This window comes from Amycolatopsis sp. CB00013, assembly GCF_001905755.1.
GTDB lineage: Bacteria > Actinomycetota > Actinomycetes > Mycobacteriales > Pseudonocardiaceae > Amycolatopsis > Amycolatopsis japonica.
On the sequence record NZ_LIWC01000007.1, the window covers coordinates 1 to 54,692 of the forward strand.

A 54,692-nucleotide genomic window follows, 5' to 3' on the forward strand; every position below is an offset into this window, starting at 1 on the left:
ATGGTACTGCAACCGAAGGGTTGTGGGAGAGTAGGACACCGCCGGACTAACATTAGAAAAGAAGGAAAAGGGCCCAGGGCCTGGTCGAGAACCACGAGTTCTCCCAGACCTGGGCCCTTTTCTCATGCCCCGGAACCCGTCACACCCGTGATCAGACGCCGATCACCCGTGATCAGAGGGCGAACACGCGTGATCCCACGGACGACACAACCGGGCGCCGTGTCGTCCACCTGATCACGCGTGTCGTCCGTCTGATCACGCGAGATCCCTCCCCAAACACGCGAGATCCGCCTTCAATCACGCGAGTCACGGCCTCGATCACGCGAATGACGGAATGAGGCACGTGGAGGTGGGGAGAGCCCGGCGCATTGAGAGGACTAAATGCGGGAGGGGGCGAGGGCGGGGAGCGAGTCGGCGAGCGGGCCGCGGACGACGGCGGTGGCCATGTGGTCGTAAGGCGTTTCGGAGCCATTGCAGATGACCACCGTGGCGCCGGCGCGGGAAGCGACACTCACCAGTGAGGCGGCCGGCTGCACGCTCAGGGAAGACCCGGCCACCAGCAGGAGGTCGCTGTCGGAGACGGCGGCTCGCGCGGCCCGGAGCAGGTTCTGGTCCAGATGCTGGCCGAACGACACAGTGGCTGACTTCAGGATGCCGCCACACACCAGGCAGGGCGGGTCGGCCTCGCCTGCTCGGACCCGCTCCAGCGTCGAGCGCATGTCCCGGTGATCGTCACACGAGAGGCAGACGGACTCGAACATCGTCCCGTGCAGTTCCAGCACCCGCTCGGGCGGTGAGCCCGCCTTCTGGTGCAGCCGGTCGATGTTCTGGGTGATGATCCACGTCGGCGACAGTCGCTCGAGCGCGTAATGCGCCGCGTTCGGCACGGCGTCCCAGCCGGGATGCACCAGCCGCGCCTGCCAGGTCCGCTCCCGGACCTCGCGGCTGCCTTGATACGCCTTGAGGTTCGACATTTTCTCCGCGCCGGGCTCGCGGGTCCACAGGCCCTGCGGGCCGCGGAAGTCGGGGATCCCCGAGTCCGTGGAGATCCCGGCGCCGGTCAGTGCGACGATCCGGCCGGCGCCGGCCACGAGGGCGCGGGCGGTGCTCAGGGTACTGGTCACCGGCCCATCATCCCTCTACTTGAGCGCGCTGCCCGCCTGCCAGTCCGCCCACGACTTCGACCAGTCGCCGTACAGGTCCCACACCGGCAGTTGCGGGCCACCGGAGTTCGTCACCTCGACGACGTCGCCGAGCCCCATGTTCTGGTAGAACCACTGCGCGTTGGCGGCGTTGAGGTTGATGCAGCCGTGCGACACGTTCGAGCTGCCCTGCGCGCCGACACTGTTCGGGTTCTCGTGGACGAACTCGCCGTCGTTGGAGATGCGCAGCGACCATTTCTCGTTCGACTTGTAGTACCCCGGCTGGCCCTGGCAGACGCCGTACGTGCACGAGTCCATCGTGTAATTCTCGTGTTTGTCCGAAATGACGTGCGCGCCCAAATGGGTCGGCGTGGCGTCCTTGCCCATGGAAATGGGCATCGATTTCGCGAGCTGGCCGTTGTGGAAGATCTGCATCTGCTCGGTGTTGCCGTCGGCCTTCGCGACCCAGGAATCGTGCACTTTGTACGTTTCGGTGCGATCGGTCGCGCCGTACACGCCATTGCCGAAATCGACGCCGTAGATCATCGCCGACACCTTGAGCGTCGTCCCCGGCTGCCAATACACCTTGGGGCGGTAATGGACGTTCTTGTCGTCGATCCAGTACCAGGAGCCCTCCTGCTTCGGCGTCGACTCCACGGACAGCTTCTTCTCCACGTCGGCCTTGTTCTTCACCGGCTGGCCGAAGGTGAACACGATCGGCTGCCCGACACCGACACCGCCGGAAGCGACCGCTGAGGGCGCCGGGATCAGGTTCGGGTTCGCCTGCTGCTTCGGGCTCAGCGTGGAGACCCTGCTCTGTTGCTCGACGGGCTTTCCGTCGCTGCCCTGGGCATGCGCCACGATCTTGTAGGTGCTGCCGTAGCCGAGCGGTTCGGTGGTCTTCCAGCTGAGCCCGTCGCTCGCCAGTTCGCCCTTCACCTGGTTGCCCTTGTCGGCGTTGCTGACGGTGACGTCGATCAGCTTGCCGTGCTCGGCCTTGACCACCACCGGGGTCGCCGGATTGACGTTCGTCCCGCCCGCCGGGTCGATGGTCACCGAAACCGCGCTTTCGTCCGATCCGGCGCTCGGGTCGGATGAATTCGAGGTACCGGAGTCGCCAGTGGAAGAGCAGGCCGAGATCAGCAGTATCGCGGCGAGTATTCCGGCCGCCGAAAGTAATGTCTTCTTGGGAAACATGAGATTCTCTTTTTACTTCGCTCGATCAGCGGAAAGTTCTCTTTCAAAACTACGCGACGAAGAAGACGTGATCGATGCCGGATGGTTGCTTCTCAGTCCACGACGAGACCGGGCGCACCATAAAGACCGGGGCCATCGACACTCAATTCACCCAAATAGGTCTTCGCGGCGTCGTAGGCCTCGGCGGTCAGTGCCGCGGTGTGGCTGAAGTCCAGCGGGCTGACCCGTACCGGCTTCGGCCCCGGCACGTAGACCACGGGTACCTCGGCCGCGGCGATCGGCGCCTCCAGGACCGCCTGGTTCCGCATGCTGATCATCGCGGTGAACATCATGACCTCGGCGAAGGTCTGCGGGGTGCCGGGCATCTTGCCGGGGAAGGCGCAGTCGAGGACGACGAGCGATTTCGCGCCCATGGCGAGCGCCTGGCGCATCGGCACGTTGGCGACCAGGCCGCCGTCGTAGAGCATGCGCTCACCGAAGGGCACCGGCGGATAGATCCCCGGAATCGCGCAACTGGCCAGCAGGGGCGCCAGAACGGGCCCGGAACGGATCAGCAGCGGCTCGGCGGTGTCGACGTCCGTCGCGACGACACCCAGTGGCAGCGCGAGATCTTCGAAGCGGACGCCCTCGCCGATGTGCTCGTCGACGATCGCGGCGAGCCCGGTGTTGGGGAACAGGTTGGTCTTGCTGTGCCGCAGGGTTCGCACCTGGCTGAGCACACCGCCGGGGAAGGCCTCGTGCCGCGTCATTCGCGACCAGATCCGGTCGAGCCTGCCGGCCGATTCACCCCCGAGGGCGAGCACGGCGGCGTTCAGCGAACCCACCGAGGTGCCGACGACGAGGTCGGGCGCGACGCCCGCTTCCGTGAGGGCACGCAGCATCCCGACCTGCATCGCCCCGAGACTGCCGCCGCCACCGAGGACGAAACCGATCGGCTGGGGCAGGTTCAGGGCGGTCATGCCCGGAATCTAGTCGTCCGCGCCGATCTTCGCCGGGGTGGCTTCTTCGGCTGTGACCGCGAGCGCTTTCTTCTTCTTGTAGCGCAGCAAGAAGAACACCGCGACACCGACGAGCACGCCGACGATGACCAGGCCGCCGGTGTTGAGCGCGCCTTCGACCTTCTTGGCGGCCTCGCCGAGCGCGGCACCGATACCGATATGGATGGCCGACCAGCAGGCTGCGCCCGCCGCGGCGGCGGGCAGGAACTTGCGGAAGGGCAGGCCCGAGGTGCCGGAGGCGGCCGGGGTCAGCGTGCGGATCACGGGAAGGAACCGCGCGAAGAACACCGCCCACGCGCCTCGCCGTTCGAGGACTCCCGTCGCCTTGTCCCAGGCGTCGAGGCCGTACTTGCGGATCAGCTTCGTCTCGCGCAGGCGTGGCCCGAAGCGTTTGCCGATCGCGTAACCGAGCGAGTCGCCGAGTGCGGCGCAGACCGTCACGACCGCCCACAGGGTCAGGAAGCGCGAGACCGACGTCGCCGTCGTGGCCGCGACCAGCAGCCCCGATTCACCGGGGGCGATGAAGCCCAGCCCGATGGTGCATTCGGCGAACACCAGTCCGCCGGTCGCCGCGACCAATCCCGGTTCCGGGAGTCCTTGCAGCCAGTTCAGAAGATCGGTTACCAACGCCACCAGGTCACTTTACTGATTCGTGACCTGGTGGGTGGCGATGTCGCGAAGAGGGTGACCGGAGTCACCGGGCCAGCAGTGAGCTGGCTTCCTGTGCGGCGGGACCTTCGGCGGCGAGGTGGGCCAGGTTCTCCGACAGCGGCTCGCCGCGGTGGGCCTTCGTCTGGGCGAAAAGGCGACCGGCCCGATAAGACGAGCGTACGAGCGGCCCGGCCATCACACCAGCGAAGCCCATCGCTTCGGCTGCCTTCGAATGCTCGACGAACTCCTCGGGCTTGACCCAGCGGTCCACCGGGTGGTGGCGCGGTGACGGGCGCAGGTACTGGGTGATCGTGAGGATCTCGCAGCCCGCGTCGACCAGATCCTTCATCGCGGGCGCGACCTCTTCGGGGGTCTCGCCCATGCCGAGGATCAGGTTCGACTTCGTCACCAGACCGGCCTCACGAGCCTTCGTGATGACCTCCAGCGACCGCGCGTACCGGAAACCCGGCCGGATCCGCTTGAAGATCCGCGGCACCGTCTCGACGTTGTGCGCGAGCACCTCGGGACGTGAACCGAACACCTCGGCCAGCTGCTCCGGATCCGCGTTGAAATCCGGGATCAACAACTCGACACCGGTACCCGGGTTCAGCGCGTGGATCTGACGGACGGTCTCCGCGTACAGCCACGCACCACCGTCCTCCAGATCGTCGCGCGCGACACCGGTGACGGTCGAGTAGCGCAGGCCCATGGCCTGCACCGACTCCGCCACCTTGCGCGGCTCGGTCCGGTCCAGCGCTTCCGGCTTGCCCGTGTCGATCTGGCAGAAGTCACAGCGCCGGGTGCACTGGTCGCCGCCGATCAGGAACGTCGCCTCACGGTCTTCCCAGCACTCGTAGATGTTGGGACAGCCGGCTTCTTCGCAGACGGTGTGGAGGCCTTCGCGGCGCACCAGGCCTTTGAGTTCGGTGAACTCCGGACCCATCCGGGCGCGCGTCTTGATCCACGACGGCTTCTTTTCGATGGGAGTCTGGGAATTCCGGACCTCGAGCCGCAACAGCTTGCGGCCATCTGGGGCAGCACTCACACCGTCACCCTACGCCCGCCGGAGCAGTGGTCGCCGCTCACGCGGGGTCGGGGGTGACGCCCGTCAACTTGGTGGTCACGTCCCACAACGCGGCGCCGAGCGATTCGCTCCTCGCGGCGGCCAGCGGGCGCACCTTGACCGGGGCGCCGCGAAGTCCGCCGAGCCCGCGAGGGCCGATGTAATCGCCGCCTTCGGCCTCCGGGGAGGTCGCCGCGAACAGCTGCGGGAGCGTGCCCTGGCGGGCGCTCTGCGCGATGAAGATCTCGCCGATCCGGTTGCCCCCGGCGACGAGCGCGCGGACCACCGGGTTGCGGTAGGAGCGGGCCATCCCCGAGCCGAGTCCGGTCCAGGTGTAGCCGGGGTGCGCCGCCACGCTGATGACGTCCTCGCCCGCGGCGCGCAGCCTGCGGTCGAGTTCGAGCGCGAACACCTGATTGGCGAGTTTCGACTGGCCGTAGGCCGAGCCCGGGTTGTACATCCGGCGCTCGAAGTTCGGGTCGGCGACGTCGATGCGCGCGCCCGTCGCCGCGACACTCGACAAGGTGACGACACGCGATCCCCAGCCGCGGCGCAGTGACGGCATCAGCAGCCAGGTCAGCACCGCGTGCCCGAGATGGTTCGTGCCGAACTGGGTTTCGAAACCGTCCTTGGTGTGGCCGCGCGGGGTCGCCATCACGCCCGCGTTGTTGACCAGGACGTCGAGCTTGCCGTCCGTCAGTTCCTCGACCTTCTTCACGGCTTCGCGGACCGAGTCGAGGTCGGCGAGGTCCAGCCGGACGAGCCCGGGTGCTTTCCCGGTCGCGGCCGCGCGTACCTGCTCCAGCGCCTTGGCGCCGCGTTCCGGCGACCGGCAGCCGAGCAGCACGCGGGCCCCCTTGCCCGCGAGCACCTCGGACATCCGCAACCCCAGCCCCGAGTTCGCGCCGGTGACGAATACGGTCCGGCCGGTCTGATCCGGGATGTCGGCCTCGGTCCAGCGCGCGTGAGCAGCCATGTCGGTACCTAACTACATCGTCGGCGGGGCCGCTACGCCGGATCAGGCGCTCGGCGCGAGCAACCTGAGCAGGTGACCCATGGGGCTGCGGCGGCGGGCGGGCTTCGCGTGCCGTCCGTGCCGGAGCAGGGTGGCGAACGCGCTGCCGACCTGGGTGATCTCGTCGACCGGTTCCTTGCCGTCGGCCAGCCCCGCCGTCAGCGCGAGCGTGCGCAGTTCGGCTTCGTGCGACGGGATCAGCGCGGGGCACCGCTCGAGGGCCGCGTCGAGAACGGCGCGGAGGGTCTCGTGTTCGGTGGTGGCGCTGTTCCAGGCACGGGTGACGGCTTCGACCCTGTCGAGCGCGAGGTCCTGGTCCGCGTAGTCCGGATCGGTCATCTCGGCGCGGAGGTGACCGGCGAACACCTGGTTCCACTTGTACCGGAGCGCGACCAGAAGCTCCTCTTCGGTCGCGAAGTACTTGGTGGCGCCGGGGATTTCTTCGAGTGAGATGGCGTCGGACGGGTGGTGACCCGCCTGGCGCAGTGCGGCTTCGAGGATGTCGCGCCGCTGGTAGAAGTCGTTCCAGCTCATGATGTGGGCTCCCCTCCGTGACCCGGTTCATACCGCAGGTTTGCGGCATACTCCCGGTACGGACCTGACAGCAGTCAACATACCATGGGTATGGAGCGGGACCGGCGGCGTAAAGTTGTGAAGGTGGCGACAATGAGGTCAAGGCGGCTGGACTATTCCGAGTCCACCCGGTCGGCGCTCGTCGAGAGTGCCGTCGAGCTGTTCACCAAACGCGGGTACGCCGGCACGTCTCTCGACGAGATCGCCAAACGGGCCAGGGTGACGAAAGGCGCGCTGTACCACCATTTCAGTGGGAAGCAGGCGTTGTTCGAGGCGGCCTTCGACACCGTCGAGAGCCAGGTCTTCGACCGGCTCGAAAAGATCATGAACGGCCCGGCCTCGCCGTGGGAGCGGGCGCTCGCGGGGTTGCGCGGCTTCCTGCAGAGCTGCCTCGACCCGGCGTACCAGCGCATCGCGATCCACGAGGCGCCGGTGGTGATGGGCTGGGAACGCTGGCGCGAGGCGGAGGAGCGGTGCAGCTTCGGCCTGGTCCGCACCGGGATCCAGTCGCTCATCGAGGTCGGCGAGGTCGACGATGTCCCGGTGGACGTCACCGCGCGGCTGCTGTTCGGCGCGTTGTCGAGCGCGGCGATCGAGATCGCTTCGTCGCCCGAGCCGAAGAAGGTCAGCGCCCAGGTCGAGGAGGTGCTGGTGCGGCTGCTCGTCGGATTCCGCCGTGTTCCGCCCGCCGAGCACGGGAAAGCGAGCTGACGAAGCCGTCTATAGGGTGGCTTTCGTGGACCTCAGGATCTTTACCGAGCCCCAGCAGGGGGCCAGTTACGAAGACCTGCTCCGGGTGGCGAAGGCCACCGAGGACGCGGGCTACGACGCCTTCTTCCGCAGCGACCACTACTTGAAGATGGGTTCGGCGACCGGGTTGCCGGGGCCGACCGACGCGTGGATCACCCTCGCGGGTCTCGCCCGCGAGACGCGCCGCGTGCGGCTGGGCACCCTCGTCACCGCCGCCACCTTCCGGCATCCGTCGGTGCTCGCGATCTCGGTCGCGCAGGTGGACCAGATGTCCGGCGGCCGCGTCGAGCTCGGCCTCGGCTCGGGCTGGTACGACGACGAGCACACCGCCTACGGCCTCGACCTGCCGCCGATCAAGGAGCGCTTCGACCGCTACGCCGAACAGCTCGCCGTCGTCACCGGGCTGTGGGAGACGCCGGAGGGGGAGACGTTCTCCTTCGACGGCGAGCACTACAAGCTCGTCGACTCGCCCGGCCTGCCCAAGCCGGCGCAGCGGCCCCGGCCGCCGGTGATCATCGGTGGTGGCGGCAAGAAGCGCACCCCGGCGCTCGCCGCCCGCTACGCGGACGAGTTCAACCTGCCGTTCGTCGGCCCGGACTTCGCCGCCGAGCAGTTCGGCCGCGTCGACGACGCCGCGCGCGAGATCGGCCGCGACCCCAAGGAGATCATCCGGTCGGCCGCGCTCGTCGTCGCCGTGGGGCGTGACGACGCCGAGGTCGCGAAGCGTGCTTCGGTGCTTGGCCGCGAGGTCTCCGAGCTGCGGGAGAACGGGCTCGCGGGGACGCCGTCGGAGGTCGTCGAGAAGGTCGGGCAGTGGCGGGAGAAGACCGGGATCACCCGGCTCTACCTGCAGCTGCTGGACCTTTCGGATCTGGACCAGGTCGAGCTGATCGCTTCCGAGGTCGCTCCTCAGCTGGACTGAAGTACATGAAGGTCCCCTTCCTTGCGCCAGGCGCAAGGGAGGGGACCTTCATGTACTTCTGGTCACTGGATTTCGACGCCGATGTCCAGGATCTTCGCCGGCCAGGTGATGGTGAGGTGGGACTCCGCCCCGTTGGCGGCCCATTCGCCCACCGCGTTGCCGCAGACCGGGCTGCAGTTGTACGCGGTGACCCGGTACATGCGGGTGCCATAGGCGGTGCAGCTCGCCCAGGCGTACTTCGCCCCGTCGTGGCCGCCGGTGCAGCCGGGCGGCGGTGTGGCCGACGCCGCCGCGGGCAGACTCACCGAAGCGGCGACCGCGACACCGGCCGCCACCAGAACGCGCGAAACCTTGCGCATTGGTTCCTCCCAGTACGACCGTCGGTGCTTCCGGCGGTCGTACCGGTGATCTTCGCAGATGTCAGCTCTGCAGAGCGAAAGTGACGCCCGGTGCGGCCGGGGCTTCGGGGCGCGGCAGCCAGCGCTCGTCGTTCACCGACAGCTCGCCTTCCAGCGCCGCGAGCACGGCCTCCCGCGCCATCGGCAGCACCGACGCGACGGTGACCTCGCGGTCGAGCTCGTAGGAAAGCGAAGTCACGCCCGCGTCCCGGATGCCGCACGGGACGATCTTGTCGAAGGCGCCGAGGTCGGCGTTGCAGTTCAGCTCGAAACCGTGCATGGTCACGCCGCGCTGGACGCGGATGCCGATCGCGGCGATCTTCCGCTCCGGGCCGCGGTCGTCGGCGGGGATCCAGACGCCGCTGCGGCCCTCGACCCGGCCGGTGTGCACGCCGAGCTGGTCGCAAACGGTGATCAGGGCCTCTTCGAGACGCCGCACGTAGTGCACGACGTCGATCGGGTCGGCGAGTTTGATGATCGGGTACCCGACCAGCTGACCGGGCCCGTGCCAGGTGATCTTGCCGCCGCGGTCGACGTCGATCACCGGGGTGCCGTCGGTCGGCCTGTCCTCGGCTTCGGTGCGCTTGCCCGCCGTGTACACCGACGGGTGTTCCAGCAGCAGCATGGTGTCGGGACCCTCGCCGTCGGCACGGGCTGTCACGTGGCGGCGCTGGAGTTCCCAGGCTTCGGTGTAGTCGATCGTCCCGATCTCGCGGACGTCGACGGGCTCGGTGGCGGCACGGCATGACGTGGTCGAAGAGCTCACGTCAGCGACACTACGCCGGGTCTTTCGGCAGGGGGAGCAGGCCCAGCCAGGCCGCCGAAATCAGGCCCACGCCACCCACCGCCAGTACGGATCCCGCGGTGTCGGTCAGCCAGTGCACGCCCAGCACGATGCGGCAGAGCGCGCCGAGCACCGTCGCGGCGGCGGCGATCGTGATCGCCAGGCGCGCGAGACGCGGCCGGGTCCACGCGCACAGCAGCACCGCGACGAATCCCGTGCACGCGACGGCGACCACGTGCCCGCTCGGGTAACTCAGATCGGGGAATTCGCGTGGCCGCTCCCGGTAGAAGGCCGGTTTCGCGATCAGGCTGGTCAGGCGGCACAACAGCAGGACGACGGCCAGCTTGACGCACAGGACGGTCAGGTCCCGGCGGCGCCAGGCGATCACCACCAGCACGGCGCCCAGCGCGAACGGCAGCACCGGGCCGAGAACGTGCGTGACCAGGCCGGCCACCTGCCCGGCGGGCCGGGTGTGCTGGTCGCGGAACGCGTCGGCGAGGGCGACGTCCACCGGCGGCGGCCGCTCGTCGACGGACAGCCCGAGTGTGACGAAGCCGACCAGCAGCAGGATTCCGGCGAGGGTGTACAGCCCGCGCTGCAAGGTCATGTCGCGGCGGCCAGCGCGTCCTCGAGGGTCGGATGGCGGAAGGCGTATCCCGCCTCCTCCAGCGCACGCGGCATGGCGCGCTGCCCGAACAGCGCCATCTCCTCCGCCGCCTGCCCGAGGGCGATCTTCATGGCGAAACCCGGAACCTGCCAGATCGCCGGGCGGTGCACGGCGCGGCCCAGCGCCTTCGTGAAGGCGGCGTTCGTGGCGGGCTGTGGCCCCGAGAGATTCACCGCGCCCGACAGGGATTCGTTCTCCAGCGCGAAAACGATCGCGCCGACCTCGTCGTCGAGCGAGATCCAGGGCATGTACTGCTTGCCGTCGCCGAGTTTCCCGCCGAGCCCCAACCGGAACAGCGGCCGCAGGACGTCGAGGAGCCCGCCCTTGCGGGCGAGCACCAGCCCGGTGCGGATACGCACGACGCGCGCTCCGGCGGTGGCCGCGGACTCGGTGGCGCCTTCCCACGCGGTGCAGAGCTCGGCGAGGAAACCGCGGCCCACCGGGCTCGTTTCGTCCACAAGGGACGGACCGGGATCGCCGTAGTAGCCCACGGCGGAAGCATTGACCAGCACCGGGATCCCGTGTTCGGCGACGGCTTCCGCGAGAACCTCCGTCGGTTCGACCCGGCTGTCGAGGAGCACCTGCTTGCGGGCCGCGCTCCAGCGTCCGGGCAGCAGCGGCGCGCCCGCGAGGTTCACGACCGCGTCGACGCCGTCGAGCGCGCCGTCGGCGATCTCGCCCGCCGGGGGATCCCAGCGGCGCTCGTCGGCCGCCCGCTCCTCCCGGCGGACGAGGCGGACGACCTCGTGCCCGGAACGGCGTAACCGTGTCGTCAGGGAGGTGCCGATCAGTCCGCTCGCGCCCGCGATCAGAACTCGCATGATCCGATCGTGTCCTATCCGCGATCCGGTCGCACGCTCAGGTTCTTCAGTTGCCCGGCGACATCCGACGCGGCGGTCAGCAGCACCAGCACCGGGATCGTCGCGGTGGGACGAAGCCGGTAACTGCCGCGCTTGTCCTGCTCGACGATCCCGGCGCCGGTCAGCGCCTTGAGATGGTGGTACAGCTGGCCGGGCGACCCGAGATCGGCGGCCTCCTGCAGGGCGGGCGCGGTCTGCGCGCCCTTCTCGGCCAGCGTCCGCACGAGCGCCACCCGCGCCGTGCTGGACAGGGCCGCGAGCACCTCGACCCGCGGCCCGTCCTCGAATCCCAGCATCGGACCGGGCGTGATGGTGATGGCCCAGCTCAGCTCGAGGGGCTCGGTCAGCTCGCCGTGGTAGCCGACGAGCCCGCCGGGGCTCGCCGCCGGCTCGGCCTGGTGCTCGCCGTGCCGGTCTTCGAGCGCGGCGACCCGTGCTTCGAGGGCGGCGATCCGGTCGGCGAGCTCAGCGTCCATGCCGGTTATCTATACCTGCGTCTCAGCAGAGCGCTCGTTCCAGGGCGCTGAAGCGTGCCGGATCGGACAATGCCGCGATCAAGACGTCGAGGAGCACCGGGGCGTTCGCGATTTCCTGATCGCTCACGCCGGTGAACAGGATGGCCGCGGTACCCGAACGTCCGCCCGGCCAGCGAACGGAAAGCCCCGTGGTCAGTGAGCGCGGCAGGCTTCCGCCCTTGAAGAGCACTTCGCTCGCTCCGGGTGGCACACGGTCCGCGAGCGGCTTCGCGAGGATCTCGCGCGCGGTCGGGTACAGCCCGTTCGCGATACCGCGGTGGAGCGCGAACAGATCCGCCGCCGAACCCTGGCCGTGCCCCTTGATCCACGGCCATTGGGCTTCGGGGGTGCTCGGCATGTCCGGCCAGCGCCTGAGCGCTTCGGCGCGGAACGCCCGATCGCGGACGAAGCGGCGCGCGACCGCGTCACCCATCGCCCGGCGGACCGCGGCCGGGCTGCCGGGCGGGGGCGCGTACTCCGGCATGATCAGCATCAGGACCTCGCCGCCGAGCGAACGGGTGTCCGGCCGGAACCAGCCGCCCCGCGCCGCCGCGCGCTGGAGGGCCGGGTCGCCGAGTCGGGTGCGGAGATAGTCCGTGGCGGCGTTGTCGCTGAAGAAGATCATCGCTTCGGCGAGCCTGGCCAGGGGGACACGCTGCTCGGGATCCTCGGCGATGCCGTAGTCGTCGCAGGGGACGCCCAGCCGGTTGAGCGCCAGGAAGTGCGCGCGGCCATCGCCTACGAACGGGTGGTGGGCGTCCCAGTCGCCCATCCGGATCTGTTCCTTCGGATCGAGCCTGCCCTCGGCGACCGCGACGGCGTACGCGCTGAGATGCACGACCTTGATCGACGAGGCCATGACGCGCCGGACGTCGGGGTTGCGCGCGGCCCGGCGGCCGTCGCCGTCGTCGATCAGGACGGAGACGTCGTGCCGGTGTGCGGCGATCCAGTCGAGCCAGCCCTGTTCGGTCGTCGTGTCCGGCTGGGTCGCGCTCGCGGTCCCCGGCAGCAGCAGCGCGGCCGATCCCGCGGCGGCACCCGCCAGCAGATGGCGTCTGGTCAGCATGGTCGATACCCTCCCTCTTGTTTTCCGTAATTCCGGAATACTAGAGTTCCAGGTGGCTGTCAAACCCCCGCATTTCGTCCTCTGAATGCGGTAGTTCGTCATGCCAACGACCGCATTCAGAGGACGAAATGCGGAAGGGGAGAGGAGAAGGGGAGGGAAAGGCGAAGGCCCCCGCCCCGCAGAAGCGGGACGAGGGCCTTCACGGACTACCGGAGGATCAGAGACCGAGCTCGTCCTCGAAGTTGCCCTCTTCCAGACGCTGCTTGATCGTCGTGACGAAGCGGCCCGCGTCGGCCCCGTCCACCAGGCGGTGGTCGTAGGTCAGCGGCAGGAACGCCATCGACCGGACGGCGATGGTGTCGTTGCCGTCGGCGTCCGCGATCACGACCGGGCGCTTCACGACCGCGCCGGTACCGAGCATGCCGGACTGCGGCTGCACGATGATCGGCGTGTCGAACAGGGCGCCGTTGGAGCCGATGTTCGTGATCGTGAAGGTGCCACCCGACAGCTCGTCCGGCTTGATCTGGCCCGAACGCGCGCGGCCCGCCAGGTCGGCGATGCGGTGCGCGAGACCGGCGAGGCTGAGCTCACCCGCGTCGTGGATGACCACCGACAGCAGACCCTTTTCGGTGTCCACCGCGATCCCCAGGTGCACCGCACCGTGGTAGGTGATCTCCTTCGTGTCCTCGTTGTAGGACGCGTTGACGTTCGGGTGCTGCTTGAGCGCCTCGACGGTGGCCTTCGCGAAGAACGGCAGGAACGTCAGGTTGACGCCCTCGCGCTCCTTGAAGGCCGCCTTCGCCCGCTGGCGGAGTTTGGCGATCTTCGTGACGTCCACCTCGTGGACCTGCGTGAGCTGCGCGGAAACCTGCAGCGACTCGCGGGTCTTCGTGGCGGTGATCTGGCGGATCCGGCTGGCCTTCTGCACGGTGCCGCGCAGGGCCGCGAGCTCCGGCGAAACCGCGGCCTTGCGCGGAGCCGACGGGGCGGCGGCGGCCGGGGCGGCGGTAGCGGGCTGCGCGGCCGGAGCCGGGGCGGCCTTCTGCTTGGCCTCGGCGGCCGCGAGCACGTCCTGCTTGCGGATGCGGCCACCGACGCCGCTGCCGGACAGCGACGACAGGTCGATGCCGTGCTCCGAAGCGAGCTTGCGGACGAGCGGCGTCACGTACGGCGCGTTGTCCGAGCCGTTGTCGCTGCTCGCCGCCGGCTTCGGTGCCTCGGCCTTGGGGGCCGGGGCGGCCTGCGGAGCCGGGGCGGGCTTCGGCGCGGGAGCCGCTTCGGCCTTGGGCTCGGGCTTCGGTTCCGGCTTGGGCTCCGGCTTCGGCTCGGGCTTGGGTTCCGGCTTCGGCTCGGCCTTGGGGGCCGGGGCGGAACCGGCGGCACCGATCACCGCGAGAACCCCGCCGACCTCGACGGTCTCGTCCTCACCGGCGCGGATCTCCAGCACGGTGCCGGCGACCGGGGACGGGACCTCGGTGTCGACCTTGTCCGTGGAGATCTCGAGCAGCGGCTCGTCGACCTCGACGCTCTCGCCGACCTGCTTGAGCCACCGGGTGACGGTGCCCTCGGTGACGCTCTCGCCCAGCTCGGGCAGCTTCACCTCGGTGCCTTCGCCGCCCGAAGCCGGCGCGGTGTCCGGCTGGGACGGCGCGGAGGCCTCTTCCTGAGCGGGCTCCGGCTCGGGCTCCGGCTGCGCCTCTTCGGCGGCCGGCTCGGCCGAACCGGAGGACTCCGGCACGCCGCCGGTCCCGTCGTCGATGACGGCGAGCTCGCCGCCGACCTCGACGGTCTCGTCTTCCTGAGCGCTGATCTTCACGACCTTGCCGGCGACCGGGGACGGGACCTCGGTGTCGACCTTGTCCGTGGAGATCTCGAGCAACGGCTCGTCGACCTCGACGGTGTCGCCCTCCTGCTTCAACCACCGGGTGACGGTGCCCTCGGTGACGCTCTCACCGAGCTCCGGCAACGTGACGGAGTAGGCCATCGTTCGCTGACTCCCTTGATATGTCTTGCTTGGTCTGGTTCTTCGACGGTGAGACGTCAGCTGTGGACGTGCAGCGGCTTGCCCGCCAGGGCGAGGAACGCTTCACCGAGGGCCTCGGTCTGCGTGGGGTGCGCGTGGATGAGCGGGGCGACGTCCTCGGGGAAGGCCTCCCAGCTGTAGATCAGCTGCGCTTCGCCGATCAGCTCGCCGACGCGGTCGCCCACCATGTGCACGCCGACGACCGGGCCGTCCGGAGCCTTGATCAGCTTGACCCCACCGGAGGTCTTGAGGATCTGGCTCTTGCCGTTGCCGCCGAGGTCGTAGGTGAAGGTGGTGACGTCGGAGCCGTACTTCTCCTTCGCCTGCGACTCGGTCAGGCCGACCGAAGCGACCTCGGGGTGCGAGTAGGTGACGCGCGGGATGCCGCTCTCGTCGATCACGCGCGGCTCCTGGCCGGCGATCTCTTCCGCGACGAAGATGCCCTGCTGGAACCCGCGGTGCGCGAGCTGCAGGCCGGGGACGATGTCACCGACGGCGTAGACGTTCGGCAGGTTGGTGCGCAGGCGGTCGTCGGTGAGGACGAAGCCGCGCTCCATCTTGACGCCGGCCTCCTCGTACCCGTGCCCGGCCGAGTTCGGGCCGCGGCCGACGGCGACCAGGAGCAGGTCGGCTTCGAGCGTCTCGCCGGACTCCAGCGACACGCTGACGCCGTTGTCGTCCTGCTTGGCGCCGGTGAACCGAACGCCGGTCTTGAAGGCGATCTTGCGACGACGGAAAGCGCGCTCGAGCTGCTTGGACGCGTACTCGTCCTCGTTCGGGACCAGGCGGGGCAGCGCCTCCACGATGGTGACGTCGACGCCGAAGGACGCCCAGACGGACGCGAATTCGACACCGATGACACCACCGCCGAGGACGATGGCCTTCTTCGGGATGTAGTCCAGCGAAAGCGCCTGCTCGCTGGCGATGATGCGCCCGCCCAGCTCCAGGCCCGGCAGCGTCCTCGAGTACGAACCGGTGGCGAGGATGACGTTCTTGCCGGTGTAGCGGGTGCCGTCGACCTCGACGGTCGTGCCGCCGACGAACGTCCCGGTGCCCTCGACGAGGTTCACCTTGTGCGCCTTGGCCAGGCCCTGGAGGCCCTTGTACAGGCGCGAGATGATCCCGTCCTTGTACTTGTTGACGCCGGCGATGTCGATGCCTTCCAGCACGGCCTTCACACCGAAGGTCTCGGCGTCGCGGGTCTCGTCGGCGACCTCCGCCGCGTGCAGGAGGGCCTTGGTCGGGATGCAGCCTCGGTGGAGGCACGTCCCGCCAAGCTTGTCCTTTTCGATCAGGGTGACGGAAAGGCCCAGCTCGGCCGCGCGGAACGCGGCGGCGTAGCCGCCCGATCCGCCACCCAGGATCACAAGGTCGGCGGAGGTGTCGGTCACTTCAATAACTCCTCGGCAAGCGGTAGGGGTGGTGCTCTGGCGCCGCTCCGCGCGGTATACGCGCGCGCGGACACTTGCCATCTTGTCACTACGTGTGGAGAGGCTGCGACCTAGGCCGCGTGCTGTGACCCACGGGACACGGTCCACGCGGACCGCCACGCTGAGCACACGCCCGCGTCGGGATAATGGACATCGGACGCGAATGGGAAGTGAGGTGGTCGGAGTGGGTCTGTTCGACTCGCTGCGCCGGCGCTCTAAGGGCGGGCAAAAGCCCGGTACGCTGCGGAAAGCCTCTTCAAACGACTTCAAGCATCTTGAGGACTGGGCGTCGTCACGGACCGGTGTCGAGGCGTACGTGGAGCCGAAGACCAACGTCACCGAGACCACGGTCGTCCTCATCGCCCATGACGGTGAGTGGACCCGGCGCCGGATCGAGAGCCTGGACGCGGCGCAGCAGTTCGGTCACAAACGGTCGATCCCCGTGTACGAGGTGGCGCGGGTCGGCTACCCGAAGCGGATGCGGGAGTACACCGAGCGGAAGAAGCGCGGCGAAGCCTGACGCCTCACGCGGATTGCGCCAAAAGGAGCAAGTGCCGCTCCAGCAGCGCCCGGAACGTCGGATGCACCGTCGTGCCCAGCGCCGGGTCGATCTCGACCGTCCGCCACTGCTCGCCCGCGGCCGTCAGCAGCACGACGGCCGGTTCCGAGATCACCACGACGCCGCCTTCCGCGCGCAGTTCCGCCGTCCCGAGCAGCCGGGGGAAGACGACGTCCGCGGGCAGGCCGTCGCAGGTCAGGAGGAATTCGCGGTAGTCGTCGGGCAGCCGGAGCCCGAGCCGTGCCTCGGCCGCGTCGATGGTGCGGAGCGACGCCGCCGGGGGAGCGGTCCCTCCGCCGCGCAGCCGGAGGATGCCCCCGATCATTTCGCGCCAGGAGCCGGTGTCGGGCGGGTAGCGCTCGTACAGCGCCGCGACCAGCGCCCCGGCGCACAGCTCCGTCCAGTCGCCGAGCCCGAGCGGGTCCGCGCCCGCGGCGAGCCGTGGCGCGAGGCGCCGGGTCGCGGCGAGCACGGCGACGTCGGGGCGGCCCTGTCGCGACGCGATCTCGGCCCAGCCGTCCAGGTCGCCTCGCGCGATGGCCTCACGCAACCGATCCGGCCGCGACGGCCCGAGATGCGACACGGCCTCGCCGATCGGGGAGCCGCCGAGCAGACCGTCGAGATCGGAGACCCGCCGGGCGAGGTGATCGTCGTGCGCACGTTCCTCGGCGTCGAGATCGAGCGGGATCATCGCCGCGGCCCAGTCCGGGTGCGCTCCCCGCGCTTCGAAGAGCATCGCCCACGCACGGGCTTGCACGGCGCCGGGGATCAGCGCCGTGATCGGGCGTTCGGTGAGCGCGTGCCAGTGCGTGACCAGCCGGTCGGCGTCCGCCATCGCCCCGGACGCGGCGAACAGCAGCGCCGCGTGCGCGATCCGGTCGTCGAGCGTCGCGTCGTCTCCGCTGAGCACGTCCCTGATCGCGCCTTCGAGATACGCGTCCCTGTCCACGGCACCGACCTTGCCATAAAGCGCGTGAAGGCCTCCTTCCCTCTGCTCAGCCGAGGGAAGGAGGCCTTCACGCGCGAAAAGATCAGCCGTTCGCGGCGATGTCCGCGAGGACGGCGGCGATGGTGCGGACCGGGACGCCGGTGCCGCCCTTGCCGGTGTAGCCCCACGCGCCGGCGGTGTTGAACGACGGGCCCGCGATGTCGATGTGCGCCCAGGGCAGGCCCTCGGTGACGAACTCGCGCAGGAAGATGCCCGCCGCGAGCATGCCGCCCCAGCGGTGCCCGGTGACGTTGGCCAGGTCGGCGAGACGCGAGTCGAGGTCGGCGCGCAGCTCCTCCGGCAGCGGCATGGCCCAGCCGCCTTCACCGGTGGCCTGCGCGATCGAAGCGATCCGGTCGCGGAACTCGTCCGAGCCCATGACGCCCGCGGTGCGGTTGCCGAGCGCGACGACCTGCGCGCCGGTCAGCGTCGAGGTCTCGATCAGGTAGTCGGGGTTCTCCTCGCCCGCGCGCACGATCGCGTCGGCCAGCACGAGACGGCCTTCGGCGTCGGTGTTGAGCACCTCGACGGTCTTGCCGCCGTACATGCTGAGCACGTCGCCCGGCCGGTACGAGGTGGCCGAGGGCAGGTTCTCCGCCAGCGGGATGTGCGCGACGACCTCGAGCGGGTACTTCAGCTTCGCGGCCAGCACCACGGAGGCGAGCACGGCGGCCGCGCCCGACATGTCCGAGGTCATGTGGTCCATGTTCGCGGCGGGCTTGATCGAGATGCCGCCCGAGTCGAAGGTGATGCCCTTGCCGACCAGCGCGACCTTCTTCGACGCCTTCGCGGGCTTGTAGGCGATGCGCAGCAGGCGCGGCTGCCGCGACGAACCGCCGCCGACGCCGAGGATGCCGCCGAAGCCCTTGCGCTTCAACGCCTTCTCGTCGAGGACCTCGAAGTCGAGGTTGTTCGCCTCGGCCAGGGTCTTCGCGCGGTCGGCGAAGGAGGCCGGGAACAGGTCGTTCGGCGGGGTGTTGATCAGGTCGCGGGCGATGATGACCGACTCGGCGATCAGGGTGGCGGCCTTCAGCGTCGCCTTGTGGTCCTTGGCGGTGCCCTCTTCGGGGCTCACGAAGTCGACCTTCGCGACCGGGCCGTCGCCCTTCTCGGAGCGGTACTCGGTGAAGTTGTAGGCACCGAGCACGGTGCCCTCGACGGCGGCCTGGAGGTCGATCGCCGACAGCGTGACGAACGCGCGGTCGGTCCCGCTCAGCGCCCGCGCGGCGGCACCGGCGGCCCGGCGGACCTGCTCGGCGGTGACGCCGTCCGCGCCCGCCTTGCCGAGGCCGACGGCCAGCACGACACCGGCGGACAGCTTGCCCAGCGTCGGCACCTTGACGACCTCGTCGGCCTTGCCGGAGGCGCCGAGGGTGCCGAGGACCTCGGCGAGCTTGCCGTCGAAGGCGGCGTCGGCGACGGAGGAACCGGCGGCGAGAGCCAGACCGTCCTCACCCTGCAGGGCGCCGATCACGACGACGTCGGCGCGCGTCTTGGCAAGCGCCGCTTCGGCGTTCTCGGTCAGGGCAAGCTTCGGCACGGTCACTTCTGGCTCCTCGCGCGTTCGCGGTGGTACCGGGCGGCCGCCCGGTTGGATCGTGAGCCATGCTAATGACAGTGGGACCTGGGGGAACAGCGGGGCCGAGCAGGTGACTGGACGAACTGGAAGGGCGACGGCGTGCGACTGGCTGGCGGTCTGCTCATCGCCCTGGCGGTGGGCACCTCTGGAGCGGACTACTGGGTACTCGTCGCGGTCGTCGTCGCGGCCGTCCTCGCCGTCGCCGCGGAGGCGTTGCTGCCGCCGCTGGGCGACACCCGGCCCGAGCGGATCGCGGGCTCCGTTTCCCGGCTGGGCCTGGTCCTGGTCTTCGCGACGACGTTCGGGCAGTACGTCTTCCCGTCCGCGCCAGAAGCCGCGGCCGCGGCGTTCGCGGTCGTGGTGACCGTCGCCGACCTGGCCGGGGTCCGTCTCGGCGACTACGCCGCCCGCTGGGTCACCGGGCTGTCGCTGGCCGCCGCCGTGTCGCTGATCGCGATCTGCGTGGGCATCCCGCCGTTGGCGCAGTTCATCGCGCCGGATCCGCCGTCGGTACCCGGTCTCGGCCTCGCCGTTCTGGTCCTGCTGCCGTTCCTGCTGCCCCGCCGCCCCGGCGCGGGCCGGGCCGCCGCGGTGGGCGCGGTGGCCGTCGCGATCACGGCCGTCGCCCTCTACCAGCTGGGACCGATCCGGCTGGGGCTTTCGGCGACCTCGTTCCGCGAGCTCTTCGCCGCGGCCGACGCGGTCTCGCTGCTGCCGGTGCTGACCGTGGTGGCCGCCGTGGCGACCGTGCCCGTCGCGGTCGACGCCTTCACCGACGGCAGGGAACGGCTTTCCCCGGAACGTCCGAAGGCGACACTCGCTTGTGGACTGATCGTGGCCGTCGCCGCCTTCTTCGCTGGGCCGGTCGTGGCCCTCGCGCTCGCGGGAGTGGGAACGCTCGCCGAACTGGTTCTGCGGGTCCGCGCCCGTCGGTACCGTTCGAAGAGTGACCGTTCAAGGCGTGCATGATCCTCTCTGGACCCCGGGCGACACGGTCGTCGAACGTTTCCTGCGACCGGACGGCTCGATCGGCCAGCACCACCCGCTGCGCGTCATCGCCGACGACGGCACCGTCCTGCTCGGCTGGCTGCCCGCGGACACCCCGATCGTCGGCAGCAGGCTCGCCGACGGACGGCTTTTCCGTGAAGCGCCCCTGGAAGAGCGGTTCCGGGTGCCGAGGGTGCGCGTGGCCGATTTCTGGCGCGACACGTCGACGCTGCGCCGCATCGCCGACGACGAATGGTCCTCGGTCTGGTGGTTCTTCGACGCCGACGGCCACTTCCTGAACTGGTACGTCAACCTCGAGGTCCCGCTGGGGCGCACGCCGTCCGGTCCCGACCGGATCGACGGCATCCTCGACGTCGCCGTGGAGCCCGGCGGACGCTGGCAGTGGAAGGACGAGGACGAGGCCGAGGAGGCCGTCCTCGCGGGCCGCATCACCGCGGGTCAGCTCGAACGCCTGCGCGCCGAGGGCGAGCGGATCGGGGCGCTCGCGGACGCCGGGCGGTTCCCCTTCGACGGGACGTGGACGGACTTCCGGCCCGACCCCGACTGGCCCGCGCCCGGCCTCCCCGACGGGTTGCTCTAGCTCACCTGCAGAAGCAGGAGCAGCACCAGCACGACGTTGATCACCGTGAGGACGACCACCGACTTGGTGGACAGCTCGCGCGGGAACACCTTGCCGTGGATGTGCTTCCACCAGAAGATGCCGAAGAACCCGGCGATCAGGCCGAGGAACGCGCCGAAGCCGCTGTCGAGCAGGGCCCAGCCGTCCATCATCAGCACGCCGGTGCCGAAGGTGAGCAGCACGGCCGTCACGAAGGTCTTGACGTCGGCCCCCTTGCCGGGAGCGGCGGGAGCGGCCGGGTGAGCGGGCTGCATCTGGTTGTACGTCACGCCGCCATCCTAGGGGCGCGACCCCTCGCGTGTTCGTCGTGACGGACAGATCGAGGGAGGTAAAGATATGCGGACGTCCGACTAACGTGGGTCCGACCAAGCGTTATCGTCTTAGGCATGACGACCTCGACGCAGTTCAACCACCTCCCGCACCCGAGCCCCGCGAGCCCGGAACGCGTCGCGGACGTATTGGCCGCACCCGGTTTCGGGTTGCACTTCACCGACCACATGGTGACCGTGAAATGGAGCGCCGAGCAGGGCTGGCACGACGCGACCGTCGGGCCGTACGCGCCCTTCTCGCTCGACCCGGCCACCTCCGTGCTGCACTACGGCCAGGCGATCTTCGAAGGCCTCAAAGCGTACCGCCAGCCCGACGGCACGATCGCGGCGTTCCGCCCCGACGCGAACGCGATCCGCTTCCGCAACTCGGCCGAGCGCCTCGCCATGCCGCAGCTGCCGGTGGAGACCTTCCTCGACTCGATCCGCGAGCTGATCGCGGTCGACAGCCGCTGGGTGCCGACGAAGCCGGGCGAGTCGCTGTACCTGCGGCCGTTCATGATCTCCACCGAGGCCGGGCTCGGCGTCAACCGGCCCGCGAACGAGTACCTCTACGCGCTGATCGGCTCGCCCGCGGGCTCGTACTTCTCCGGCGGCGTGAAGCCGGTGAGCGTGTGGCTCTCGACCGAGTACGTGCGCGCCGTCCCCGGCGGCACCGGCGAGGCGAAATGCGCGGGCAACTACGCGGCGTCCTTCGTCGCGCAGGCGCAGGCCGTGGAGAAGGGCTGCGACCAGGTCGTGTGGCTCGACGCGGTCGAGCGGCACTGGGTCGAGGAGATGGGCGGGATGAACCTGTTCTTCGTCTTCGGGTCCGGTGACGAAGCCCGCGTCGTGACCCCGGAACTGACCGGCTCGCTGCTGCCGGGCGTGACCCGCAAGTCGCTGCTGGAGCTGGCGAAGTCCTTCGGGCACCACGTCGAGGAGCGGCGCATCTCCACCGAGGAGTGGGAGAAGGCGGCGGCTTCGGGTGAGCTGACCGAGGTGTTCGCCTGCGGGACCGCGGCGGTCATCACGCCGGTCGGGCACGTGAAGCACGCGGGCGGCGAGTTCTCCGTCGCGGGCGGGCAGCCCGGCGAGCTGACGATGAAGCTGCGCGGCGCGCTGACCGGGATCCAGGAGGGCACCCGGCAGGCTCCGGAAGGCTGGATGTACCCGCTGGGCTGAGCCCAAGTACGTGAAGGCCCCCTTCCCTACCTTGAGCGTAGGGAAGGGGGCCTTCACGTACTTACGCATTTAGAGGACTAAATGCGGCGTGGGGTCAGGCGGAAGGGGTTTCGATCAGCGGCCCGCTCACGCCGGCCTGCTCGTGGGTGGCCATCTCCGCGAGCACCCGCGTCGCCATGAACACCAGCGGCAGCGCCACGACGGCACCCGTCCCCTCGCCGAGGCGTACGTCCAGGTCCAGGATCGGCTCCAGGTCGAGGTGCTCCAGTGCCAGCGCGTGCGCGGGTTCGCCGCCGCGCTGGCCCGCGGTCCACCACTGCCGCGCGCCCGGGACGAGTTCCTCGGCGACCAGCGCGGCCGCGGAGGCGACCAGGCCGTCCAGGATCACCGGCGTCTTCCGCAGCGAGGCCTGCGCGAGGAAACCCGCCATCGCGGCGATGTCCGCGCCGGCGGCGGTGCGCAGCAGCGCGACCGGGTCGGCCAGCACGGTCCTCGCCCGCCGCAGCGCGTCACGGACCGCCGCGGCCTTGCGCATCCAGGCGTTGTCGTCGATACCGGAACCGCGGCCGACGACGGCCACCGGTTCGCTCCCGGTCAGCGCCGCGACCAGTACCGAGGCCGGGGTGCTGTTCCCGATCCCGAGGTCGCCCGCGATGAGCAGGTCGGCCCCGCCGTCGACCTCGGCGTCGGCGATCGCCCGGCCCGCGCGGACCGCGGCATGCGCCTCTTCGTCGGTCAGCGCGTCTTCGACGTCGATCGAGCCGGATCCGCGCCGCACCTTGAACTCGCCGATCGACCGTGTCGCCGGGGCGTCGCTGTCGACGGCCATGTCGACGACCCGGACGCTCGCGCCCGCCGAGGCGGCCAGGACGTTGATGGCCGCGCCACCGGTCAGCATGCTTCCGACGAGTTGCGCGGTGACCTCACCCGGATAAGCAGAGACGCCCTTCGCGGCGACACCGTGGTCCCCGGCGAAGACCACGACCCGCGGCCGCGTGAACGGCCGCGGCGGCGACTGGCCCTGGCAGGCCGCGACCCAGACGCCCAGTTCTTCGAGCCTGCCCAGCGAACCGGCCGGTTTGATCAGTTTCGTGTGCAGGGCGATCGCCGCCGAACGCGCGTGTTCATCAGGCTGCTCGACTTCGGCGAACTCGAGGTTTTCGTAGTCCAACGCCCTGCCCCTTCGGATCGCTTTGGTGGCCGGGCCCAACCTACCCACCCAGCTGTGCCAGAGTTGCCTGTGGCTCAGACGAAGGCCGCCGGAGTGGTGCTCGCGAGCGGAGCGGGTACCCGGGTCGGCGCGAAGCTCAACAAGGTCTATCTGCCGGTGGCGGGCAAACGGGTCGTCGCGTGGTCGCTCGACGCCTTCGCGCGCGTGCCCGGAATCGACGTGCTCGTGCTGGTCATCCGGCCGCAGGACACCGAACTCGCGCACGAGGTGCTCGCCGCGCATCCGGGCGAGGTCGAACTCGTCCACGGCGGCGCGACACGGCAGGGTTCGGAGCTGAACGCCTTGCGCCACATGGCTTCCCGCATCGGCAGCGGTGAGATCGACGCGGTACTGCTGCACGACGCGGCCCGCCCGCTCGTGACTCCGGAACTGATCGCGGACGTCCTAGACGGCACGCGGCGCCACGGGGGAGCGGTACCCGGCGTCGCGGCGGACGACATCGTGCGCGTCGACGGCGACACCGTTTCCGGCGCGCTGCCCGGAGCGATCAGGGTGCAGACACCGCAGGGTTTCCGCGCCGCCCCGTTGCTCGAGGCGTACGAAACGGCCGAGCGTGAGGGTTTCGTCGGCACGGACACGTCTTCGTGCATGGAAAGGTTCTCCGCGCTGCCGGTGCGGTGGGTTCCGGGCAGCGCGGAGAACCTCAAGATCACCTACCCGCACGACCTCGTTGTCGCCGAGCAGGTGATCGGCCGAGGTTAGGGATCTCCCTGGTCGGCCTTGGTCGGTATGGCGGGCAGGACGGTGACCGGCCGTCGTGCCTCCATCGGGATCACGCAGTCCGGATGTGGTTGCAGCAGCTGGATCGGCGCCGCGGTGTCGCCGGGCGGTGGAATGGTGAGCACGGCGCGCAGGGTCCAGTCGGCCGTCGAGTGGTACTGCCAGGACACGAGCGCCGGCCGGAAGACGTCGGTGTCGGCGACCGTGGTGACGCGGAAGGCGCTCGCCCGTTCTTCCCCGCGGAGGATGAGGACGTCGGCGCAGGTGTCCCACTGGAACACCGCGGCACAGACCTCCGGCTCCTCCCGGGGGCCGAAGATGTAGACGACCCACCGGCGTCTTCGAAGCTCTTCGAGCAGTTCGTCGATGCTCAGATGGTTCATCGAGCCCCCCAACGGGTTTCGGGAACTTCTCGGAGAGTAACAGGTGTACTAGAGCACCGTCCAGAATGTGTACTAGTACGTAATAATGGGGTGTGAGCAGGATCCTTGGTGCTCGCCCATTGGTGTGCTAGAACGCTTGTGCGCACCGCGCGACCTTGTGAGGAGTCACCTTGCCCGCCGTCGATCGACCCGAACCGCCGTATCTCCAGATCGCGGGGAACATTCGCGACGACATCGTTTCGGGCAGGCTCAAGGAAGGCGACGCGGTTCCGTCCGCGCGCGAGATCGCCAGGAACTGGAACGTCGCGATGGCGACGGCGATGAAGGTGCTTTCGACACTTCGCGCCGAAGGTCTGGTCCGCGCGGTACGCGGGATCGGGACAGTGGTGCAGACCAGGGCGCTGCATCGATCCGCGCACGATCGGACGATCTCGATCGCGCGAACCGGCAAGGTCTATCCACCGGGCCACTACGCGAAAATCCGCGAAGCGGGCCTCCTGCCTGCGCCGGACAGGGTGGCGGGCGCGCTCGGAATCGATGAAGGTGCTCCGGTGATCCGGCGGCGAAGGACCACGTACGCGGCCGAAGGCAGGCCGGTGTCGACGTCGGTTTCGTGGTTCGACGGAGCTGTCGCGTCGAAGGCGCCTTTGCTGTTCGAGCCGGTGCGGATCGTCGAAGGCACGGTCAAATACGTGGCGGACCGGACGGGCCGGGTACTGACCGCGACTCATTCTCAGCACGCCGCGGGGCTGGCGGGTGCCGAGGAGGCGGCGGAACTCGGCGTGGCCGAAGGTTCGGCGATTCTGTTGAGTCGCAACAGGTTCTTGTCCGCCGAGGGTGACGTACTCGAGTACGGCGAATCGGCGGCCTTGCCGGGCCACTGGATTTTCTACGAATACAACATCGAGGACGGGGCATGAAGCACATTCACGCGGGTAAGGTCCGGGACCTTTACGAAATCGACGGCGACATTCTGCTCGTCGCGTCGGATCGCGTTTCGGTCTACGACGTCTCGCTGCCGACCCCGATCCCGGACAAGGGCGCGCTGCTGAACCAGCTTTCCGCCTGGTGGTTCGAAAAGATGGCCGACGTGGTGCCGAACCACGTCGTTTCCACGACCGACGTGCCCGCCGAATTCGCCGGCCGCGCCATGCGCTGCAAGCCGCTGAAGATGATCCAGGTCGAGTGCATCGCGCGCGGCTACCTCACCGGTCTCGGGATGCGCGAATACCAGCGTGACGGCAAGGTTTCCGGGGTCGAGCTGCCCGCCGGTCTGGTCGAGGCGGACAAGCTGCCCGAGCCGATCTTCACGCCCACGACGAAGATCTCCGACACCGGTCACGACGAGTTCATGACCTTCGCCGACGTCGTGAACGAGATCGGCCAGGAGACCGCGGACCGCATCCGCGATCTGACGCTCGAGGTCTATACCAAGGGCGCGGAGCACGCGGCGAAGAACGGCATCATCATCGCCGACACCAAGATCGAATTCGGGTTCGACGCCGACGGCGTGCTGACGCTCGGGGACGAGGTCCTCACGTCGGACTCGTCGCGGTTCTGGCCCGCCGACGAGTACGAGCCGGGCCGGACGCAGCACGCGTTCGACAAGCAGTTCGTCCGTGACTGGTCCACCACGACCGGCTGGGACAAGACGCCGCCCGGACCCGCCATCCCGGCCGAGATCGTCGAGGCGACCCGCAAGCGCTACACCGAGGTCTACGAAAGGATCACCGGGAACACCTGGATTCCCGGTGGTGGTCATGCCTGAACAGCAGGTCTACGACCCGTACCGGTTGATCGACGACGTCGAGGGCCTGCTGATCCAGCGGGGCCACGCGCCGGTGCGGCTCGACGGCCGGACCGGTGACCGGGTCGCCGGCGCGAGCAGGTTGTTGCGGGGCTTGGGAATCGATCCCTTGCGCGCGCCTGGTGACGCGCTCGACCTCGACGGTCAGATCGCGTACCAGTCCCGCGTGCACGGCGACTGACGTGTGTCGCAGTTAGTCGGCTAAATGCGGGAAAAGCGTCCGCATTTAGCCGACTAACTGCGTTCTTGGGGATCAGGGGGAGCGGGTCAGCGTCGGGTCGGTCTCGGTGACGCCGTCGAGGGCCTCGTCGATCGCGGCGAGCAGATCCGCGTCCAGCTTCACGCCGGCCGCCTTCACGTTCTCGTGCACCTGCTCCGGCCGCGAGGCGCCGATGATCGCCGAAGCGACGTTCGGGTTCTGCAGCACCCACGCCACGGCCAGCTGGGCCATCGTCAGGCCCGCCTTCTCCGCGATGGGCTCGAGCCGTTGCACGCGCTCGAGGACGTCGTCGTTGAGGAAGCGGGCGACCATGTTGGCGCCGCCCTTCTCGTCGGTCGCGCGGGAGCCCTCGGGCAGCGGCTGACCGGGCTTGTACTTGCCGGTGAGCACGCCCTGCGCGATCGGCGACCAGACGATCTGGCTGAGCCCCTCACGCTCGGAGGCCGGGACGACCTGCGCCTCGATGACCCGCCACAGCGCGTTGTACTGCGGCTGGTTCGAGATGAGGGGCACGTTGAGCTCGCGCGCGATCGCCGCGCCCTGGGTGATCTGCTCGGCGGTCCATTCGGAGACGCCGACGTAGAGCACCTTGCCCTGGCGGACGAGGTCGGCGAAGGCGAGGAACGTCTCTTCGAGCGGGACGGTCCGGTCGAACCGGTGCGCCTGGTAGAGGTCGACGTAGTCGGTGCCGAGGCGCTTCAGCGAGGCGTGCGCCGATTCCATGATGTGCTTGCGGCCGAGGCCCTGGTCGTTCGGGCCCTTGGGGCCGGTGGGCCAGTAGACCTTGGTGAAGATCTCCAGGCTCTCGCGGCGCAGGCCCTTCAGGCCGCGGCCGAGTACCGATTCGGCGGCCGTGTTCGCGTAAACATCGGCGGTGTCGAAGGTGGTGATGCCGACGTCGAGCGCCGCCTTGATGCAGGCCTGGGCCTGGTCCTCTTCCACCTGGGACCCGTGGGTGAGCCAGTTGCCGTACGAGATCTCACTGACATTGAGGCCGCTGCGGCCCAGTCGTCGAAACTCCATGGGCGCGACTCTACTCCAGGCCGTTAGCGTCGCTAACGACCTGGGTTTCGCCTGTTCTCAGACCTTGTCGCCGGGGCTCACCCGCGGCTTGGGGACCCGCAGCTTGCGGATCTGGCTCGCCCGGATGAAGGAGTACCAGCCGACGGAGGTGCCCTTGACCGTCTCGTTCGGGAACTTCAGGCGGACCATCTTCGCGATCCGGCGCCCGCTGAGGAAGCCTTCGACGATCATGCCGAGCAGCATCACGGTGCACAGCAGCGTCGCGTACCGCTGGACCTCGGGGTACGGCAGGATCAGCGCGACGAACACCAGGATCGCCAGCGGCATGAACAGGCCGAGCAGGTTGCGCCGCGAGTCGACCAGGTCACGGATGTACGCCTTGACGGGGCCGCGGTCGCGGGGGAGCAGGTACTTGTCCTCGCCCGCCATCATCCGCTCGCGGCGTTCCTTGGCGGCGTTGCGCTGCTTCGCCTTGTACTCCGGGTCGGCTTTCGCGGACTTGCGGAGTTCCTTGTTGCGCTTCATCGCCTCCCGCATGGTGGTCGGCGGGGGAGCCACCGGGCCGCGGCGCTTGGCTTCGGCCTCACGCCGTTTGGGCGTGGCCTTGCCTTTGCCGGGCGTATACGCCTTGGCCTGGACCTCGACGGCCTCGGTGTCGGGCGTCTCGGTGTCCGTCGTGGCGGAGTCTGTGGTGCTACGGCGCAGGAACCTCACCTCACCAGGGTAGTTGCAGGCGTCACGGTGCCACGCACCAGGCCGAGCGATATGTCACCATGGAGGGGAACAGATCGGGACTCCGACGTGTTGGACCATGTGCAAGACGAGTACCCGCAGCGAGTTCGACCAGAGGGAGAACCATGACGACCGCTGAGCAGGCAGCCGCAGCTCAGGCCGAAACCGCCGAGGAGACCCACGGCGTCACGTTGACCGACGCCGCCGCCGTCAAGGCGAAGGCCCTGCTCGAGCAGGAGGGCCGCGACGACATGCACCTGCGCATCGCCGTCCAGCCCGGTGGGTGCGCCGGCCTGCGCTACCAGCTGTTCTTCGACGAGCGCACGCTCGACGGTGACCTCTTCCGTGACTTCGACGGCCTCCGCGTGGCCGTCGACCGGATGAGCGCGCCGTACGTGTCGAGCGCCGTGATCGACTTCGTCGACTCGATCGAGAAGCAGGGCTTCACGATCGACAACCCCAACGCGACGGGCAGCTGCGCCTGCGGCGACAGCTTCCACTGACCCGCGTCGAGGCATGAAGAAGGGCCGCGAACCTCACCCAGGTCGCGGCCCTTCTTCATGTTTGCGGCTTTTCGAAGCCGCCGCGGATCAGACGTAGGCGTCCAGATCGGCGACCTGGGCGAGGCAACGCTCGTCCACGGTCCAGGGCGGAGCGCTCTCCCGGGGCAGGGGCATGTTCTCGGCCTGGAGGGACGACGGGATACCGGCACAGTCGGCGATGAGTTCGCCGATCGATTCCGGTTCGAGGTGATACGCGGAAGTGGTCACGAACGACAAGCTAATGACTCATCGTGGAGTCGGACACCACTACCAACCGGTAGTGTTGATGGCCGTGCCTGAAGCAACCCGTATGGGGCATGACCTGCGGGTAACTTAGCCGTCCTCGCTCCCGCGGGGCCGACCGAACAAGGAGAACCGGTGGCAGCCAGCGCCAGGATCGCAGTATCCGGCAGTATCGCAACCGACCATCTCATGCACTTCCCGGGCAGGTTCGCCGAGCAGCTCATCGCCGAGCAGCTGCACCGGGTGTCCCTGAGCTTCCTGGCGGACGATCTCGTCGTGCGGCGGGGCGGGATCGGCGCGAACATCGCCTTCGGTCTCGGGGTGCTGGGCAAGAGCCCGATCCTGGTCGGCGCGGTGGGCTCCGACTTCGCCGACTACCGCTCGTGGCTCGAGCGGCACGGCGTCGACACGGCCGGGGTGCTGGTGTCCGAGGTCGCGCACACCGCCCGGTTCGTCTGCACCACCGACGAGGACCTCTGCCAGATCGCGACCTTCTACGCCGGCGCGATGGCCGAATCCCGCAACATCGAACTGGCGCCGGTCGCCGCGCACGCCGGTGAACTGTCGCTCGTGCTGATCAGCCCGGACGACCCCGAAGGCATGGTCCGGCACGCCGAGGAATGCCGCCAGCGCGGCTACACCTTCGCCGTCGACCCCTCGCAGCAGCTGGCCCGGATGGACGGCGCGCAGGTGCGCGGGTTCATCGAGGGCGCGAAGTACCTGTTCAGCAACGACTACGAATGGGAACTGCTGCTGCAGAAGACCGGCTGGACCGAGGCCGAGGTCCTCGACCGCGTCGGCATGCGGATCACGACGCTCGGGGAGAAGGGCGTCGAGATCATCGGCAAGGACGGCCTCGCGCTGCAGATCGGCGCCGTCCCGGAACGCGGCAAGGTCGACCCGACCGGCGTCGGCGACGGCTTCCGCGCCGGGTTCATCGCGGGTATCGACGGCGGGCTCAGCCTGGAGCGTTCGGCGCAGCTGGGCTCGCTGATCGCCGTGCTGGTGCTGGAGACCGTGGGCACACAGGAGTGGTCCTTCGACCGCGCCGACGTCCTGGGTCGGCTCAAGGAGGCCTTCGGGCCGGAGTCCGCCGAGGAGATCGCGGCGATCCTGCCGGAGTGAGCTGAAGGGGACTTTCCCCTCATGTGATGCAGCGAAGGGGCCCTTCACCGCGTGAGACGCGGGGAAGGGCCCCTTCAGCCCACCTGCGCCGGTACGACGACAAGTTCGTGATCTTCGGCGCCCACACACACCTGTATCGCAGCCAACCGCAGGACGAAGCCGAGGTCGCGGCAGCCGAGGCCGATCTCGGCGTCGAGTTCCCTGCCGACTATCGCGACTTTCTGTGCCGAGTCGGCTCCGGTGCCGGGCCCGATCACGGCCTGCTGGGCATGGCCGAGCTGCGAGAGTGGGCCGAGGATCTGAATCCGGCCGAAGAATTCCCGTTCACCGCGGCAGACGCTCGCCGGGTTCACCAGGAATGGCGTGACCGGGTGCGCGATCCCGATGGTGGCTGGTTCAAGGGCATCGAGGTGAGGTCCGACCTGCCTGGTTGTGTCGCGATCAGCGAACAGGGCTGCAGCGGTTTCACGATGCTGGTCACCACCGGCGAGCTGGCGGGATCGCTGTGGGATATGGACGAGTGGGGCTGGATGCCCGCCCACGCCGACCGCTCGGGCCCTTCTGTCCCGGGCGAGGTGATCGACCTGGGGCCCACGCCGACCTTCGAGGCCTGGTACGACGCCTGGCTCACCGAGTCCCTGAAGCGGCTATCGCCGTGATCCGGTCAGGATCCCGCAGATCTCGGCAGGACGGGACATCTGCGGGCAGTGCCCCGCGTCGATCTCGATCGCGGTGACCCCGAGCCGTTCCCGGGCCGCCCGCCGCAGCCAATCCGGCCGGAGAGTGCGGTCGCGAGTGGGGACGATCACCGTCGACGGGATCTCCGGCGCCGCCCCGGCGGGATGCGCCGCGAGCACCGCCGGGTCGAACAGCCTCAGGCTGTCGAGCGCCAGCCGTTCGGTCTCGGGATCGCAGTCGTGGAAGAGGAATTCCGACGCCTTTTCGGGATCCGCCGTCGGGTCCACGCCGATCCAGTCCGGTTCGAGGACGGACCGCGCCTCGTCCCGCAGGCTCCGCCCACCGGCGAAATCGGGGATGTAGGCGGCGACCCACACCAGCGCCCGCGCGTCGAGGGCTTCGGCGATCGCGGGCAGCAGGACTCCCGCGCCGGAATGCGCCACGACCACCGGCCGCTCGCCGTCGTACTGGTCTCGCGCGTGCTGCGCGTAGCCCTCGACCGGCAGTTCTCGCGGGGTCAGCAGATCCACCGCGATCGTGCGGTGCCCGGCGGTGGTGAGCAGCTTCGCCACCCTGTCCCAGCCCGCCGGGCTCTGCGTCGTGCCGTGCACGAGGACGAAGTCCATCGCTCCATGCTGGCCTCCACCGGGTGAACGGTGAAGGCCGGCGTCACGAGTCGTGACTAGAGTTTCACCGGGTAGACGGGTTCCGGCACCTCGGGCTTGATGCGGTTCTCGACGAAGATGCCGTGCCACAGCATGAACACCAGCAGCGCCCACAGCTGACGGCTGCGGTCGAGCTGCCCGGCCTTGTGCTCTTCGAGCAGCGCCAGGACGGCCTTCTTGTCGAGCAGCGCGTCGGTCTGCGAGTCCGAGATGATGCCCTTGGCCCAGTCGTACATCTCGTTGCGCAGCCACAGCCGGATCGGCACCGGGAAGCCCAGCTTGCGCCGGTTCAGGACGTGGCCGGGGATGACCTTCGCCAGCGCCTGGCGCAGCGCGTACTTCGTGGTGCCGTGCGCGAGCTTCTGGTCGAGCGGGATGGTCGAGGCGACCTTGAACACCTCGGCGTCGAGGAACGGCACGCGCAGTTCCAGCGAGTTCGCCATGGTCACCTTGTCGGCCTTGACCAGGATGTCGCCGCGCAGCCAGGTGTAGAGGTCGACGTGCTGCATGCGCGCGACCGGGTCCCAGTTCTCCGAGATCTTGTACCAAGGCGCGGTGACGTCCTTGAAGCCGATCCCGTCCTCGTACGTGCGCAGCACCTTGCGGAGCTGGTCGTCGCGGAAGTTGCGCGCGTTGCCGTAGTAGCGGTCCTCCAGCGGCAGCGCCCCGCGCCGCAGCAGGTCCTTGCCGCGGGTGCCCTCCGGGATCTTCGTGGAGACCTTGCCGATGATCTTCCGCATCCCGCCGGGGATCTTCTCGAACGGCGCCAGTGAGATCGGCTCGTTGTAGATCGTGTAGCCGCAGAAGAGCTCGTCGGCGCCTTCGCCGGACAGCACCGCCTTGACGTGCTTGCGGGCTTCGCGCGCGATGAACCAGAGCGGCACGAGCGCCGGGTCCGCCACCGGGTCGTCGAGGTACCAGACGATGAGGGGCAGCGCCTCCATCATCTCGTCCGCCGACACCGTGCGGACCACGTGCTTCACGCCGATCGCGGCGGCCGATTCGGCGGCGACGTCGACCTCGGAGTAGCCCTCGCGCTCGAACCCGGTGGTGAACGCGATCAGGTTCGGGTTGTGCTCCTTGGCCAGCGTCGCGGTCGCCGTGGAGTCGATGCCGCCGGAGAGGAACGCGCCGACCGTGACGTCCGGGTCGGAGATCATGTGCTTGCCGACCGAGTCGCGCATCACATCGGCGATGCGCTCGTACAGCTCGTCGGCCTCGGCCTGGCTGTTCACCGGCTTCGCGTTGAACGTGGGGTGGAAGTAGCGCGTGAACTCGACGTCACCGCCGGGGACCACCCGGAACGACGTGCCGGACTCGACGCGGCGGATACCGGTGTGCATCGACTCGGGTTCCGGCACGTACTGCAGCACCAGGTAGTGCTGCAGGGCCGTCTTGTCCAGCTCGCCCTGGACGCCGAGCACGCTCGAAAGCTCCAGCAGGCTCTTCTTCTCGCTGGAGAAGGCGACCTTGCCGGGGCCTGCCGAGTAGAACAGCGGCTTGATGCCGAACGGGTCCCGCGCGCCGAAGACGACCTTCTCCTGCGAGTCCCAGATCAGGAAGGCGAACATGCCGCGCAGCTTCTTGACCGCTTCGTCGCCGAGGTAGTGGTACGCCGCGACGATGGCCTCGCCGTCACCTTCTGTGGCGAATTTCGCACCGTGCCCGGCGGCCAGCTCGTCACGCAGCTCTTTGTAGTTGTAGATCTCGCCGTTGAAGTTCAGCGTGTAGCGCTCCGGAGCCTCCGGCGGACCCCACACCAGTGGCTGGTGGGCGTGGTCGACGTCGATGAAGGCCAGCCGGTTGAAGCCGTAGACCACCTCGGCGTCGGCCCAGGTGTCGTGCTCGTCGGGGCCGCGGTGCCGCTGGCAGCGCATGGCCGCGTCGACGGCGTCACGGGCGCTCGCAGCGTCGGCTTCGGTCGAACAGATCAGTCCAAGCAGGCCGCACACGTCTAGTTCACACACCTCTTGTTGGCCGAGCGGGGAGAAGGGCCCAGTATGCCGGTGGGTGTGTACACCCGGATGTGGTGGGGGATACGCGTGTTGGGGTCACCCCTTGGTCAGCGCGGCGTCGCAACTCGGCTAGGCTCCGGCTGTCACAAAGATCGGTCGAGGAGGCTCTGGGTGAAAGGGCAAGGCGCAGTGGGAAATCCAGAGCGCATCCCGGTTAAGCGGGCTGGTCGCGTCGCAGCGCTCGCCGCGCTGGTGATGCTGACCGCGACGGGCTGTTCCGGGGACGAGATCCTCCGCTTCGGCTGGCCGGTCGGGGTGACCCCGCAGGCGCACGACATGCGCACCTTGTGGACGTGGACCGTCATCGCCGCGCTGGCCGTCGGTGTCATCGTGTGGGCGCTGATCTTCTGGACCGCGATCTTCCACCGCAAGAAGAAGACCGCCGACGGCGCGGAAGAGGAACTGCCCCGTCAGTTCCAGTACAACATCCCGCTGGAGATCTTCACGGTCGTCGTCCCGACGATCATGGTCTGCGTGCTGTTCTTCTTCACCGCGACCACCGAGAACCGCGTGCTCGCCGAGACGGACAACCCGGACGTCACGGTCGACATCGTCGCGTTCCAGTGGAACTGGGAGTTCAAGTACAAGAGCGACTCCAAGAACCACGAGGACCCCGAGATCACCACGGTCGGCAGCTCGACCGAGATCCCGCTGCTGGTCCTGCCGACGAACAAGACGATCCAGTACAACCTGCGGTCGGCCGACGTCATCCACTCGTTCTGGGTGCCGGAGTTCCACTTCAAGCGGGACGTCATGCCGGACCCGGAGAAGAACAACCAGGACTTCACCTTCCAGAACTCGATCGACAAGGAAGGTTCGTTCGTCGGCCGCTGCGCCGAACTGTGCGGCACCTACCACTCGGGGATGAACTTCGAGGTCAGGGCGCTCTCGCCGGACAAGTACGCGCAGTACATCCAGCTCCGCGGCACCGTGAACCCGAAGAGCGGCAAGCCGAACACGGCTTCCGAAGCGCTGACGGCGATGAACTGCGGCGACCTGTGCTCGCCCTACGCCGTCACCACCACCCCGTTCAACACCGACCGCACCGCGCGGGTCGCGTCCAACTGACCCGGCTGTTCGAGCCCGAAACAGGAGTGAGGCAACGTCCATGAAGGTCGAAGGACGGATTTTCTTCCTCGTCGCGGTCTTCTCCGTCATCGTCGCGGGTATCTACGCGTACATGACCGGAACGATGACCCGGGACGGCGTCGAGCCGGTCGGTGTGGTGGCCCTGATCCTCACCGGTGGCCTGGCCTTCCTGGCCGGGAGCTACCTGCAGTTCGTGGCGCGGCGCATCGAGCCGCGGCCGGAGGACCGGGAAGACGCCGAGATCAGCGACGGTGCCGGTGAGCTGGGCTTCTTCAGCCCGGGCAGCTACTGGCCGATCGGTCTCGCGGCGGCCGCCGCGCTGACCGGTGTCGCGCTCGCGTTCTTCCACGTCTGGCTGCTGATCATCGCGCTGGGCCTGGTCATCATCGCCATCGGCGGGCTGGTGTTCGAGTACCACACCGGTCCGAACCACGAGTGACGTTCTGACGCCGGAAGCGGCGCCTCGGTCTTCGGACCGGGCGCCGCTTTTCGCATTCAGAGGACTAAACGCGGGCGGGTTGGCGTGCCTCCGCGCGTTTCGGGGCCAGCGCGGCCGCCAGGACGGCCAGCATCCCCACCCCTTCCGGCCAGGTCGGCCGGTGCCCGTAGGCGAGGACGTCGACGACCACCGCGACCACCGGATAGACGTAGGACAGCAGCGCCACCGTCGTGGTCGGCAGCTTCCCGATGCTCGCGTACATGAGCACGTACATCAGCGCGGTGTGCACGGTCCCGAGCAGGACCAGCCACAGCAGCCCTGAGGTGTCCGTGGGCAGCGGCGTGACCAGCAGGGCGGGTGCGAGCACGATCGTGCCCGTCACGAGCTGTACGGCCGCGAGGACGTGCGGACGGACGTGCGTGAGCTGCTTCGCGACGAACGAGGCGCCGGCGTAGAGCGCGGCCGCGCCGAGGGCGAGCGCGATCCCCGCCAGCCGTACGGGCTTGCCGTCGGCGCCGTGCGCGGACAGTGAGATGAGGGTCACTCCGCCGAACGCGATCAGCGCCCGGACCAGCTGGCTCTTCGCCATCTTCTCGCCGAGGAACGCCGCGGCGAGACCGACCAGCATCAGCGGCTGCGTGTGGTAGACGACGGTGCTGACCCCGATCGACGACAGCGAGTACGAGGCGAACAACAGCACCCAGTTCCCGACCAGGAACAGGCCGCCGAGGACGGCGAGCAGCAGGTCGCGTCGGCTGAGCGTCCACGGGCGCAGCCAGCCGCGAGCCGCGCTCCACACCAGGAGCAGCAGACCGCCGACGAGGCTCCTCGCGAACGCCACGGCGGGGGCGTCGGCGCCGCTTTCGAGGACGACGGCGCCGATCGTGCCGGACAGCGCCATCGCGGCCGTCCACTGCAACACGGGGTTGTTCTTGTTCATGGCGACCACTTTCGCCCTCGTGCCCGCGTTCAACCAGTGTCAGAGATGACATCGACCGCAAAACTTGTGACACACTGCCCGGATGGATGTGAAGAAGGTCGCGGTGGTGCTCGCCGACCAGGTCTCGCCGTTCGAACTCGGCGTCGCCTGCGAGGTCTTCGGCACCGATCGCAGCGCCGACGGCATCGAGGGCTGGGACTTCGCGGTCTGCTCGCCCGGCGGCGCGAACGTCCTGAGCTGGTCCGGCTTCGGGCTCGACGGCCTGCGGGGCCTGGACTTCGCGGCGTCCGCCGATCTGCTGATCGTCCCGACCTGCGCACCGCGCAGCGCGAGCCCGCCGGAGCCGGTGCTCGAGGTCCTGCGCGACGCGGCGAGCCGGGGCGCCTGGGTCGCGGGCTTCTGCGCGGGCGTCTTCTCGCTCGGCTACGCGGGGCTGCTCGACGGGCGCAACTGCACCGTCCACTGGGTCTACGAGCAGGAGTTCCGGTCGCGTTTCCCGACGGCGAAGGTAGATCCGAAGGCGTTGTACGTCGACGACGGCGGCGTTCTCACCAGCGCGGGAACCGTGGCCGCCGTCGACCTGTGCCTGCATCTCGTGCGGGAGCTGCGCGGTGTCACCGCGGCCACGACGCTGGCCAGGCGGATGGTCGCGGCGCCGCACCGGGTCGGCGGGCAGGCGCAGTTCGTGCAGGCGCCGGTGCCCGAGACCGCCGCGCCGGACGACACCGTGCTCGCCGAAGCGCTCGAATGGATCGAGCGGCGATTGGACCAGCCGTTCACCGTCGCGGAGCTCGCCCGTCGCAGCGGGCTGGGGGAGCGCACGTTCCTGCGCCGGTTCTCGGCGGCCACCGGTACGACGCCGCACCGATGGCTCACCGAGCGCCGCCTGGACCGTGCGCAGTCCTTGCTCGAAGAGGGACGTCTGTCCATTGAGGACATCGCGGTCGCCTGCGGATACGCCTCGGCCGCCGCGCTGCGGCATCAGTTCGGCAAGCTGCGGGGGACCAGCCCGAGCGCGTACCGCAGGACGTTTTCCGCAGGCTAGAAGGAGATTTCCTGTCCAACTGTCACTTGGACGTGGTCGGGGACCTCGTCGTGCTCGTCGCCGACGGAGAGCGTGCCGGTCGGCTCGAACAGCAGCAGCGACGCACCGTCCACTGAGGACGGTTTGTGGAACGTCCCGCGCGGGACGACGAAAATCGAACCGCGCGGCAGCGTGACGACGCGTTCGCCGCCCTCCTCGCGCAACGCGATGTCCAAGGTGCCGTCGAGCACGAGGAAGAACTCGTCGGTGTTCTCGTGGACGTGCCAGACGTGCTCGCCCGCGACCTTGGCGAGACGGACGTCGTAGTCGTTGACGTGGGCGACGATCCGGGGGCTCCAGATCTCGTCGAACCCGGCCAGCGCGGTTTCCAGATCGATCGGCTGCTTGCTCATACCCCGATCCTCGTCACTGGACCGCCGGAGGAGTGAGTGCTAGGAATCGCATATGTCGCATGATTCCTCGCACAAAGTCGCCATCCTGGTCGACGAGGGCTCCAACCCCTTCGAAATGGGCGTCGCGACCGAGCTCTTCGGCCTGCGGCGGCCGGAGCTGGGGAGGCCCTGGTACGACTTCACGGTGTGCGCGGCCGAGCCGTCCGTGCGGATGCATCTGGGCATGTTCACCCTCAGTGGGGTCGCCGGGCTCGAAGCCGCGGAGACCGCCGACACGGTGATCGTGCCCAACCGGCCGGATCCGGAGAGCCCGGCGAGGGAGTCGGTGCTGAGGGCCGTTCGCGCCGCGTCCGAGCGGGGTGCCCGGCTGGTGAGCTTCTGTACGGGCGCCTTCACCCTCGCGCAGGCGGGGGTCCTGGACGGGCGCCGCGCAACGACGCACTGGAAGTGGGCGGGGCTCTTCCGGGAGCTGTATCCCGAAGTGCTGCTGGAGCCGGACGTGCTCTTCGTCGACGACGGCGACGTCCTGACCGCGGCGGGCAGCGCGGCCGCGCTCGATCTGGGGTTGCACCTGATCAGTCGTGATCACGGCGCCGAGATCGCGAACGCGGTGAGCAGGCGGCTGGTGTTCGCCGGGCACCGTGATGGTGGGCAGCGGCAGTTCGTCGAACGTCCGCTGCCGCCGGTGCCGGACACGTCGCTGGCGCCGGTGCTCGCGTGGGCGCGCGAACGGCTGGACCGTCCGCTCACCGTCGCCGACCTCGCCGCGCGGGCGGCGGCCAGCCAGGCGACGCTGCACCGGCGGTTCCGGGCCGAACTGGGCACGACGCCGCTGGCGTGGCTCACGACGGAACGGATCGCGCTGGCGTGCCGGCTGATCGAGCGCGGGGAGCAGCGGCTGGACCGGGTGGCGCGGGCTTCGGGTTTCGGGACCGCTGCGAACCTGCGTACGCAGCTTCGGCGCGCTACGGGACTGACGCCTACGGCTTACCGGGCGCGCTTCAGCACCGCTTCGTGAGACCGGTCGCCAACGCCATGAAAGGTCCTTTCCTTGCAAATTTTGCAAGGAAAGGACCTTTCATGGCATTGGCGGGACCGAGGGCAGAGCGGGAGCAGGTCAGGCGAAGGCGATCCACCGGTTCAGCAGGTCCGCCGCGGCGCCCGAATCGATGGCCGACGCCGCTCGTTCGAGCCCGGCCGCCAGATCGTCTTCCAGTGACCCCGAGAACCCGGCGAAAGCCGCCAGCGCGGCCGCCGAGTTGAGCAGCACCGCGTCCCGCACCGGCCCGGTCTTCCCGGCCATCACCTGACGGAACACGTCGGCGTTGTGGGCGGCGTCCCCGCCGCGCAGGTCGTCCGCGGTCGCCCTGGCGATGCCCAGCGAAGCGGGGTCGAAGCTCCGCTCGGTGATCTCGCCGCCGGAGATCACCCACACCGAACTCGTGGTCGTGGTGGTGAGCTCGTCCAGGCCGTCGTCACCGCGCACGAGCAGCACGGTCATGCCGCGCCGCGCGAACACCTCGGCCAGCACGCGGGTCTTGTCCTGATAAGCGCAACCGATGAGCGAACTGCGCGGCTGCGCCGGGTTGGTCAGGGGACCCAGCAGGTTGAACGTCGTCGGCACGCCGAGCTCGCCGCGGGTCGGGCCCGCGTGGCGCAGGGCCGGGTGGAACTTCGGCGCGAAGCAGAAGCCGATGCCCAGCTCGTTCACGCTGCGCTGGACCGTCTCCGGCGGCAGGTCGATCGTGACGCCCAGCTCCTCCAGCACGTCCGCCGCGCCGGATTTCGACGACGCGCTCCGGTTGCCGTGCTTGGCCACCGGGGCACCCGCCGCGGCCGTCACCACCGTGGCCATGGTGGAGATGTTGACCGAATTCGACCGGTCGCCGCCGGTGCCGACGATGTCCACCGACGGCCGGTCGATGGTGACCCGTTTGGCGTGCGCCAGCATGGCGTCGGCCATGCCGGAGATCTCCGCCGGTGTCTCACCCTTCGCGCGCAGCGCGACGGCGAATCCGGCGATCTGGGAGGGCGTCGCCGCCCCGCTCATGATCTGGTCCATCGCCCACGCGGTGTCCTCCTCGGACAGATCCGCGCGCGCGATGAGCTGGTTGAGCAGGGACGGCCAGGTCTTGGCGGTCACGGCTCAGCCGTGCACGGCCGGCACCCGCCGGGCGCGCAGCACGTCGGCGACGGTCTCGGCGGCGGTCAGCGGGTCGAGCGGGTGGACCAGCACCGCGTCGGCCTGCGACCAGGTCGCGAGCCAGCGGTCGTCCTTGCGCCGCACCGTAACGATGATCGGCGGGCAGTCTGTGTCATCACCAGCCCGGCCCGCCCCCACCCCGATCTCGTTCTTCAGCTGACGGGTCAGCCCGATGCCACCGGTCGGCTGGGCCTCGCCGTCGAGGATGGCCAGGTCCACGTTGCCCGCGTCCATCTCGACGAGGACCTCGGAGATGCCGGACGCCTCGGTGTAGTCCACCCGGCCGAGGTCGGCGGCGGGCCTGCGGCCGACGGCGTTGATGATCGCCTCGCGCACCTCCGCCTTGTGGCTGAACACCAGGATCCGCATCGCCTGCTCGCCCATGAGCGCGCCTCCGCCTCGTCTAGTCATGTCGACCCCGCGATGTTATCCGCCATGACCGACATCACGTGGACGCACCCGACGGCTGGAGCGCGTCCCAGCCCAGGGAGTCGCCGCCGAGCCGTTGCGCGAGCCCCGCCATCCGTGACCGTTCCTGTGCGCAATGCAGCGCGTCGAGGGTCTGGACGCGCAGTGCGTGCGCGAGGGCGAATTCCCCGTCGGGTGCCTGTTCTCGCAGCTCCCAGCCGTCCTGGGCGAGGATCGAGGCCGCCTCCGCCACCTTTTCGGGCGGCAGCTTCAAGTGATGGCGCAGGATCGCGGGCGCTTCGGCGACCCAAGCGGGTGATCTCGCCAACGCCGAAGAGTCCGCCTCGGCCGGATCGAACGCCTCCACGACGATCTCCACGCCGGGCGTGTCGATCGTCAGGCTCGGCGCGGAAGGCTTCCTGACCAGGTCACGAAGCCGATCTAGTAAACCCATGAGTAGCCCGGTTCCCACTTTCGTTCAGATGTGACCCGACACGCACGCGACCCGCCGTGGACCCACCCGGCGGGCGCCATGCGTGAGAGGACATAATGCGACGCGTGACAACGGCAGCTCCCACCATCAGCCAGCGGGTCCACTCGCTGAACCGGCCGAACATGGTCAGTGTCGGCACCATCGTGTGGCTGTCCAGCGAACTGATGTTCTTCGCCGGACTGTTCGCCATGTTCTTCACCGTGAAGGCGCAGAACGCGACCGGTCAGTGGCCGCCGCCGCTGCACGGTGAGCCCTTCGAGTTGAACATCGCCTTGGCGATCCCGTTCACGGTGATCCTCGTGGCGTCCTCGTTCACCTGCCAGTTCGGCGTGTTCGCCGCCGAAAAGGGCGACGTCTTCGGCCTTCGACGCTGGTACATCATCACGTTGATCATGGGCGCGATCTTCGTCGGCGGCCAGGGTTACGAGTACCTCCACCTGATCGAAGAGGGGATGACGATCCCGTCCGGCCCGTTCGGCACGGTCTTCTTCCTCGCGACCGGGTTCCACGGCCTGCACGTCATCGGCGGGCTCATCGCGTTCGTGTACCTGCTCATCCGCACCAAGCTGAGCAAGTTCACCCCGGCCCAGGCCACCTCGGCGATCGTGGTGTCGTACTACTGGCACTTCGTCGACATCGTGTGGGTGGGCCTGTTCGCGGTGATCTACATCCTTCCGTGAACGAAGCCGCCACCACGACCTATCGGCCTGAACTGACAGCAAGGGTTGCCGCAAGATGACCTCCAGCAAGAACAACACGGAGCGCCGCTTCCGCAAGCGGTCGAAGGCACGCAGGCGCTTCGCCGGCGCGCTGGCGCTCGGGATCGCGCTGCTCAGCGTGGGCGGGTTGTACGCCGTTTTCGCCCCGGAGCCGCAGACCGCGCAGGCGCAGGGCGAATCCGCCCTCCTGCGCGAGGGCGAGAAGCTCTACAACAACACGTGTATCGAATGTCACGGGCCGAAGCTCGAAGGTGTCACCGACCGTGGCCCGAGCCTCATCGGCATCGGCGACGCGGCCGTGTACTTCCAGACCTCCACCGGCCGCATGCCCGCGGTGCGTCAGGAAGCCCAGGCGCAGCGGAAGCCGCCGAAGCTGTCCGAGGCCGAGATCAACGCCCTCGGCGCCTACATCCAGGCCAACGGCGGCGGCGCGCAGCGTCCCGCCGAGAAGGGTGACGCGCTGCGCGGCGAGGACGTCGCGCGCGGCAGCGAACTCTTCCGCCTCAACTGCGCCTCCTGCCACGGCTTCACCGGCCGCGGCGGTGCGCTCTCCTCGGGCAAGTTCGCCCCGAACCTGGACCCGGCCACGGAAGAGCAGATCTACACCGCGATGCTCACCGGGCCGCAGAACATGCCCAAGTTCTCCGACCGGCAGCTGTCGCCGGAGGAGAAGAAGGACATCATCGCGTTCGTGAAGTCCGTGAGCGACGGGAACAACGCTCCCGGCGGTAGCTCGCTCGGCGGACTCGGCCCGGCTTCGGAGGGCGCGATCGCGTGGATCGTCGGGATCGCCGCGCTGATCGGCGTGACGTTGTGGATTGGATCGAAGGCATGAGCGCCGAAGGGCCGAAGCCGCCGACAGAGGCGGAATTGGCGGACATGGATCGCGACCAGCTCGTCAAGCTGGGTACCGCGCTCGACGGGGTCGAGATCGTGGAGTACCCGACGCCGTGGCCGGTCGAGGGGACACGGGCGGAGAAGCGCGCCGAGCGCGCGGTCGCCCTCTGGTTCGTGCTGGCCGCGCTGTCCGGCCTCGCGTTCGTGGTCCTCATCGCGTGGCCGCACTGGTTCGAGTACAAGGAGCCGGGTACGACCGGCTACACCAAGTACACGCTGTACACGCCGCTGCTCGGGGTCACCCTCGGCCTGGCCGTGCTCAGCCTCGGTATCGGTGTGATCCTCTACACCAAGAAGTTCATCCCGGCCGAGGTCTCGGTCCAGGAGCGCGGGGACGGCGGTTCCAAGGAGGTCGACAAGGCCACCATCGTCGCCCAGCTCGCCGACTCGGGCAGCCGCAGCACCATCGCGCGCCGCTCGATGATCAAGCGGTCCGCGGGCGCCGGTGCCGGTGTGCTCGGCCTCGCCGTCGCGGCGCTGCCGGTCGCGTCCTTCATCAAGGACCCGTGGAAGGACACCGAGAACCGCGACTCGCTGTGGCACTCGGGCTGGAAGAAGAACTTCCCGGACGAGGTCGTCTACCTGCGCCGCAACACCGGCCGTCCGCACGAGATCTCCCTGGTCAAGGCCGAGGACCTCGACGCGGGCGCGATGGAGACGGTGTTCCCGTACCGCAAGTCCGAGGAGCACGACGAGCACGCGCTGTCGGCCGCCTTCAAGCGCGTCGACAACCCGGTCATGCTGATCCGTCTCCGCCCGACCGACGCCGCCAAGGTCGTCAAGCGTCAGGGCCAGGAGGACTACAACTTCGGCGACTACTACGCGTACACGAAGATCTGCAGCCACGTGGGCTGCCCGACCTCCCTGTACGAGCAGCGGACCAACCGCATCCTCTGCCCCTGCCACCAGTCGCAGTTCGACGCGCTCCACTACGCCAAGCCGATTTTCGGGCCGGCGACGCGGCCTTTGGCCCAGCTTCCGATTACAGTGGACAAAGAGGGCTACCTGATCGCGCGCGGAGACTTCAACGAGGCCGTCGGACCGGCCTTTTGGGAGCGTAAGTCATGAGTTCACTCACCACCCCGACCAAGGGGACGAACCCGGTCGAGAAGGCCGCGGGCGCTGGTGCGAAGTGGGCCGACGACCGGTATCACCTGGCCAAGGGCATGCGGCACCAGCTCAACAAGGTGTTCCCGACGCACTGGTCGTTCCTGCTCGGCGAGATCGCGCTCTACAGCTTCATCATCCTGTTGCTGTCGGGTGTCTATCTCACGCTGTTCTTCGACCCCTCCATGGAGGAGGTCGTCTACAACGGCAGCTACACCGGTCTGCAGGGCGTCGAGATGTCGCGGGCCTTCGCGACCACGCTCGACATCTCGTTCGACGTCCGGGGCGGTCTCTTCGTCCGCCAGCTGCACCACTGGGCCGCGCTGATCTTCGTGGCTTCGATGATGGTGCACATGTTCCGGATCTTCTTCACCGGCGCGTTCCGCCGCCCGCGTGAGGCGAACTGGGTCATCGGCGCGCTGCTGCTGGTCCTGGGCATGTTCGAAGGCTTCTTCGGTTACTCGCTCCCGGACGACCTGCTCTCCGGTACCGGTATCCGCGCGACCCTGTCGGGCATCGTGCTCTCGGTGCCGGTCATGGGCACCTGGATCCACTGGGCGCTGTTCGGCGGGGAGTTCCCCGGCAACGAGATCATCCCGCGCCTGTACACGATCCACATCCTGCTGCTGCCGGGCATCATGCTCGGCCTGGTGGCCGCGCACCTCGCGCTGGTCTGGTACCAGAAGCACACGCAGTTCCCCGGCGTGCGCCGCAAGGAGACCAACGTCGTCGGCGTCCGCATCATGCCGGTCTTCGCGCTCAAGGGCGGTGCGTTCTTCGCGCTGGTCACCGGCATCATCGCGCTGATGTCGGGCCTCTTCCAGATCAACCCGATCTGGAACATCGGCCCGTACAACGCGGCGCAGGTCTCGGCGGGTTCGCAGCCTGACTGGTACATGGCCTGGGCCGACGGCATGCTGCGGATCTGGCCCGCGTGGGAGCTCTACCTCGGGAACTACACGGTCCCGGCGGTGTTCTTCCCCGGCGCGGTCGGGATGCCGCTGCTGATCGGGTTGCTGGTGATGTATCCCTGGATCGAGCGAAAGCTGTCCAAGGACACCGCGCACCACAACCTGCTGCAGCGTCCGCGCGACGTCCCGGTCCGGACCTCGCTGGGCATCATGGCCCTGACCTTCTTCGCGGTCATCATGCTGTCGGGCTTCAACGACATCATCGCGTTCGCCTTCGACATCTCGCTGAACGCGACGACGTGGGCGGGCCGGATCGGTGTCCTGCTGCTGCCGCCGATCGCGTACTACATCACCTACCGGATCTGCCTCGGCCTCCAGCGGGCCGACCGCGAGGTGCTGGAGCACGGTGTCGAAACCGGCATCATCAAGCGCCTGCCGCACGGTGAGTTCATCGAGATCCACCAGCCGCTCGGCCCGGTGGACGACCACGGCCACGCGATCCCGCTCGAGTACCAGGGCGCGTCGGTGCCGAAGAAGATGAACAAGCTCGGCTCGGCCGGACACGCCGTCGCCGGTTCGACCTGGTCCCCGGACCCGGTCGAGGAGACGATCGCGCTGGAGCGCGCCCGGTCCAACGGGCACGGCAACGGCAAGGTCGACGACATCGGTGGCGAGCCTTCCGAGGAGCGCAAGGAGATCACCTCCGGGCACTGAGCCCGGGAGACACGCGTGAAGGCCCCCTTCCCTCGACTCAGCCGAGGGAAGGGGGCCTTCACGCGTTTCGGGGGAAGCTCAGGCGCCTTCGACGCCGATGTCGAACGCGGACTCCTTGTCGGCCTTCGAGTACGAGCGGAACGCGATATGCGTGACGGTGCTCAGCACGCCGGGCACCTTGCCGATCTTCGCCGGGATCAGATCCGCGAGGTCTTCGTGGGCCGTGACCCGGACCGAAGCGACCAGATCGACGTCACCCGCGCAGGAGTAGACCTCGCGGACACCCTCGATGTCCGCGATCGCCTGCGCCGCTTCGGGGATGGCATCGGCTTCGACCTGGATCAACACGATCGCCGTGATCAAAGGGTCCTCCTACATCGGTGAATCCGGTGCTGAAATCCTAGCCCGCCACGCGTTCCAGTGCCGTCGCGCTCGCCGCGAGATCGAGCCACTCCTGCCAGCCGCCCGCGACGGCGGCGGGCTCCGCCCAAGGTCGCGTCGTGCGCACGAGCCGGACGCCCGGGCGGGTCAGCCAGCGCAGAAGGATGCCGATCTCCTCCGGGATCGCGCCGAAGAGCGGACCGGGACCGGGGAGCACCGTCTCCGCCGAGGCCACGAGCATCTCGACGACCGGCATCGGCGGTACCCCGCGCCGCGCGACCCCCGCCGACGCGAGTCTGCCGTGCCGGATCACCGCCAGCTCCCAGCCGCCGTTCCCGTCCGGGCCGGCGGCGATCAGCTCCGGGATACCCGCCAGCGCCGACTGCCGGTGCGCCCGGCCGACCGCGCGGATCAGCCCGGCCAGCTGATCGCGATGCTGGGCGGCCTGTTCGTAGTGTTCCGCCGCGGAGAGCCGGGCCAGCTGGTCGGCGGCGGCCCGCAGCGGCCGACCGTCCGTGCCGGCGATGAGACCGGACACCGCGAGCACTCCCGGCCGGTACGCCTCCGCTGTCTGCAGCCCGGCGCACGGCGCTCCGCAGCGGCCGAGTTCCGCGAGGACACAGGGCGTCCCGCTCGGCGCGGTCGCCGAGATGCGCTGGGTGCACGTCCGCAGCCCGGAGGCGCCGGCGAGGGTGTCCGCGGCGGACCGGGCGTCGGTCTGGGTGCGAAAGGGCCCCAGCATCCCGTCTCGCGGCATGCGGACCACCGAGAGGCGTGGGAACGCCTCCTCGGTCAGCGCGACCCACCAGGCGTGCCGTGGGTTCTTGGAACGGCGGTTGTACATGGGGCGGTGGGCGGCGATCAGCCGAAGCTCCCGGACGGCGGCTTCGAGCGCGTGCGCGCATTCGACCGCGTCGACCCGCTCGGCCAGCGCGACCATCTCCCGGATCCGCCCCCGGCTCTCCGAACCGGTGAAGTACTGCCGGACCCGGCGGCGCAGATCGGACGACGTGCCGACGTAGAGGACCTCGTCGCTCGGGCCACGGAACAGGTAGACGCCGGGCCTCGACGGCAGATGCTCGGCCAGCGACCGTTTACGGCGCTGGGCAGCGGTCACTTCGGGCAGGTAGTCCAGCAGCTCTTCGAGGGTGTGGACGCCGAGATTGCCCACCCGTTCGAGCAGCGCGTGCAGGACGTCGACGGTGGCGCGCGCGTCGGCGAGCGCGCGGTGGTTGGGCGTCGTGCGCGCCCCGAACAACGCCGCCAGCGCGGAAAGCCGGTAGCTGGGCGTCTCGTCGCGGGAGATGACCCGGCGGGCGAGCCGGACCGTGCAGACGACGGCCGTCTTGGGCCAGTGGTAGCCGTGCCCCTCGCAGGCCGCGCGCATGAATCCGGTGTCGAAGGCGGCGTTGTGCGCCACGAGCACGGCACCGGAGATGAATTCGAGGAACGCGGGGAGCACGCGCTCGATCCGGGGAGCGTCGTAGACCATCGCCCCGGTGATGCCGGTGAGCTCGACGATCTGGGGCGGGATCGGCATCCCCGGATTGACGAAGGTGGCGAACTCGCCGACCACCTCGCCCGCGCGGATCTTGACCGCGCCGATCTCGGTGATCCCGTCCGGTCCGGGTTTCGTCCCGGTGGTCTCCAGGTCGAATACGACGAAAGTGATGTCCCGCAAAGGAGTTCCCAGCTCGTCGAAGGCGAGTTGCGCCGCGCCGGGCCGCCGTCCGGTGTCCATGGTCGGGCACAGTAGGGGCGGGCACCGACAATCCCAGGATGCGCGCACGCCGTCCCATCGAGCGCGCCCCGAGGGCATGGGGCCTACGCTGGAGCGATGCAACCGCAGCCCGCAGTGCCCGAATCGCCCGAGGACGCCACCGGCGGCCCCTCGGGTGTCGTGGCGTCGGCGGGCGCGACGGAGACGTCCGAAGAGGTGCCTGCCGAAGGCTGGACGGCGCTGCCGGAGACCGTGCGGGAGCGGATCGCCGAGCTGGCGGCCGCCGCCGTCGGCAAACTGCCGGTCGCCGACGTGCCGAGGCAGCTGCGCCCGGTCGCGAAGTTCGCCCCGGCGAAACGCGCGAAACTCGGCGGGACGGCGTTGCTCACCGCGTTGGGGGAGTCTTCGCAGTTCCGGGTCGCGGTCACCGAATGGCTGCGTGACCACCGCAAGGACGCCCTCGATCCGAACGCCCCCGATTCCGTCGCCGCGGCGGCCGCCGCCGTGCTGCTCGGCGAGGCGGGCGCGGCCGGACGGGTCCGGCTGGTGGCGAAGAACGCCGAGGAGACGGCGTTGCGCGCCGAACGCGACGCCGCGCTGGCGCGCAACCAGCGGCTTGAGACGGAACTGGCGCAGCTGCGTGAAGAACTGCGCGAAGCCAAGGAGATCGCCGGTAGTGCGCGAGGCGAACGCGACGCCGAGGTCGAGAAGCTGTTGAAGCGCCTGCGGGAACAAGGTGTCCAGCTGCGCCAGGCGAAGGACGCCGTCGCCGAGGCGCACGCTCGGCTGGAGAGCGGAGGCGCCGAGAGCGCCGAAGAGATCAAGGCGCTGAAGGCCCAGCTGGACCGTGAGAGGCAGCGTGTCGCTACAGAGCGGGCGCGGGCGGAGAAGGCCGTCACGGACGCCGAGATCGCCCGTCAGTCGGCCCGCGAGGCGCGTCAGGCCGACGAGGTGAGGCTCGGGCTGCTGCTGGACACGATCGAGGGCGCCGTCGGCGGGCTGCGCCGTGAACTTTCGGTGAGCGCGCGGGGTCAGCGTCCGGCGGACATGGTGCGCGGCGCGACGTCGGGTCTCGGGGCGGGCGGCAAGATCCAGGACGTCACCGCGCTCGACCGGCACCTCGCGCTGCCCAACGTGCACCTGATCGTCGACGGCTACAACGTCACGAAGACCGGTTATCCGGAGCTGGCGCTGTCCGACCAGCGCGACCGGCTGATCCACCAGCTTTCCGCGCTCGCCGCGCGGACTTCGGCCGAAGTCACCGTCGTGTTCGACGGTGCCGGCGTGCTTTCCGTGCCCGCCGCGGTGCCGCGCGGGGTGCGGGTGCTGTTCTCCGAACGCGGCGTGCTCGCGGACGACGTCATCCGGTCCCTCGTCGCGGCCGAGCCGCCGGGGCGGCCGATGGTGGTCGCGAGCACGGACCGGGCGGTGGCGGATTCGGTGCGGGGCAAGGGCGCGCATCCGGTGCCGTCGGCGGTGCTGGTGTCGCGGCTCAGCCGGGTGTGAAGCGTGTCGTGAGTGGTAAGGACGGTTAGAACCGTCCTTACCACTCACGAGCACCTCGGGCAGGTGACCCGCTCGGCCGTCGGTCGCCACCCCTCCCGCAACAGGACCGTCCGTACCTCGGCCGCGACTTGGCACGGCGAATTCCGGACGTCCCGCCAGCCGTAGACCAGACGGGCCCGGCCGGCGAGTTCGGCCGCGTTGTCCCGCCGGCGGTCCCGGAACGCGACGGCGGCCATCGCGTGGGTTGCCCGCCCATCCAGACGGACGGTCAGCGCCGCGCCTCGTGAGTCGTAGGTGACGTCTTCCCACAACGTCTTCCCGTCGACCTCGACCGCTGTCTGCCGGTCGCCCGGCGGCAGGCCGTGCCTTTCCTCCACCTGCTCTTTGAACTCCACTTCGAGCGCTGACATGAGGCCTCCGGCAACCAATTCGAGACCTCGCTGGATCTCGGCGCGGAAGCGGAAAGGCGGACGCGACGAGACGCAGTCCCGCATCGCGGAGACCGGGACTTTGCTCCGGCTGACGAGGTCGACGACGACGTTCACCGCGTCCCGTGCGCCGGCCTGGGAGACCGCCAGATCGACGATCGTGTCCGTGGGTTTGGTACGCGGCGGCCATGTCTCGGCCGCGGAGTGCGGGAGCGCTCGCGACCTGTGCACCTTCACCAGTGAAGGCTGGGAAATCGCGGAACTGGAATAGGGCACGGTGATCTCGATCGGACCTTCCTCGACCGGCAGGAGACGCCACTCCTCGGCCGCGGTGCGATGGCTCAGCACCGCGTGCCCGCCTCCGTAGCGGAGCGCGGCATGAATCCTGGCCTGCCTTGGGAGAAGACCGGTGAAAGTCGCGTAAACCCGCGGTAGTACACGCTGCCAGCGTCCTGCCTCGAGGTTCGCGACGATGGCGGCCTTGCTGTGTCCATAGGCCAGAAGCTGCGCTCTGGTCACGATGCCGTGCTGTTCCTGAATCAGGACCGGCCAGCTCGGTCGTTGTTCGGCCGGGATGGCTTCTTCCGACCAGCGTCTGTGTAGGGGCACACGTCCACGGTGGCCGGGCGACAGGGCGACAAGGAAACGCCGCCGAAAGTTGTGGATGGAAGGACCGGTTGTGGACAACTCGGGTCTCGGAGGCCCGAAACTGTCGGTGGTCGCTCTTAATGTGCACCTCACCACTGAAAGTGAGGAGTCCGAGATGGACGACAAGGCCATCGCCGATATAGCCGACATAGAGACTCTCGTCATCGATTGCGACCGGTGCGCGGTCCGCGGTGACGCATGTCATGACTGTGTCGTCAGCGTCCTTCTCGGCGCGCCGCTCGCGCTCGAATGGGACGCCGACGAGCGGAAAGCGGTCGACGCGCTCGCCGACGCCGGGATGGTTCCGCGCCTCCGGATGGTCGAGATCGTGGAGCAGGAGCGCCGGAAATCGGCCTGAGGACACGCCTCGACCGGGGTATTCGACGAGTGGTCGATCCGATCGGGTGAACGGTAGGTAGTCGTGATCGGCCCCAGGTTGTAACGCCCGTCACACCTTTCCGCTCATGCTGGTCCGAAGGTGTTTCGGCGCATCACGGAGAGTTTTTGCGCTTCCCATGGTGGACGCGGTGCCCGTGGTTTCGTAACCTGTCCGAGATCTCGTGGCCGGAAGTCGTCGCCAGACGGCGACACGGGATCGCCACTGAGGCAGCTTTGTCGGGGAGCTGCACCGGAACCAGCCACGCGCCAAACCTGTTGCGATAGCACTCGGCCAGGCGCGAGGCGGGAACGCGGGGAACCGCGCGGGCCTCACGGTCGGCGTCGCGGCTTCGCGGAAGAGGGCCCCCGACCTCTTCGTCCCGGGTTCCGAGTCGGTGGCCGACAGCAAAGGAGACACGCGCGACCGTGCAGTCGCATCCAGTCAAGCGCGTGGTGTCAGGAGCTTTGGCCGCGGCCGCGGTGATCACCGCGGTGACAGTGGCCCAGCCTTCAGCCACCGCTGCCCCAGGCCCCGCCCTCCAGCAGCCCCCGTCCGGCTCGGACGCGCTCGCCAAGTACCGCGACCTCGCGGCACAGGCCGAGAAGGCGAACGAAGACCTCCTCAAGGCGAAGGACGACCTCGCCGCGAAGCAGGGTGAGCTCGACAAGGCGACCGCCGACGCCGCCGCAGCCAAGGAGCTCGGCATCAAGGCGGCCGGTGACGAGAAGACCTTCCAGGCCGAGGTGAACAAGTTCGCCGGTGCCTCCTTCACCAGCGGTGTGCAGCTGAACAAGCTGTCGTCGCTGCTGTCGGGCGCGTCGACCCAGGACTTCCTGGAGCGTTCCTCGGCACTCGAGGTCCTCGCCGCGAACAAGAACACCGCTCTGACCAACCTGAGCGGTGCCGTCGCCCAGGCCGCGGCCGCGGCCAAGCAGGCGGCGGACGCCCAGAACACGGCCACCGCCGCCCGTGACACGGCCGCCAAGCTGACCACGGACATCGAGGCGCGCCAGAAGACGCTGAGCGACCAGCTCAAGGAGATCGAGCGGGCCGGCGGCAACCTGAGCGCCTCGGATCGCAACGCCCAGAAGGACAAGGGCGGCGCGTTCCCCAACCTGCCCGCCCCGGGTCCCGCCGCGGCGGCGGCCCTCGCGGCCGCGAAGAGCAAGCTCGGCAGCCCGTACGGCTGGGGTGACACCGGACCGTCGTCCTTCGACTGCTCCGGTCTGATGCTCTGGGCGTACAAGCAGGCCGGTCTGACCCTGCCGCGGTCCAGCCGTCAGCAGTCGACCTTCGGCGCCCCGGTGCAGAGGTCGCAGCTCCAGCCGGGCGACCTGGTGTTCTACAACTCGCCGGTCTCGCACGTCGGCATGTACGTCGGCAACGGCATGATGGTGCACGCGCCGACCACCGGTGACGTCGTCAAGGTGTCGCCGCTGCAGAACAACTACGTCGGCGCCCGTCGCCCGACGGCCTGACGAACAGACGACAAGGGGCGGTACCGCGCAAGCGGTGCCGCCCCTTTCGTATGCGGAGGGCCAAGTAGCCTGCAGGGGTGCTGAGGACCCTGCTGGTGACCAACGACTTCCCGCCCCGGCCGGGCGGTATCCAGAACTACCTGAATTCGCTGGCCACCCGCCTGCCCGCCGACGACCTGGTCGTCTACGCCCCCTCCTGGGAATCGAGCACCGGCTCGCACGGCGAGTTCGACGCCGCCGCCCCGTTCGAGGTGGTGCGTCATCCGACGTCGCTGATGCTGCCGACCCCGGACGTGCTCAAGCGGGCGAAGGAGATCATGCGCGCCCGCGACTGCGAGGCCGTCTGGTTCGGCGCCGCGGCGCCGCTGGCGTTGCTGGGGCATCCGCTGCGTTCGGCGGGCGCGCGCCGGGTGCTGGCGTCGACGCACGGCCATGAGGTCGGCTGGTCGATGCTTCCCGGTTCACGGCAGGCACTGCGGCGGATCGGCGACACCGTCGACGTCGTCACCTACGTCAGCAAGTACACGCGCTCCCGCTTTTCGGCGGCTTTCGGCCCGATGGCGGGGCTGGAGATGCTCCCGTGCGGCGTGGACACCGCGCTCTACCGGCCGGATCCGGCCGCGGGCAAGGAGATCCGCGAGCGGCACGGGCTCGCCGACCGGCCGACGATCGTCTGCGTTTCGCGTTTGGTGCCGCGAAAAGGCCAGGACATGCTGATCAAGATCCTGCCCGAGCTCCGCAAGCGGATCCCGGACGTGGCGCTGCTGCTCGTCGGCGGCGGCCCGTACCGCAAGACGCTCACCGGGCTCGTCGAAGCGCTGGGGGTCGAAGACAGCGTCGTCATCACCGGATCGGTGCCCTGGAAGGAATTGCCCGCGCACTACAACGCGGGCGACGTCTTCGCGATGCCGGCGCGGACGCGCGGGAAGGGGCTCGACGTCGAGGGGCTGGGCATCGTGTACCTGGAAGCCTCCGCGACCGGATTGCCGGTCGTCGCCGGGAATTCCGGTGGTGCGCCGGAAACGGTGCTGGACGAGGTCACCGGGCACGTCGTCGACGGACGCGACGAGCAGCAGCTGAGGGAGACGCTGGCGGCGTTGCTGGCCGATCCGGTGCGGGCACGGCGGATGGGGGCCGCCGGTCGCGACTGGGTCGGCGAGAACTGGCGGTGGGACACCATGGCGAGCCGGCTTTCCGGCCTGCTCGACGGCGACCCCGTCGCGGCGGTGCGCTGAGGAATCAGGGTTCGTAGCGCGCCGGATGTTTCGGATCGTCGACGCGGATCACCACGTCCGACAGCGCCGACGGATCGACTTCCTGTTCGTAGCGCGCATAAGCGGGGAGCGCCCAGGCGTCCGGCACCCGCCGCCTCAGCGCGCCGGGGGAGAGCCACAGATGCACGCTCAGGTCGAACGCGAGCCCCGCGCCGAACAGGAACTCCCCGTCCAGCAGGACGACGCCGCCCTCGGGCAGTTCGACGCGTTCGGCGCGCGTGGCGCGATCACGGACCGGATCCCATAGCGACGGAAGGACGAGACCGCTGCCGTCCTCTGCGAGCGGGTCGAGCACTTCGCGCCGCAGGGCGCCAAGGTCGAGCCAGTCGCTGTAGCGCGAGTCCGGGTCCTCTTTGCCACGTTCGAAGCGCAATGAAGCGGGGCGCAGGAAGTCGTTCGCCGAGATCCGCAACACCGCGTGACCGGCGATCCGCAGGGGATCGACCAGGGCGTCGGCGAGTTCTGTGGTGTTGGTCGCACCGGCCGCGCCGTCGACGGCGACCGCGATCCGGCGGCGGCCCGTGATCGAGGTGATGCGTTCGGTCAGTTCGGACACCAGCAGAGCGGGAGAAATCGGACGGTAGCGCACGGGAAGACATCCTCCACCCGGACCGGTGACTGCCGCACGGTACACCCGATGGGATGATGGCCCGGTGACCAAGACAACGGCCAAAACAGCCGGAAGTGGTTGGCAGGTAGGCGTTTCCCAGACGGTGCCGTACAGCGGCACCCAGGTGTGGGACTTCCTGGTCGGACGCGAGGGTGTGGGCATCTGGCTCGGTCCGGGCGCCGAACTCGGCCACGAGCTGGGCGCGGCGTACGAGACGGCCAACGGGACGACCGGCGAGATCCGCGGTCGCTCCGAAGGCGACAAGCTCCGGCTGACCTGGCGCCCGAAGGACTGGGACCACGACTCGACCCTGCAGATCACGGTGAGCGGTACCGACCAGAAGACCACGCTCCGGTTCCACCAGGAATGGCTCGCGGGCGCCGACGAGCGCGAGGAACAGCGGGCATACTGGACCGAAGTGACCGAGCGAGTCGTGGCCGCGCTGGCCGAACGCTGACCGGCGCGCCGGGGAGGCGTACCGATGGGGGAACCGAGGAACCTGGACTGGGATCTCGTCCAGGAGTCACACCGGGTTTCGGCGCTGTTGCGTGAAGAGGGCCCGGCCCGCAAGGTCCGCCTGCCGCGCGGCCTCGCCACCTGGATCGTCACCGGATACGCCGAAGCCCGCGCGATCCTCGCGGATCCCCGTGTGGGCAAGGATCCGGCTGCCATCCAGCGTCTCTTCGAACGCGACGGCTTCGAATCCGCGGCCGACAGCGCCGTACGCGCGCTCGGCGCGCACATGCTCAACTCGGATCCGCCGGACCACACGCGGTTGCGCAAACTGGTCAACCAGGCCTTCACCTCGCGTACGGTTTCCCGGCTGCGGCCGAGGATCGAGCAGATCACCGCGGAACTGCTGGACGGCATCGGCGACGCCGAGCGCGTCGACCTGCTGCCCGTTTTCGCCGTCCCGTTGCCGATCCGGGTGATCTGCGAACTGCTCGGCGTCCACGCGGGCGACCAGCCGGCGTTCGCGACCTGGTCGAACACGATGGTCGCCTGGTCGACGCCGGAGGAACTCCAGGCCGCGGCCGCGAAGATGCACGCGTACCTCGTCGACCTCATCGAAGAGAAACGCGCCGAGCCCGCCGAAGACCTGCTTTCGGGCCTGATCCACGCCAGCGACGAAGGCGATTCACTCACCGCGGACGAATTGCTGGCCATGGCGTTCCTGCTGCTGGTGGCCGGATTCGAGACGACGGTCAACCTGATCGCGAACAGTGTCTT

Annotated in this window: 61 protein-coding genes (1 of these 61 running past the window's edge); 27 read left to right on the plus strand and 34 right to left on the minus strand. The window is 69.1% G+C overall.

Annotated features, from left to right (window positions below; translation table 11 throughout):
- Positions 1-377 precede the first annotated feature (377 nt).
- The 7 genes from AMK34_RS36800 to AMK34_RS36830 form a co-directional block, all read right to left on the minus strand.
- The gene (locus AMK34_RS36800; protein ID WP_073848430.1) at positions 378-1,124 is read right to left on the minus strand and encodes an SIR2 family NAD-dependent protein deacylase; all 747 of its coding nucleotides are present in this window, start codon (positions 1,122-1,124) and stop codon (positions 378-380) included.
- Positions 1,125-1,139: 15 nt separating this feature from the next.
- A complete protein-coding gene (locus AMK34_RS36805) occupies positions 1,140-2,339 on the minus strand; it encodes a L,D-transpeptidase (protein ID WP_073848431.1) in 1,200 nt (399 codons plus the stop codon).
- A gap of 92 nt (positions 2,340-2,431) precedes the next feature.
- Positions 2,432-3,298, minus strand: coding sequence for a patatin-like phospholipase family protein (locus tag AMK34_RS36810; RefSeq protein WP_073848432.1), 867 nt, complete (start codon positions 3,296-3,298; stop codon positions 2,432-2,434).
- A 9-nt stretch (positions 3,299-3,307) separates the two neighbouring features.
- Positions 3,308-3,970, minus strand: coding sequence for a DedA family protein (locus AMK34_RS36815; protein ID WP_038510102.1), 663 nt, complete (start codon positions 3,968-3,970; stop codon positions 3,308-3,310).
- 61 nt (positions 3,971-4,031) lie between these two features.
- The gene (lipA, locus tag AMK34_RS36820; RefSeq protein WP_073848433.1) at positions 4,032-5,033 is read right to left on the minus strand and encodes a lipoyl synthase; all 1,002 of its coding nucleotides are present in this window, start codon (positions 5,031-5,033) and stop codon (positions 4,032-4,034) included.
- 37 nt (positions 5,034-5,070) lie between these two features.
- Positions 5,071-6,027: an oxidoreductase gene (locus AMK34_RS36825; protein ID WP_073848434.1), complete on the minus strand. Its 957-nt coding sequence runs from the start codon at positions 6,025-6,027 to the stop codon at positions 5,071-5,073.
- Positions 6,028-6,069: 42 nt separating this feature from the next.
- Positions 6,070-6,600: a hypothetical protein gene (locus AMK34_RS36830; protein ID WP_073848435.1), complete on the minus strand. Its 531-nt coding sequence runs from the start codon at positions 6,598-6,600 to the stop codon at positions 6,070-6,072.
- Between the two features lie 132 nt (positions 6,601-6,732).
- On the opposite strand from AMK34_RS36830, the gene AMK34_RS36835 reads away from it, so the two are divergent.
- A complete protein-coding gene (locus AMK34_RS36835) occupies positions 6,733-7,350 on the plus strand; it encodes a TetR/AcrR family transcriptional regulator (protein WP_016336085.1) in 618 nt (205 codons plus the stop codon).
- A gap of 25 nt (positions 7,351-7,375) precedes the next feature.
- Positions 7,376-8,311 (plus strand): LLM class F420-dependent oxidoreductase, encoded by a 936-nt coding sequence (locus AMK34_RS36840; RefSeq protein ID WP_038522786.1) that lies wholly within the window; start codon positions 7,376-7,378, stop codon positions 8,309-8,311.
- 62 nt (positions 8,312-8,373) lie between these two features.
- On the opposite strand, the gene AMK34_RS36845 is transcribed toward AMK34_RS36840, so the two are convergent.
- The 8 genes from AMK34_RS36845 to lpdA form a co-directional block, all read right to left on the minus strand.
- A complete protein-coding gene (locus AMK34_RS36845; RefSeq protein WP_073848436.1) occupies positions 8,374-8,670 on the minus strand; it encodes a hypothetical protein in 297 nt (98 codons plus the stop codon).
- A 61-nt stretch (positions 8,671-8,731) separates the two neighbouring features.
- The gene (gene lipB, locus AMK34_RS36850) at positions 8,732-9,475 is read right to left on the minus strand and encodes a lipoyl(octanoyl) transferase LipB (protein WP_073848437.1); all 744 of its coding nucleotides are present in this window, start codon (positions 9,473-9,475) and stop codon (positions 8,732-8,734) included.
- Positions 9,476-9,485: 10 nt separating this feature from the next.
- Complete coding sequence (locus tag AMK34_RS36855) at positions 9,486-10,100, minus strand: phosphatase PAP2 family protein (RefSeq protein ID WP_038510119.1); 615 nt, start codon at positions 10,098-10,100, stop codon at positions 9,486-9,488.
- A complete protein-coding gene (locus AMK34_RS36860; RefSeq protein WP_038510122.1) occupies positions 10,097-10,981 on the minus strand; it encodes a TIGR01777 family oxidoreductase in 885 nt (294 codons plus the stop codon). Before AMK34_RS36860 ends, AMK34_RS36855 begins: the two co-directional genes overlap by 4 nt.
- Positions 10,982-10,995: 14 nt before the next feature.
- Positions 10,996-11,496: an ArsR/SmtB family transcription factor gene (locus AMK34_RS36865; RefSeq protein ID WP_073848438.1), complete on the minus strand. Its 501-nt coding sequence runs from the start codon at positions 11,494-11,496 to the stop codon at positions 10,996-10,998.
- 22 nt (positions 11,497-11,518) lie between these two features.
- Complete coding sequence (locus tag AMK34_RS36870; protein ID WP_073848439.1) at positions 11,519-12,601, minus strand: serine hydrolase; 1,083 nt, start codon at positions 12,599-12,601, stop codon at positions 11,519-11,521.
- A 217-nt stretch (positions 12,602-12,818) separates the two neighbouring features.
- Positions 12,819-14,585: a 2-oxoglutarate dehydrogenase, E2 component, dihydrolipoamide succinyltransferase gene (gene sucB / locus AMK34_RS36875; RefSeq protein WP_073848440.1), complete on the minus strand. Its 1,767-nt coding sequence runs from the start codon at positions 14,583-14,585 to the stop codon at positions 12,819-12,821.
- 56 nt (positions 14,586-14,641) lie between these two features.
- Positions 14,642-16,015, minus strand: a complete 1,374-nt coding sequence (gene lpdA, locus AMK34_RS36880) for a dihydrolipoyl dehydrogenase (RefSeq protein ID WP_037344695.1) — start codon at positions 16,013-16,015, stop codon at positions 14,642-14,644.
- Positions 16,016-16,229: 214 nt separating this feature from the next.
- Here lpdA and AMK34_RS36885 point away from each other — a divergent pair, with 214 nt between their 5' ends.
- Complete coding sequence (locus AMK34_RS36885; RefSeq protein WP_037345665.1) at positions 16,230-16,574, plus strand: hypothetical protein; 345 nt, start codon at positions 16,230-16,232, stop codon at positions 16,572-16,574.
- 4 nt (positions 16,575-16,578) lie between these two features.
- On the opposite strand, the gene AMK34_RS36890 is transcribed toward AMK34_RS36885, so the two are convergent.
- Together AMK34_RS36890 and AMK34_RS36895 are read right to left on the minus strand one after the other, a co-directional pair.
- Positions 16,579-17,562, minus strand: coding sequence for an SMI1/KNR4 family protein (locus AMK34_RS36890; RefSeq protein ID WP_073848441.1), 984 nt, complete (start codon positions 17,560-17,562; stop codon positions 16,579-16,581).
- 82 nt (positions 17,563-17,644) lie between these two features.
- Complete coding sequence (locus tag AMK34_RS36895) at positions 17,645-19,147, minus strand: leucyl aminopeptidase (protein WP_038510136.1); 1,503 nt, start codon at positions 19,145-19,147, stop codon at positions 17,645-17,647.
- A 132-nt stretch (positions 19,148-19,279) separates the two neighbouring features.
- Between AMK34_RS36895 and AMK34_RS36900 the strand changes: the two genes are divergently transcribed.
- Positions 19,280-20,149 (plus strand): hypothetical protein, encoded by an 870-nt coding sequence (locus AMK34_RS36900; protein WP_073848442.1) that lies wholly within the window; start codon positions 19,280-19,282, stop codon positions 20,147-20,149.
- Positions 20,142-20,768: a DUF402 domain-containing protein gene (locus tag AMK34_RS36905; RefSeq protein WP_037344701.1), complete on the plus strand. Its 627-nt coding sequence runs from the start codon at positions 20,142-20,144 to the stop codon at positions 20,766-20,768. Before AMK34_RS36900 ends, AMK34_RS36905 begins: the two co-directional genes overlap by 8 nt.
- Here the strand turns inward: AMK34_RS36905 and AMK34_RS36910 are convergent.
- Positions 20,765-21,076, minus strand: a complete 312-nt coding sequence (locus tag AMK34_RS36910; RefSeq protein ID WP_038510141.1) for a hypothetical protein — start codon at positions 21,074-21,076, stop codon at positions 20,765-20,767. The two genes, AMK34_RS36905 and AMK34_RS36910, sit on opposite strands and share 4 nt — an antisense overlap.
- Positions 21,077-21,193: 117 nt before the next feature.
- Here AMK34_RS36910 and AMK34_RS36915 point away from each other — a divergent pair, with 117 nt between their 5' ends.
- Positions 21,194-22,297: a branched-chain amino acid aminotransferase gene (locus tag AMK34_RS36915; protein WP_038510144.1), complete on the plus strand. Its 1,104-nt coding sequence runs from the start codon at positions 21,194-21,196 to the stop codon at positions 22,295-22,297.
- A 94-nt stretch (positions 22,298-22,391) separates the two neighbouring features.
- Here AMK34_RS36915 and cobT read toward each other — a convergent pair whose 3' ends face one another.
- Positions 22,392-23,468: a nicotinate-nucleotide--dimethylbenzimidazole phosphoribosyltransferase gene (gene cobT, locus AMK34_RS36920; protein WP_038510147.1), complete on the minus strand. Its 1,077-nt coding sequence runs from the start codon at positions 23,466-23,468 to the stop codon at positions 22,392-22,394.
- A gap of 93 nt (positions 23,469-23,561) precedes the next feature.
- Here cobT and AMK34_RS36925 point away from each other — a divergent pair, with 93 nt between their 5' ends.
- Complete coding sequence (locus tag AMK34_RS36925; RefSeq protein ID WP_073848443.1) at positions 23,562-24,230, plus strand: IspD/TarI family cytidylyltransferase; 669 nt, start codon at positions 23,562-23,564, stop codon at positions 24,228-24,230.
- Here AMK34_RS36925 and AMK34_RS36930 read toward each other — a convergent pair.
- Complete coding sequence (locus AMK34_RS36930; RefSeq protein ID WP_037344708.1) at positions 24,227-24,631, minus strand: hypothetical protein; 405 nt, start codon at positions 24,629-24,631, stop codon at positions 24,227-24,229. The two genes, AMK34_RS36925 and AMK34_RS36930, sit on opposite strands and share 4 nt — an antisense overlap.
- A gap of 170 nt (positions 24,632-24,801) precedes the next feature.
- Between AMK34_RS36930 and AMK34_RS36935 the strand changes: the two genes are divergently transcribed.
- The 3 genes from AMK34_RS36935 to AMK34_RS36945 are packed head-to-tail and all read left to right on the plus strand — an operon-like array spanning position 24,802 to position 26,619.
- A complete protein-coding gene (locus tag AMK34_RS36935; protein WP_038510153.1) occupies positions 24,802-25,551 on the plus strand; it encodes a GntR family transcriptional regulator in 750 nt (249 codons plus the stop codon).
- Positions 25,548-26,399, plus strand: a complete 852-nt coding sequence (locus tag AMK34_RS36940) for a phosphoribosylaminoimidazolesuccinocarboxamide synthase (protein WP_037344713.1) — start codon at positions 25,548-25,550, stop codon at positions 26,397-26,399. The genes AMK34_RS36935 and AMK34_RS36940 overlap by 4 nt, the downstream gene beginning before the upstream one ends.
- A complete protein-coding gene (locus tag AMK34_RS36945) occupies positions 26,392-26,619 on the plus strand; it encodes a hypothetical protein (RefSeq protein WP_016336063.1) in 228 nt (75 codons plus the stop codon). The genes AMK34_RS36940 and AMK34_RS36945 overlap by 8 nt, the downstream gene beginning before the upstream one ends.
- Before the next feature lie 72 nt (positions 26,620-26,691).
- On the opposite strand, the gene AMK34_RS36950 is transcribed toward AMK34_RS36945, so the two are convergent.
- Together AMK34_RS36950 and AMK34_RS36955 are read right to left on the minus strand one after the other, a co-directional pair.
- The gene (locus AMK34_RS36950; protein ID WP_016336062.1) at positions 26,692-27,681 is read right to left on the minus strand and encodes an aldo/keto reductase family protein; all 990 of its coding nucleotides are present in this window, start codon (positions 27,679-27,681) and stop codon (positions 26,692-26,694) included.
- A gap of 57 nt (positions 27,682-27,738) precedes the next feature.
- Positions 27,739-28,395 (minus strand): DUF3043 domain-containing protein, encoded by a 657-nt coding sequence (locus tag AMK34_RS36955; protein WP_038510163.1) that lies wholly within the window; start codon positions 28,393-28,395, stop codon positions 27,739-27,741.
- A gap of 143 nt (positions 28,396-28,538) precedes the next feature.
- Here AMK34_RS36955 and AMK34_RS36960 point away from each other — a divergent pair, with 143 nt between their 5' ends.
- On the plus strand, positions 28,539-28,916 hold the full coding sequence (locus tag AMK34_RS36960; RefSeq protein ID WP_005164197.1) for a HesB/IscA family protein: 378 nt from the start codon (positions 28,539-28,541) through the stop codon (positions 28,914-28,916).
- Between the two features lie 87 nt (positions 28,917-29,003).
- Here AMK34_RS36960 and AMK34_RS36965 read toward each other — a convergent pair whose 3' ends face one another.
- The gene (locus AMK34_RS36965; RefSeq protein WP_016336059.1) at positions 29,004-29,192 is read right to left on the minus strand and encodes a hypothetical protein; all 189 of its coding nucleotides are present in this window, start codon (positions 29,190-29,192) and stop codon (positions 29,004-29,006) included.
- Between the two features lie 141 nt (positions 29,193-29,333).
- Between AMK34_RS36965 and AMK34_RS36970 the strand changes: the two genes are divergently transcribed.
- Both AMK34_RS36970 and AMK34_RS36975 read left to right on the plus strand, forming a co-directional pair.
- Positions 29,334-30,323: a carbohydrate kinase family protein gene (locus tag AMK34_RS36970; RefSeq protein ID WP_143202733.1), complete on the plus strand. Its 990-nt coding sequence runs from the start codon at positions 29,334-29,336 to the stop codon at positions 30,321-30,323.
- A 107-nt stretch (positions 30,324-30,430) separates the two neighbouring features.
- Positions 30,431-30,982: an SMI1/KNR4 family protein gene (locus tag AMK34_RS36975; RefSeq protein WP_073848444.1), complete on the plus strand. Its 552-nt coding sequence runs from the start codon at positions 30,431-30,433 to the stop codon at positions 30,980-30,982.
- Here AMK34_RS36975 and AMK34_RS36980 read toward each other — a convergent pair.
- Positions 30,971-31,627: an alpha/beta fold hydrolase gene (locus AMK34_RS36980; protein ID WP_073848445.1), complete on the minus strand. Its 657-nt coding sequence runs from the start codon at positions 31,625-31,627 to the stop codon at positions 30,971-30,973. The genes AMK34_RS36975 and AMK34_RS36980 overlap by 12 nt on opposite strands.
- A 56-nt stretch (positions 31,628-31,683) precedes the next feature.
- Positions 31,684-33,618, minus strand: coding sequence for an asparagine synthase (glutamine-hydrolyzing) (gene asnB / locus AMK34_RS36985; protein ID WP_073848446.1), 1,935 nt, complete (start codon positions 33,616-33,618; stop codon positions 31,684-31,686).
- 192 nt (positions 33,619-33,810) lie between these two features.
- Between asnB and ctaC the strand changes: the two genes are divergently transcribed.
- A complete protein-coding gene (gene ctaC, locus AMK34_RS36990) occupies positions 33,811-34,749 on the plus strand; it encodes an aa3-type cytochrome oxidase subunit II (RefSeq protein ID WP_073848447.1) in 939 nt (312 codons plus the stop codon).
- Between the two features lie 40 nt (positions 34,750-34,789).
- A complete protein-coding gene (locus AMK34_RS36995; RefSeq protein WP_037344731.1) occupies positions 34,790-35,209 on the plus strand; it encodes a cytochrome c oxidase subunit 4 in 420 nt (139 codons plus the stop codon).
- Between the two features lie 64 nt (positions 35,210-35,273).
- Here AMK34_RS36995 and AMK34_RS37000 read toward each other — a convergent pair whose 3' ends face one another.
- On the minus strand, positions 35,274-36,149 hold the full coding sequence (locus AMK34_RS37000; protein WP_038522794.1) for a DMT family transporter: 876 nt from the start codon (positions 36,147-36,149) through the stop codon (positions 35,274-35,276).
- Between the two features lie 82 nt (positions 36,150-36,231).
- Here AMK34_RS37000 and AMK34_RS37005 point away from each other — a divergent pair, with 82 nt between their 5' ends.
- Positions 36,232-37,194, plus strand: coding sequence for a GlxA family transcriptional regulator (locus tag AMK34_RS37005; protein WP_073848448.1), 963 nt, complete (start codon positions 36,232-36,234; stop codon positions 37,192-37,194).
- On the opposite strand, the gene AMK34_RS37010 is transcribed toward AMK34_RS37005, so the two are convergent.
- A complete protein-coding gene (locus tag AMK34_RS37010; RefSeq protein ID WP_073848449.1) occupies positions 37,191-37,586 on the minus strand; it encodes a cupin domain-containing protein in 396 nt (131 codons plus the stop codon). The genes AMK34_RS37005 and AMK34_RS37010 overlap by 4 nt on opposite strands.
- A 52-nt stretch (positions 37,587-37,638) precedes the next feature.
- Here AMK34_RS37010 and AMK34_RS37015 point away from each other — a divergent pair, with 52 nt between their 5' ends.
- Positions 37,639-38,604, plus strand: a complete 966-nt coding sequence (locus AMK34_RS37015) for a helix-turn-helix domain-containing protein (protein ID WP_073848450.1) — start codon at positions 37,639-37,641, stop codon at positions 38,602-38,604.
- A 99-nt stretch (positions 38,605-38,703) separates the two neighbouring features.
- Here the strand turns inward: AMK34_RS37015 and trpD are convergent, their stop codons facing one another.
- From trpD to AMK34_RS37030, 3 genes are all read right to left on the minus strand, one after another.
- Positions 38,704-39,729, minus strand: a complete 1,026-nt coding sequence (gene trpD / locus AMK34_RS37020) for an anthranilate phosphoribosyltransferase (protein WP_073848451.1) — start codon at positions 39,727-39,729, stop codon at positions 38,704-38,706.
- 3 nt (positions 39,730-39,732) lie between these two features.
- A complete protein-coding gene (locus AMK34_RS37025; RefSeq protein WP_038510189.1) occupies positions 39,733-40,173 on the minus strand; it encodes a hypothetical protein in 441 nt (146 codons plus the stop codon).
- A gap of 61 nt (positions 40,174-40,234) precedes the next feature.
- Positions 40,235-40,651, minus strand: coding sequence for a hypothetical protein (locus tag AMK34_RS37030; RefSeq protein WP_038510192.1), 417 nt, complete (start codon positions 40,649-40,651; stop codon positions 40,235-40,237).
- A 95-nt stretch (positions 40,652-40,746) separates the two neighbouring features.
- On the opposite strand from AMK34_RS37030, the gene ctaE reads away from it, so the two are divergent.
- Genes ctaE through qcrB form a run of 4 tightly spaced genes read left to right on the plus strand, consistent with a single transcriptional unit; the run spans position 40,747 to position 45,038 of the window.
- The gene (ctaE, locus tag AMK34_RS37035) at positions 40,747-41,370 is read left to right on the plus strand and encodes an aa3-type cytochrome oxidase subunit III (RefSeq protein WP_073848452.1); all 624 of its coding nucleotides are present in this window, start codon (positions 40,747-40,749) and stop codon (positions 41,368-41,370) included.
- Between the two features lie 55 nt (positions 41,371-41,425).
- Positions 41,426-42,244 (plus strand): cytochrome bc1 complex diheme cytochrome c subunit, encoded by an 819-nt coding sequence (gene qcrC / locus AMK34_RS37040; protein WP_038510197.1) that lies wholly within the window; start codon positions 41,426-41,428, stop codon positions 42,242-42,244.
- Positions 42,241-43,374, plus strand: a complete 1,134-nt coding sequence (gene qcrA / locus AMK34_RS37045) for a cytochrome bc1 complex Rieske iron-sulfur subunit (RefSeq protein ID WP_037344746.1) — start codon at positions 42,241-42,243, stop codon at positions 43,372-43,374. Before qcrC ends, qcrA begins: the two co-directional genes overlap by 4 nt.
- Positions 43,371-45,038 carry a cytochrome bc1 complex cytochrome b subunit gene (qcrB, locus tag AMK34_RS37050; protein WP_038510200.1) on the plus strand — a complete coding sequence of 556 codons (1,668 nt, stop codon included), beginning with the start codon at positions 43,371-43,373 and terminating at the stop codon, positions 45,036-45,038. Before qcrA ends, qcrB begins: the two co-directional genes overlap by 4 nt.
- A 78-nt stretch (positions 45,039-45,116) precedes the next feature.
- On the opposite strand, the gene AMK34_RS37055 is transcribed toward qcrB, so the two are convergent.
- Together AMK34_RS37055 and AMK34_RS37060 are read right to left on the minus strand one after the other, a co-directional pair.
- The gene (locus AMK34_RS37055; protein ID WP_016336037.1) at positions 45,117-45,401 is read right to left on the minus strand and encodes an Lrp/AsnC family transcriptional regulator; all 285 of its coding nucleotides are present in this window, start codon (positions 45,399-45,401) and stop codon (positions 45,117-45,119) included.
- A 37-nt stretch (positions 45,402-45,438) separates the two neighbouring features.
- A complete protein-coding gene (locus tag AMK34_RS37060) occupies positions 45,439-47,160 on the minus strand; it encodes a DEDD exonuclease domain-containing protein (protein WP_073848453.1) in 1,722 nt (573 codons plus the stop codon).
- A gap of 96 nt (positions 47,161-47,256) precedes the next feature.
- Here AMK34_RS37060 and AMK34_RS37065 point away from each other — a divergent pair, with 96 nt between their 5' ends.
- Positions 47,257-48,645, plus strand: coding sequence for an NYN domain-containing protein (locus AMK34_RS37065; protein WP_038510206.1), 1,389 nt, complete (start codon positions 47,257-47,259; stop codon positions 48,643-48,645).
- Between the two features lie 44 nt (positions 48,646-48,689).
- Here AMK34_RS37065 and AMK34_RS37070 read toward each other — a convergent pair whose 3' ends face one another.
- Positions 48,690-49,682 carry a hypothetical protein gene (locus AMK34_RS37070; protein ID WP_073848454.1) on the minus strand — a complete coding sequence of 331 codons (993 nt, stop codon included), beginning with the start codon at positions 49,680-49,682 and terminating at the stop codon, positions 48,690-48,692.
- Positions 49,683-49,836: 154 nt separating this feature from the next.
- Here AMK34_RS37070 and AMK34_RS37075 point away from each other — a divergent pair, with 154 nt between their 5' ends.
- The 3 genes from AMK34_RS37075 (at position 49,837) to AMK34_RS37085 (ending at position 52,813) form a co-directional block, all read left to right on the plus strand.
- The gene (locus AMK34_RS37075) at positions 49,837-50,079 is read left to right on the plus strand and encodes a hypothetical protein (protein WP_038522796.1); all 243 of its coding nucleotides are present in this window, start codon (positions 49,837-49,839) and stop codon (positions 50,077-50,079) included.
- A gap of 446 nt (positions 50,080-50,525) precedes the next feature.
- The gene (locus AMK34_RS37080; protein WP_174492015.1) at positions 50,526-51,578 is read left to right on the plus strand and encodes a C40 family peptidase; all 1,053 of its coding nucleotides are present in this window, start codon (positions 50,526-50,528) and stop codon (positions 51,576-51,578) included.
- 77 nt (positions 51,579-51,655) lie between these two features.
- The gene (locus tag AMK34_RS37085) at positions 51,656-52,813 is read left to right on the plus strand and encodes a glycosyltransferase family 4 protein (protein ID WP_198941825.1); all 1,158 of its coding nucleotides are present in this window, start codon (positions 51,656-51,658) and stop codon (positions 52,811-52,813) included.
- A 4-nt stretch (positions 52,814-52,817) separates the two neighbouring features.
- On the opposite strand, the gene AMK34_RS37090 is transcribed toward AMK34_RS37085, so the two are convergent.
- Entirely contained in the window at positions 52,818-53,441 is a 624-nt protein-coding gene (locus AMK34_RS37090) for a uridine kinase (RefSeq protein WP_038510215.1), read from the minus strand.
- Between the two features lie 124 nt (positions 53,442-53,565).
- On the opposite strand from AMK34_RS37090, the gene AMK34_RS37095 reads away from it, so the two are divergent.
- Entirely contained in the window at positions 53,566-53,919 is a 354-nt protein-coding gene (locus AMK34_RS37095) for an SRPBCC domain-containing protein (RefSeq protein ID WP_016336029.1), read from the plus strand.
- A gap of 24 nt (positions 53,920-53,943) precedes the next feature.
- Positions 53,944-54,692 carry the 5' portion of a cytochrome P450 family protein gene (locus tag AMK34_RS37100; RefSeq protein ID WP_073848455.1) on the plus strand. 451 nt of this gene lie beyond the right edge of the window, so the window shows 749 of its 1,200 coding nt (coding positions 1-749); the start codon lies at positions 53,944-53,946; its stop codon lies off the right edge, out of view.

What these genes read in the sequence shown, in the direction of transcription:
- AMK34_RS36805 (WP_073848431.1), bottom strand. Translation starts at nt 2,339, where the DNA reads ATGTTTCCCAAGAAGACATTACTTTCGGCGGCCGGAATACTCGCCGCG.
- AMK34_RS36810 (WP_073848432.1), bottom strand. Translation starts at nt 3,298, where the DNA reads ATGACCGCCCTGAACCTGCCCCAGCCGATCGGTTTCGTCCTCGGTGGC.
- AMK34_RS36825 (WP_073848434.1), bottom strand. Translation starts at nt 6,027, where the DNA reads ATGGCTGCTCACGCGCGCTGGACCGAGGCCGACATCCCGGATCAGACC.
- AMK34_RS36830 (WP_073848435.1), bottom strand. Translation starts at nt 6,600, where the DNA reads ATGAGCTGGAACGACTTCTACCAGCGGCGCGACATCCTCGAAGCCGCA.
- AMK34_RS36835 (WP_016336085.1), top strand. Translation starts at nt 6,733, where the DNA reads ATGAGGTCAAGGCGGCTGGACTATTCCGAGTCCACCCGGTCGGCGCTC.
- AMK34_RS36845 (WP_073848436.1), bottom strand. Translation starts at nt 8,670, where the DNA reads ATGCGCAAGGTTTCGCGCGTTCTGGTGGCGGCCGGTGTCGCGGTCGCC.
- AMK34_RS36855 (WP_038510119.1), bottom strand. Translation starts at nt 10,100, where the DNA reads ATGACCTTGCAGCGCGGGCTGTACACCCTCGCCGGAATCCTGCTGCTG.
- AMK34_RS36860 (WP_038510122.1), bottom strand. Translation starts at nt 10,981, where the DNA reads ATGCGAGTTCTGATCGCGGGCGCGAGCGGACTGATCGGCACCTCCCTG.
- AMK34_RS36865 (WP_073848438.1), bottom strand. Translation starts at nt 11,496, where the DNA reads ATGGACGCTGAGCTCGCCGACCGGATCGCCGCCCTCGAAGCACGGGTC.
- AMK34_RS36870 (WP_073848439.1), bottom strand. Translation starts at nt 12,601, where the DNA reads ATGCTGACCAGACGCCATCTGCTGGCGGGTGCCGCCGCGGGATCGGCC.
- sucB (WP_073848440.1), bottom strand. Translation starts at nt 14,585, where the DNA reads ATGGCCTACTCCGTCACGTTGCCGGAGCTCGGTGAGAGCGTCACCGAG.
- AMK34_RS36915 (WP_038510144.1), top strand. Translation starts at nt 21,194, where the DNA reads ATGACGACCTCGACGCAGTTCAACCACCTCCCGCACCCGAGCCCCGCG.
- AMK34_RS36930 (WP_037344708.1), bottom strand. Translation starts at nt 24,631, where the DNA reads ATGAACCATCTGAGCATCGACGAACTGCTCGAAGAGCTTCGAAGACGC.
- AMK34_RS36940 (WP_037344713.1), top strand. Translation starts at nt 25,548, where the DNA reads ATGAAGCACATTCACGCGGGTAAGGTCCGGGACCTTTACGAAATCGAC.
- AMK34_RS36945 (WP_016336063.1), top strand. Translation starts at nt 26,392, where the DNA reads ATGCCTGAACAGCAGGTCTACGACCCGTACCGGTTGATCGACGACGTC.
- AMK34_RS36950 (WP_016336062.1), bottom strand. Translation starts at nt 27,681, where the DNA reads ATGGAGTTTCGACGACTGGGCCGCAGCGGCCTCAATGTCAGTGAGATC.
- AMK34_RS36960 (WP_005164197.1), top strand. Translation starts at nt 28,539, where the DNA reads ATGACGACCGCTGAGCAGGCAGCCGCAGCTCAGGCCGAAACCGCCGAG.
- AMK34_RS36980 (WP_073848445.1), bottom strand. Translation starts at nt 31,627, where the DNA reads ATGGACTTCGTCCTCGTGCACGGCACGACGCAGAGCCCGGCGGGCTGG.
- AMK34_RS36995 (WP_037344731.1), top strand. Translation starts at nt 34,790, where the DNA reads ATGAAGGTCGAAGGACGGATTTTCTTCCTCGTCGCGGTCTTCTCCGTC.
- AMK34_RS37000 (WP_038522794.1), bottom strand. Translation starts at nt 36,149, where the DNA reads ATGAACAAGAACAACCCCGTGTTGCAGTGGACGGCCGCGATGGCGCTG.
- AMK34_RS37005 (WP_073848448.1), top strand. Translation starts at nt 36,232, where the DNA reads ATGGATGTGAAGAAGGTCGCGGTGGTGCTCGCCGACCAGGTCTCGCCG.
- AMK34_RS37010 (WP_073848449.1), bottom strand. Translation starts at nt 37,586, where the DNA reads ATGAGCAAGCAGCCGATCGATCTGGAAACCGCGCTGGCCGGGTTCGAC.
- AMK34_RS37015 (WP_073848450.1), top strand. Translation starts at nt 37,639, where the DNA reads ATGTCGCATGATTCCTCGCACAAAGTCGCCATCCTGGTCGACGAGGGC.
- AMK34_RS37025 (WP_038510189.1), bottom strand. Translation starts at nt 40,173, where the DNA reads ATGGGCGAGCAGGCGATGCGGATCCTGGTGTTCAGCCACAAGGCGGAG.
- AMK34_RS37030 (WP_038510192.1), bottom strand. Translation starts at nt 40,651, where the DNA reads ATGGGTTTACTAGATCGGCTTCGTGACCTGGTCAGGAAGCCTTCCGCG.
- ctaE (WP_073848452.1), top strand. Translation starts at nt 40,747, where the DNA reads ATGCGACGCGTGACAACGGCAGCTCCCACCATCAGCCAGCGGGTCCAC.
- qcrC (WP_038510197.1), top strand. Translation starts at nt 41,426, where the DNA reads ATGACCTCCAGCAAGAACAACACGGAGCGCCGCTTCCGCAAGCGGTCG.
- qcrA (WP_037344746.1), top strand. Translation starts at nt 42,241, where the DNA reads ATGAGCGCCGAAGGGCCGAAGCCGCCGACAGAGGCGGAATTGGCGGAC.
- qcrB (WP_038510200.1), top strand. Translation starts at nt 43,371, where the DNA reads ATGAGTTCACTCACCACCCCGACCAAGGGGACGAACCCGGTCGAGAAG.
- AMK34_RS37060 (WP_073848453.1), bottom strand. Translation starts at nt 47,160, where the DNA reads ATGGACACCGGACGGCGGCCCGGCGCGGCGCAACTCGCCTTCGACGAG.
- AMK34_RS37065 (WP_038510206.1), top strand. Translation starts at nt 47,257, where the DNA reads ATGCAACCGCAGCCCGCAGTGCCCGAATCGCCCGAGGACGCCACCGGC.
- AMK34_RS37075 (WP_038522796.1), top strand. Translation starts at nt 49,837, where the DNA reads ATGGACGACAAGGCCATCGCCGATATAGCCGACATAGAGACTCTCGTC.